We start from the raw sequence: 57671 nt of genomic DNA, 5'->3' as shown, positions 1-57671 counted from the left end.
TTCGTGAGCAAGTGTTGCCTCTTTTGAAACGACACGCAGGTACAAAGTACCATCTTTTTCGTATAATTCCGCTTGTCCATCAATGATGCGATGTGTGTGTCCGGTGACTTCACCTGCCGCTAAAATCAAGTGCAGTAGCTTTTGTCCCTTGATTTGCTGTATTGTTTGCTGTACAGGCAGCAAAATCACATCGCCTTGACGAATTGGTTGCATGTCTTTTGTTCTCCCAGGAAATGGTACACAGCCCCATTGACAGTTATCAGTTTCATTAGTGGGTATAACTCTCAGCAATTGGACGAGAATGGGTTGGTGGAACGGACTGTGATCCCCAACATACATCTGATAGCTGTTTACTGTTCACTGAATTTAAGGACTCTCACAAAATTTGATTCAATTTTGCCACAACCTGAAGAAATCAAGTAGGAAAAATCGGGAGATGGGTGAGCTGGAGAGGTGGAGGTAGTATGAGGAGTATGGGGAATAAATAACCACTGTTAGGTTATAGATGTCCTTTCTTACGACTGAGGGCGGGGTAGTATTTGTATGAAAATACTTCGGTTTGATGTCAAGATGCACGTTCAAATGCTATCCCGTAACGGGAGACGTGCGTATAGACGCACACTGCGGGCTTCAAGCTAAGAAGACCCCTACTACCGACCCAATGCCTAAAAAGTGCAATTTTTCAAATAATAGTCGCCAATTATGCCTCAGATAAGTTAAAGATTGAAATAACTGGAAATTCGCAGTTCTACCCCACCCTTTGGGAAATACTACCTGCGGATATGGCAAATGCCTAACGCTGGAATTTAAGGGGATTACTTTGCGAGTAGTTTGTGTGAGGATGAAATCACATACCTCTAGTGACTAATAATCTTGACATTTACCTGCCAATTATTTCAATTTGACTGTTTAGTGACTGTTTAGCTTAGCAGCTATTCTTTTTTTGAAATTTCCATGTCAACTCTTGTCATCGTCGAATCTCCGACCAAAGCTCGTACCATTCGCAACTACCTGCCAAAAAACTATCGGGTAGAAGCATCTATGGGTCATGTGCGTGACCTACCCCAGTCGGCTAGCGAAATTCCCGCCAATGTCAAAGGGGAAAAATGGGCGCAGCTTGGGGTAAATGTAGACGCCGACTTTGAACCACTGTATGTCGTTCCCAAGGACAAAAAGAAAGTTGTCACTCAGCTAAAAGAAGCTCTCAAAGACGCTTCCGAACTGATTTTGGCAACAGACGAAGACCGAGAAGGTGAAAGCATTAGTTGGCATTTGTACCAGTTGCTCAAGCCCAAAGTACCAACTAAGCGGATGGTGTTTCACGAAATTACTCAAGAAGCCATCAAAAAAGCTCTGCAAAACTGCCGCAGTATCGACGAGCAATTAGTTCGCGCCCAAGAAACACGGCGAATTTTGGATCGACTTGTGGGTTATACCCTGTCTCCTCTGCTGTGGAAAAAAATCGCTTGGGGATTATCTGCGGGTCGTGTACAGTCGGTAGCAGTGCGGTTGCTGGTGAACCGAGAACGGGAACGCCGTGCTTTCAAACAAGCGACCTACTGGGATTTGAAAGCTACTTTGACCCCACCACAAACTGGAAAAAGCAAAGAGCAGTCCTTTACTGCTGTACTTGTCACCTTAGCAGGAACTAGACTAGCAACTGGCAGCGATTTTGACCCTTCCACAGGGAAGATAATCGCTGATCGCAAAGTCGTGCTGCTCAATCAAGCCGAAGCAGAAGCCCTCAAACAACGCCTAAGTGATAAGACCTGGAAAGTTACGGATATTGAAGAACGTCCAGTAACGCGCAAACCAGCACCGCCGTTTACTACTTCCACCCTGCAACAGGAAGCTAACCGCAAATTGCGGCTTTCAGCACGGGATACAATGCGGATTGCCCAAAGTTTGTATGAACAGGGATATATTACCTACATGCGTACAGACTCGGTGCATTTGTCGGAACAGGCCATAGCAGCAGCCCGTAGCTGTGTAGAACAGCTTTACGGTAAGCAGTACCTTAGCCCCCAACCCCGACAGTACACCACCAAATCTAAAGGCGCACAAGAAGCTCACGAAGCGATTCGTCCGGCGGGTAGCAGCTTCCGTACTCCCCAAGAAACAGGCTTGAGCGATCGCGAACTCAAACTCTACGATTTAATTTGGAAGCGTACCGTCGCCTGTCAAATGGCTGACTCTCGCCAAACCCAAATCACCGTGCAACTGCAAGTGGAAGACGCTGGTTTCCGTTCTTCTGGCAAACGCATCGATTTTCCTGGCTACCTAAGGGCGTATGTCGAAGGATCTGACGATCCCGAAGCTGCACTAGAAGACCAAGAAATCATTTTGCCTGATCTCAAAGTCGGGGACCACCCAGACTGTCAAGACTTAGAAACAGTCAAGCACGAAACTCAACCCCCAGCCAGGTATACTGAAGCTACTTTAGTAAAAACCTTAGAAAGTGAAGGTATTGGACGTCCTAGTACCTACGCCAGCATTATTGGCACAATTATTGACAAAGGTTACGCCCAACTGACTAATAATGCCCTCATTCCCAGTTTCACTGCTTTTGCTGTCACTGAACTGCTCGAAAAATACTTCCACGATGTCGTTGATCCCAGTTTTACCTCCAAAATGGAGCAAACTCTCGATGATATCGCTGCTGGTGAAGCTGAGTGGCTACCATATTTGCGGCAATTTTATCTAGGAGATAATGGTCTAGAAACCCTGGTCAAACAAAAAGAAGACCAGATTGATGCCAACCAAGCTAGAACTGTAGAACTAGAAAACTTAAACGCCAAAATCCGCATCGGTAAATTTGGCCCCTACATTGAAGTTGAAAATGGTGATGGTGTCGTTACAGCATCGATTCCTCGAGATTTGACTCCTGCTGACCTCGATCCCCAAAAGGTAGAAACCTTGCTCAGGCAAAAAACCTCTGGCCCGGACGAGGTAGGACGTCACCCCGAAACAGGCGAACCAATTTACGTACTCATAGGTCCCTACGGCCCTTACGTGCAATTGGGTGACAAATCTGATGAAAATCCTAAACCGAAACAAGCTTCTCTACCTAAGGGTGTCAAGCCAGAAGATGTCACCTTAGACATGGCTGTTGGTCTTTTATCCCTACCCCGGACACTAGGCACCCATCCAGAAACAGGCGCAACCATTCAAGCTAATTTGGGACGCTTTGGCCCCTATATCGTCCATAACGCCAAGGAGGGCAAAGACTATCGTTCCCTCAAAGCAGGTGACGATGTATTGACAATTTCCTTGGAACGTGCATTAGAATTATTGTCTGAACCAAAAAAAGGACGCAGTACAAGTAGTAAATCTAAAGCGGCTTTACGGGAATTGGGAACTCACCCAGAGGATGGAGAACCTGTAAACATCTATGATGGACCATACGGGCCTTACATCAAGCACGGCAAAACCAATGTCAGTCTTCCAGAAGGTACATCACCAGAAAATATAGCGCTGGATACAGCATTGGAGTTGCTAGCAAGCAAAACATCAAGCGGTAAATCCACTCGCAAAACCACTAAATCTACAAATAGTTCGCGTAGCAAATCAACGAAAGCCAAATCATCAACGACTGCTGCCAAAAAAACTAGCTAAAGACAACAGTTAAATCAGTGAACAGTTATCAAACCCATGGTGTTTCGCTAGCAATGAAACTGCTAACTGATAACTGCGAATAGGGCATAGTCCACAGTCTGACTATTGGCTATCTATATGTATGGGCGAAGCTTTTAGGTAATATTTTATTAACTGAGTGAAAATATTTATTACTTATCAAATGCTTCGCCCCTAATGACTATTGCTATCAATAATATAAACAAAACTTCCATAAACTTAAATGATTTTGGATTTTGTAAAAAGTTTGTAGATGAGGTAGCTCACAGCTAAGGGGGTTCTATCCATGAGCAACTGGCGTTACCCATCGTGCGCTCATACGAATAATTATCGGTAATCATAAATCTATTGAAAAAAATTATATAGTAAGTACTTACTTACAAAATAGTCTGGATGACAAAATTATGTTTTTTTTGCCAAAAATAAAGTTTTTTCCCCTTTTTATTCTTACTTTGTTTTCATAATACTTACTGATAAAAAATCTTTTACGCCAGGTGCTTTATGGCGGGTAAAGAGTCTACCACAGTCGCTTCCCTTATCTTCCTTTTCCTCCTGAGTCTAGTCGCCAAATTTATTAGACTGACAATGAGACGCTATTATTCTCTAATCCCTAGTCCCTTTTTTCAAAAAGCTATCTTTAGTAAGATGAGTCGTCTAGGTAAGGGATGTGATAATCTAAAAAATAAGGGAGAAAATAACACTATAATTTTAAGAAATGGCTCAAACCCGAAATACGGGAACAAAAGTTAGCCGATCAAAAGCCAGAGTGCAAAAAAGCTAGTTTCTCCGTAGCTGATAACCGAAAAATCGAGTTAGTATTTCAGGAGCGGTCAGTCCAATGGACTATATTGAAAAGGTGCTAGAAAAGCTTAAGGAATTGGCACGCAAGCTGATTGAAGCCCTTTTAGGGCCAGAAGCTGAGCCAGAACCGGAGCTAATTCCAATTCCTGTAGATGATCGCTCGCGCCGTCGCTAAGAGAGCAAAAGTGCAGGAGTTAAAATTAGATCCCTTAAGCGTTCTGGTGCTGCATGGGCCAAACCTGAATCTGCTAGGACAGCGAGAGCCTGGTATTTATGGCTCCCTGACTCTGGTCGAAATCAACCGCCAGTTAGAAACAGAAGCACAAAAACTGGCAGTGGAAGTATTCACCATGCAGTCAAATCATGAAGGGGTATTGGTAGATGCAATTCATGATGCCTTGGGAAAACACCAAGGCATCTTAATTAATGCTGGGGCTTACACCCACACCAGTATAGCATTGCGAGATGCGATCGCTGCTGTAAATTTACCCACAGTAGAGGTACATCTAAGTAACATTTACAAGCGAGAAGAGTTCCGTCATCACTCCTACATAGCCCCCATTGCCATTGGCCAAATCAGCGGTTTTGGCGCACAAAGTTATATTTTAGGATTACAAGCGTTAACGTTTTATTTAAGAAAAAATATATAAGATTAGTTAGTGGTTAGTACCAATGCCAAATGCCCACTTTTCACACTTCCCCAATCTCCGATTACCGATCCCCATGTCCTATTAAATTATGCATTATTCTCTTGTCAGCCGTACTAGAGGAACCATATTAGGGGCTTTAATTGGGGAAAATTTGGCCTTTCAAGGCGGACAAGGGCAAAAGTTGGCATCTAGCTATTGGCAAAAAATCGCAATTCTGAGTGCAGAAAGTTTAATCGAACTGGGTAGATTTGACTTAGGCGACTGGAGTAGGCGTCAGCAACAATCAGGAATTATTTTAGAGAATCATCCAGACACTTCGTTACAAGTAATTTTAGCTACACTACCAGTAGCATTGTTTTTCCATGAACATCCTATCAAACTGCGACAAAACTTGCTAGATGTAGTTAAATTTTGGCAAAATAACCAAGCTGTAGAGGATTGGGCGCTAGCAGTAGGCTATGCGATCGCCCAGTCTCTAACAGAAAAACTTACTCCTGCTACTCTCATCCCCCAAATAATTAGCTTTTTGGGAGAAACAACCACATCTGTGCCACAAACTTTATTGAAATTACACAATTTGTTAGAAAAACAGGCGGGGTTAGAAATAACGCAAGCTGAATTGTGTACAGAAGAAAAGCTGAATCATGCCTTAGCAATTGCTTTTTATTGCTTTGTTAGTAGTTTAGAAGACTTTCGCCTTTCAGTTTTACGGGCTACTCAATTTACCTCGCGTTCGATTTATATCAGTACAATTACTGCTGCTTTATCAGGAGCCTATAACGCTACAGCAGGCATTCCTGTAAGTTGGCGGTTTTTACTGATCAACAATAGGAGGGCACAATGGCAACCAAAGGATTTCTCTGAGATGCTAAAATTAGCAGACACACTTGTGGCTACCTGGTCAGGAGTGTATGATTCTACTTTGCATCAAGGCGAAGTGAGAGCAGAATGGCCGATAACTCTGAGCGATGTGCCTCTAGAGGCGATCGCAGCTCCCCGCGTAATCCGGCTACGTTAATCTCACTTCTACCTTACTAATGATACAAAGTATAAAACATAGAAATTTTCTATTACAATAAATTAAATTTTAGTAAAAAAATATACTATAGTTTGGGAAAACATTAAAATTCAATCGGGTTCTGTAGGTAGCAATTGTGGCAAGCAGGCTTCAAGTGTTTTGACTCAAAGCAATCAAGCAAAAAACTGCGATCATAGACAATGAAAGCGCAGCCATTTTTTCATCTTTGACTTAAGCGATTTATTCACTGGAAGCAACTTTACCAAAGCCCTACGCCGTTTACATTTATCGAAACCAACTGTGAAAGGCAAAGATAAAAAACAAAGAGCGCCAAAACCAAAGGTAACTAGTGGTAGTTTACCTGGAAAACCTTCTCCTGTTGTTTTCGTAATTGCAGTAGTGTCTCTGACTGGAATCATTGGGCAAAATTTCTACAACCAGCCTCAGTTGAAAATAGGAACCACCGCACCAGAAACAATTAGAGCGCCCTATAGTAGCTTAATCGAGGATACAAAAAAAACAGAAGCACAGCGCAGAAATGTCAGCAAAAAATTTGTGCCTGTGTTAATGGTTGATGAAAATATTAATAAAAAAATCAAGAAAAATTTACAAACACTTCTAGCTCAGGGTAATGAAATTCGATCTGCTGCCGGTTCTTTTCCTTTTTTTGATACTTTTGTCTTGTCAGTTTCTAGTCAGGGTTATCTGCGCTCCTGTGCTGACTCAGAATGGGAAGACTTGTTGGTAGCTCTCGAACATAACAATCAGCAAAAATCAGGAGTGTTAACTCAAAACCTGAGAAGCATTTTCATTAAAACTAGAGAACAAAATCAAAACGCAAATAAGCAAAGAGTTGGAGATACGGAGAATGTTTCCGTACCATCGCGTTTGGGTATCCCTATATCCTCTTCATCGAAGTCAGAGACTTCCTTGCTCAGCGTTTCCTCCACTCCAGAAGTAAAACCCAATGATTCGTTCCAAAGTGCAGAATTTGCCCAAGCAATGGCAGAATTAGAAGCTTATCGCCTCAAGACTTCTACGCAAAACTTGGTTTCACTATTGAGTAAAGTTGCTCAAGCACGCCAAGGCTATACCCAAGCCACCGTCAAGTTGTCACAACTGCTGAGTGAAAACCCCCAAACTGCTTATGAAACTACTTCTTTCCTGAATTTCTCTGATGAAGACTGGGCAAAAACCCAAATAGGGGTACAACTGAGTGCTGAGCGGATTTTAGCTCAAGGTATTCCTCAAGGACTACCCCCCAGTGTTTTACAAAATGCAGTCAATTTGCATGTGCATAAATTAGTACCACAACCAACAGAATCTTTTGCTAAGAAACTGCTGTTGGAGGTTTTGGAACCGAATCTTAAGCAAGATGAAGAACAAACCAAAATACAAGCAGCAATAGCAGCAGCAGAAGTTAAGCCTGTAATCGTGGCTGTGGAGCAAGGTGAGATAGTTGTCCGCAAGGGCGATCGCATTACATCTTGGCATTTAGATGTATTGGAACACTACCACCTGCTACGCCGAGAAATTAACTGGTTGGGATTAATGTATTTGGCTGGAACTGTCAGCTTTTCTATAGGAATTTTTACTTTTGTTGAACGGAGTATTAAGTATCGATGGCGACACAGCGATCGCCTGTTAGTATTATTGCTGACTTTGAGTACCCCTTTGGTAGTGACGATGGGTACGCCTTATACTACCTGGAGTGGCGTGGGTTTATTGCTGGGTAGCTTTTACGGAGCAACCGCGGGTGTGACAGTGGTAGGGCTGCTGGTAGCATTATTAGGTATGAGCCTAGAAATCAGCAAAATTTCCCTGTTGGCAGGTGCAGCTGGGGGAATATTAGGCAGTTGTATGGCCCATAGATTGCGATCGCGCGAGGAATTAGCACTATTAAGTGTAGCGATCGCTTTAACTGAAGGTGGTGTTTACCTAATCATTCAAATCTTTTTGGGTGCAGCATTTGGCCCCTATTTTTACGTTGTCCTCAAAGAAGCAGGGATTTTTGCTTTATCTGCTTTAGCTTGGAGTATTGTAGCCTTGGGGTTAAGCCCTTATTTAGAAAAATTATTTGATTTAGTTACTCCGATTCGCTTGGCAGAATTGGCAAATCCCAACCGTCCTTTATTAAAAAAACTGGCAACAGTTGCCCCTGGGACTTTTCAGCATACGCTATTTGTCGCTACTCTGGCTGAGGCTGCTGCCAAAGAATTAGGATGCAATATTGAATTAGTGAGAGCTGGTACATTATATCACGATATTGGCAAAATGCACGACCCTCAAGCCTTTATTGAAAATCAAATGGGGGGGCCAAATAAGCATGATACAGAAATCAAAGACCCTTGGCATAGTGCCGACATCATTAAAAAGCATGTCAGCGAAGGGTTAGTGATGGCAAAAAAACACAGTTTGCCTTCTTCTATTCAAGCTTTTATTCCAGAGCATCAAGGTACAATGCAAATTGCTTACTTCTATCACCAAGCTCAACAGATCGCTAAAGAAGATCCCAATTTGACAGTAGATGAAGCAGACTTTCGCTACGATGGGCCGATTCCCCAATCACGGGAAACAGGAATTGTGATGTTAGCCGATTCCTGCGAAGCAGCATTGCGATCGCTCAAAGATGCTAGTTGTGAACAAGCTTTGGTGATGGTTAACAATATTCTCCGTGCCAGATGGCAAGACAACCAATTAGTAGACTCAGGACTAACACGAGAAGAGATGAGCAGAATTGCCGAAATTTTTGTAGAAGTTTGGCAACAATTTCATCACAAACGTATTGCATATCCCAAGTTAAAGGCCGGGAATTAAGGTGTGTAGAAACGTAGCATTGCTACGTCTCTACAAAATGTAGACAAACACAATTCATGACCAAATTCAGCAACGCCATAATTTTATTGTCGCGTGGGCTGGTAATTGGTAGTGGGTAATGGGTAATAAAGATACTAACTATTCATTTTCCTATGCCCGATGCCCAATAACCGATACTAGGCAATAGGCAATAGACTTGATATTAACTGATAACTGATTATCTGTAAATCACCACAGGCTCTGAACAACGTTGTTTCCAACCAACTTGTTCCAGCATTGGTTGTCCATCATAGTCGGTAGCAGGTTTTCCTATACAAAGATAACCTAGTGGTTCCCAATCATCAGGAACACTAAGTACTTGTTTGAGTTGGTCATAATCGAGAATGGAAACCCAACCCGCACTGTATCCTTGCTCTGTTAGGGACAGCCAAAGATTTTGGATCGCGCACACACAGCTCCATTTCAACGTTTCATCAGTCCAAACAGTGCCTATTGTGTAGTTTTCTTTAGGGTACTCGCAAAATACTGCTAAACCGATCGGAGCATCTTCAATCGCTTCTAGCTTCAGACTTTTATGAAGCTTGAGCTTGTCTTGCTCATTTGCCAGATTTGCTTCTGCTTTTGCCCTGATTTTCAAAAAAGATTGCTTGAGTATTGCCTTAGTCTGTTGATTACGGACTACCACAAATCGCCAAGGTTCACTCAAACCAACTGAGGGAGCGCAGTGAGCAGCAGTTAGCGCTTTTTTCAATACAGTTTCAGGGACATCGTCTTTTAGGAAATGCCGTGTATCACGCCTCAGCTTCAAACACTGTTCCAACTCCATAAAGCTCTACTTTCCCCTAAATACTCATCAACAATAGCTTAACCGAGTTAGTTGTCTAGTTGTACTTTTACAAATCTAACAACTTGAGCATATTACTAAGCATATAGCCAAATAATCATTTGGTAAATCTTGTAATCATGCCCAAGATATGCAACGAATCTCAAACGGGAGCATCCCTATTTTTTTCAATATACGGCTGAGGGTTTAAATCCTGAGCTTCATAGCTAAAGTCGTCTGAAGACGAGTCAAATAAATCAAACAGCAGAAAGCTATGAGACTGCGGTTTAAATTGCAGGCGGTTTTTTGAATATTTGAGATCTGCGTCTCAAACACGTTTATTGTTATGTTTAGAAATCTATTAATCACTGTTAAATAGCATAAAGTGCCAACTCATGTAAACAGGAGCTGACACTTTATCAGTTTTTAGCTTACTTGTTATATTTAGGGTCTTTATTTTGCTGACCCCAATGTTATCTATAGGTAAATGATCCCCTATTTTTGTAGTAAACAAAGATTTTTTAATTTTTTCTTTAGATTTACTTTCCTGACTATTTGTGAAGCTTTGTAAATCGGCGTTTTGCTGGGCTGATGGAGGCTCCCATAATTTCAGATATCCAAACTTCAAAGTTACGGAGTGGGTGGGAGCGCAAAGCAACATCAGGATGGACTATTGGTTCAACCAAAATCGTAAACATTCCCAGTCGATTACCAGCTAACACATCGGTAAATAAGCGATCGCCCACCATTGCGACTTGTTCCGCGGGCAAACTCATGGCATTGAGTGCTGCTCTGATCTTACGTCGTGAGGGTTTAGCAGCGCCCAAGTAGTAAGGTAAATCCAATGACTGAGCAATATTACCGATGCGGGCTTCACTTAAATTATTGCTTACAAGATACAGAGTTGCTACCTGACGGATTTCCTGAACCCAATTTCGTAGTTCTGCTGAAGCCGATACTACTCTAATTGGTACTAATGTTTCATCTACATCCAACACCAGCCCCTTCAGCCCATATTGTTGGATAATACCAGGTGTGAGATTCAACACTGAACCTTCCAAAATTAAATCAGGCTGTAGGAGGTTGTTCCAGCGCATAGTTTAGGCAGAAGTCAATGGTCAATGGTCACTAGTAAATAACTCTTGACTATGGACACTGGACTATAGACATAATTTCTCAGAAATCTATGCAATAGCTAAAACATTTGGCAAAAAGACTGTCAAATGCTTATGCCCATAGTTAATAATAATTAAAAATTCCTCATGTAGAGACTAAATATTGCCGTTTTTGTTTTGAATTTTTAATTTTATTCAACTCCATTAAACAAATGCTCTTCTAAGAGCGGTTGCACTTGACGGAATTCTTCTGGCGAAAGCAATTCAGGTTTACCAGTTTTAGATATCCGTGCAAAAAACAGCAGTGGATCAAGAGGGGTATAAATTGCATACTCCTGCTCTTCATGGTAAAAGCTAGCTAGCAATTGTAATTGCTCTGGTTCCAAATCTGATTGTTCGTCTTCGATTTCTAAAGTGAACAATTCTGATTCTTCAACTGGCGGTAGTTCACCTGCAACAGTTAAAGCATAAGCTGTATTTTTGAGGACTAGATTTTGCTCCGATAGTACAGCTTGGGCAGTGCCAAAAATTTGTTCGATCGTGGCATCATCTTCTACGAGAACAGCCTCTTCTTCTTCTTCCTCACCTTGCCACGCAAAGATTTCTACAGGTGAGTCAACAGGAAGAAGCAAAAAGTATCCTTGCCCATTTACTTCTAGTGAATGCTCAATGTAACATTCGAGCGATCGCCCTTTGTCATCGCTCAAAGTGATGGTGCCAGCAGATTCGCGATCGTGTTCGTCCGAAAAATAAGAAAAAGACATAGCCGAGATATAAACTGTATGACTACCAGCTACTTGATAGAGGGGGAAAGGGGATTAGGGATTAGGGATTAGGGATTAGGGGTTGAAAAAATGAGCGATATCCTAATTACCCTTTTTCCGTTCCCTGTTTCTCTTTAACCTTCAATTGTTTCCTACCTTTGCTGGCTAACAGATTTCAGAATATCATGCGACAAGGTATGCTTACTCAGCAGATAATTCTGTAGATTGTAAGCCAGCTCGCCGTGTATCTAACCATTGCTGCAAAATTAAAGCTGCTGCCTTACGGTCAATTAAAGCTTTATGGCGTGATGGAGAGCGGTTTTCAGCAATGAGCAACTGCTCTGCTTGAAAAGAGGTTAATCGCTCATCTACATACTCTACAGGCAGCTTCAGAACTTTGCCTAATCGTGTGGCAAACTTTTGCACTTGTTTGGCTTGAAACCCCAAAGAACCGTCCATGGAATAGGGTAAACCGACGACTAAAACTTGTACTTCTCTTTCATTGACTAGTTTTTGTATTTGTTCCACAACTTGCCCAAAAGATGTGCGCTCGACAGTCGTAATGCCAGTGGCTATTAACCCTAAGCGATCGCACCCCGCCACACCAATACGTTTACGACCGACATCTAACCCTAAAGCAGAAACATATTTAGAGTTAAGGTAAGACACACAAGAGGGAGGAGACAGGGGAGAAAGATTACTTCCTTGTCCTTGTTCAATATCCACACAACTACTCCTGCTGTTGTCCATCAGCTGAGTCTGGCTGACAAAATGGTTCCAGGTGAGAATTTTTGCAAGAAAAGGAAATAGTTTCTTTTGATGGATTGGGTTGTGCTGGTCTGTCTGGAGAAGTTTGCTGATGTGGTGGTAACCATGACATTCCCCCTGGTATGGGTTTGCGTGCTGGTTGCAGACCTTGTAGTACTTCGGGTAACTGAATTCCTTCCAATGAGACAAATTTAGATTCTCGTACTTTATGCCACACCGAGCGAGACATAATTAGAGTGTGTTCTATACGACTTGCTCCTATTTGTTCTAAATACTCTTCTCCTTCTGGTTGATAGTCTGCCGAAGCTAGTTGCAATGGTTGCTGAGGAAAATCCTGGGCAATACGAGCAAGTTGAGTCAACAACTCTGGATACAGCCAAGTGTATGCTGGGTGGACTGTTAACGTCGCCCAATGTGGTTCTTCACCTTTGCGGTCTAGCATAATCTGAAAATAACCGATCGCTGCTTTACGTTGGGGTTCAAACACGTAACCAGTTACTACTTCTGTTTTAGTCACCCATTGTTTGACAGCATCAACCAAGGCACTAAATAAGTTGGTTTTAAAGTCATCGGTTTGGCGGTCAAATACCTGCCGTACCAAAGGCGGCATTGATGCTGTATCTAGCTGATATAGCAGCTGAGCATCAGCGTTACTTATAGGCAGCAAATTAGGCAAGTCTGGGTTAACCTGCGCCAATTCAGCTAGCAGTTCTGGTTTAATTTCCCAATAGGTCATTTCAGCCAGACGCTGAAAACCGTTTTGTCGATACAGTGCCAGTGCTTCTGTATCGTTGATGTTTACTTCTAATATCCAAGTCCGAGCCTCTAAAATTGACTCAAAGCAGTAACGCAAAAGCTGCGAGCCAATTCCTTGCTTATCGGCAGCACGCTCTAGAATCACACGGTCTACGCGCCAAGTGCTACGCGTACGATTAAATGGCGAGACTTGGATCATTCCTAAAAGCGATCGCCCCTGTTCTGCTACATAACCACAGAAAATGTACTGTAATGGGTTGGGAAACCAACTTAAAAATTTCAACAATCCATACCAGCGGCGCAGCCATTGCATTTGCCGCATAGCAAAATCGGCTCCTTTTCTGGTTTTAGCTGCGAATGAATCTAGAGCTAGACGTCCAATACTATCCAAATCTCGATATTGGATTGGTCGGATCACAACGCTAAGATTTTTCTGAAGTAATGAATTCATTTTCATTCGAGCCGCCATTGCGCCTTAAATAACAGAAACAGAGGTACTGCTGCATTAATATTAACGGCTTTCCACCCCTTTCTATTGCTCCAAAAGAGTGATTTTCACAACTCAATACTAAAAAGCAGACTAGTTGATGACTACATTAGCCTAGGCTCAACAAGTTCTGCTTTGATTTTATTTAAATTTTATTGAAGATTTGTATAGATTATGAGCTAGATAGCTCGGCGAGAACGAGAAATTAGTTTTTCAAAATTAGCTTGGGTTTGATGGAGTAATTGCTCTCGGCTGTCTACCTGTGTTTGCTTCAGGGATGGAACCAAATTACGAGCTTGCAGAGCCATGTGCATTTGGAGGTGGGCAACATATTCACTAAAGTCTTCTTCAACGATTACATTTGTACCCTTGAGGAACTGTGATTCCATCGCCACTGTTTTCTCCTTTGTTTGTTAATCCCTAAGTTACTGAATTCACACTATCAAAACTTATCATGTCATTTTACCTGGCTTGTTAGGTTTGCAATGAAGTTTAACGGTTTTTACAAAGATTATGTAAATTATAGTAAATGCTTGGTTGTTGGTTGTTAGTGGTTAGCAGTTATTTAGTTAGTAATTAATTTATTATTAACCCCTCACACCCCTCATACTCCTCACACCCCTCATACTCCCCACACCCCTCATACTCCCCACACCCCTCATACTCCCCACACTCCCCATCACCCCACCACCCCACAATAAAGTTGGTGTGCAATGATAGCGAGGTGTTAAAACTTACTTTTCTCAACGTAAGTTTGACAGCGAAGACATTTTTACAATATTATTTAAAGCTTAATTGATTTAAGTATAAAAATTAATTTTGGAATCAAAAATTTATTTACTCAAAATAAACAAGTAACAATTTAGGGAGTTGGAGTTGCGGCTCTATAACTTCTAGCTACCAATTGTTCTGGTGCTGAATGATACTAATACTCAAATGCCACTCTTCAGCTTTTTCAATCAAAGTACTGAGCAACAATCTAACCCGCAAATAGTGGGACGGGGTGTGAGGTTGCAAGCTAGTTACTCAAAACTACCTTTAAGCCAAAGAATTATCATGCCCTTTATGCTGGTATTCTTTAGCATTATGGTGGTAGCTGTGATTAGCTTTGCTTTTTGGTTTACCAGCCGAATGGAACACCAGATCAAAAATTCTGTTGCATCAGGCGCAGCGGTGATTTTGCAAGAGTTGCAAACAGAAAAACAAGACTTGGGTTCTTGGGTGCAGCTAATAGCAGAACGAAATGATGTGCGTACCATACTGCAACAGAAAGATACTCAAGCACTGCTGAAAATATTAGTTTCACATAAGACTAATTTGGGATTAGACCTGATCAAGGTTGTCAATCAAAATGGTGGAGTAGTGCTAGATCTGAGAGATTAGAAGATAGAACAACTATTTCTCAAGCATTGGGTGGGATGTACCCTTTAGATGTAGTCAGTGTTGAAAAACAACGAGGACAAACACAGTTAGTTTTAGTAGGTACAGCTCCAATTAAGTCTAACGAAGAAGAAGTGATTGGTGCAGTTGAAATTGGTATTCTCATCAATAACGAATTCCTCAAAAGTCTAATAGCAGCCAAAGATGAGTACTTGATTGTATTCAACAAAGATAAAACAGTTGTTGTTTCTACATTAACATCAGTCACTCATAGAAATTGGCAGTTACCACCTACTTCTGTTCCACCAATGCGCATCTTACTTACAAATAAGCACTATGTAGCCAAAAGTATTTTTCTACCTGGACTAAGCAACACCTCTTTAACAGTGGTATTGCTAAAATCGCTTGCTGATCTTAACCATACAGTACAGTATTTATGGTTAAGATTGTGGGGTTTTTTCCTAGTGGGGTGTTTGATTTGTACCTTGGTGGGTAAGAATATAGCGCGAAATATTTCTGGACCTTTATTGACTGTGGCGAGAGTTGCTCAAAAAGCTACTCAGGAAGGGAATTTTGATTTGCAAGCTCCTGTAACAAGAAATGATGAAGTGGGAATTTTAGCTACTTCTCTTAATAGCTTAATTCGGCGAGTTGCAGAATACACTCAAGAATTAGAACAAGCTCGTACAACTTTAGAAAAGCGAGTTGAAGAACGCACTCACCAACTTTTACAAAAAAATCAGGAATTAAATTTAGCTTACGATCAACTTAGCTATGCTATTCAAGAACTTCAGCAAACTCAAGCACAGTTAATTCAAACCGAAAAAATGTCTTCACTGGGTAATATGGTAGCGGGAGTTGCTCATGAAATAAATAATCCTATTAGTTTTATCTACGGCAATATTAGCTATGCCAAAGAATATATTGAACAATTATTAGAATTACTTCATTTATACAAAAAAGAATATCCTCAACCAACTGCTGCGATTCAAACTTGTCTAGAAAAGACCGAGCTAGATTATATCAGCGAAGATTTGCCCAAAATTTTCTCCTCAATGAAAATGGGAGCGCAGCGAATCAGGGAAATTGTGTTGTCTTTACGAAATTTCTCACGACTGGACGAATCTGAGAAAAAAGCTGTGAATATCCACGAGGGAATTGACAGTACTTTGTTGATTCTCAATCATCGCTTAAAAGAAGGAATTCAAGTAATTAAAGAATACGAAGAAACACTACCATTAATTGAGTGTTACCCAGCACAATTAAATCAAGTATTTTTGAATCTCTTGAGTAATGCAATTGATGCTTTAGAAGAGTCATTTTTGAGTAATTTGTCATCGGAAGATAATAAAGTCAATCCCCAAATACTAATTCATACAAACAAAGCAGCAGGAAATCGCATTTATGTACGAATTACAGATAATGGTTGCGGAATTGAACCACAAAACCAAGATAAAATTTTCGACCCTTTCTTTACAACTAAAGAAGTGGGTAAAGGTACTGGATTAGGATTGTGGATTTGCTATCAGATTATCCAAAAACATCAGGGTAAGATTGAAGTCAATTCTTTACTTGGCGAAGGAACTACTGTTACGGTGACACTCCCGCTTGTACAAAAATCATAAGTGTATCAGTGCGATCGCACCCAGATATCCCACTTTTGATAAAAGTCGGGGAGCTTGTTTAAAGTTTCAAGTTCTCAACTCGAAGTTTCTGATTTCATTCTTGGAATTTCTCGTTTCAACCTAGAAGTTTCATGTTTCAAACTTGGAATTTTTCGTTTCAACCCTGAATTTTCTTGTTTCAACCTTGGAATTTCTCGTTTTAAACATGATCGCCCAAATCTAGAGAATCACCAACAAGCGATCGCACCACTTCATCTACCTCCAAAACAATAGAGAAATTTTTAAGAAAGAAAGCGTAAACAAAACACACCTTCATCAGTGTACATCAGCGTGCATCGGTGTTCGTTTTTCCCACACCTAATTGCAAACCGCCATAACTTGGTGTCTTAGCGTCTTGGTGGTTAATAAGATTTCTTTTTGAACCACGTAGACGCGTCAGCGTCTTCCCGCAGGGTAGATGCAAAGCTCGCGAAGAAAGACTCCGTACTTAACCAGCTAACGCTTCTGTTTTTTCCTTCTCTGGTACATAGGGCTTTTCTGCACCTTGGGCGAGATATTCCGCCAATTGGGATTCAATTTGATCACGAACAATTTGGCGATACTCTAGGAAATGTTCGTTGTGGGCGCAGGTAGCCAGGTAATGTTCGGCAACACTAGGGTTATGCTTAATAATGCTAAAGAGGTGATGCCAAAATTTCCAACGGGTTTCGCGTTTGATTCCTTGTCGCCAAATCACAATCAACAATGCTTTGACAACTACCCACTCTGGCATTTTGAAGGGTGCTTTCCATTTTGGTGTACCCATCATCATAAAACAACGATAGGTGCGGTCTAAATATTTCACTGGGTCATATAAAGTACAAAATGCCTCAACATATTCTCTAGCAATTTCTTCCAGGGGACGGGTAGGAATAAAGTTCATCAAAGTGGTTTGGTTAATGTTACCGTCTTTGTTTTCCCGTAATCGTCCTTCTTTTTTGAGGCGATGCCACAAAGCAGTATCTGGTAGCGCTTGTAACATGGCAAAGGTGGTGGAAGGAATTGCAGCTTGTTCGGCAAAACGGACAATGCGATCGCCTGCACCTGCTTTTTCACCATCAAAACCAATAATAAATCCAGCCATTGGCCGCAACCCGGCTTTGATGATGGATTGCACAGATTCAACTAGGGAACTGCGGGTATTTTGAAATTTTTTCGTTAGTTGTAGACTTTCTTCATCTGGTGTTTCGATTCCCAAGAACACCGCCGCAAAACCACAATCAACCATCAATTCCATCAATTCTGGATCTTGGGCTAAATCAACGGATGCTTCGGTGTCAAAGCGGAAGGGATAATTATGTTGCTGCATCCAAACTTTTAACTCTTTGAGCAACAGCTTGACATTGCGTTTGTTGCCAATAAAGTTATCATCCACCATGAAAACACCCCGCCGCCAACCTAATTCATAGAGGTAGTCTAATTCTGCTAATAATTGGGCTGGAGTTTTGGTACGAGGTTTGCGACCATAAAGAACAATAATGTCACAAAATTCGCACTGGAAGGGACAACCGCGCGAAAATTGAATTGACATCATGTCGTAGGCATCAAAATCCAGTAAATCAAAGCGGGGTATGGGGGTTGAGGTGACATCTGGTTTTTCTGTAGCGCGCAAAGTACCAGATGTTTCTCCCCGTTGAATTGCTTCAACAAACATCGGTAGGGTGATTTCTCCTTCATCCAGAATGAGAAAATCTGCACCAGCTGCCTTTGGTTCGCTAGGTGTAGAAGTGGGATAAGGGCCACCGACAGCAACTAACTTACCACGTTTTTTTGCTTCCCGAATTTGTTCGAGCAAATCTTGTTTTTGCACAATCATCGCCGAGAAGATGACTAAATCTGCCCAAGCCCATTCTGCTTCTGTAACAGGACGAATGTTACGATCTACTAATTTAAATTCCCATTCCTGAGGCAAAATTGCTGCTACAGTTACCAAGCCCAAGGGTGGTAGCAAAACTTTCCGATTTACTAATGCTAATATCTTTTCGTATGACCAAAAGGTTTTGGGAAATATCGGATAGACTAGTAAAACTCGCATAAAGTCTCAATCCTCCTCACACTTTGATTATTAAATTATGCTAACTAAATAAAGAGTGTAATTTACTGTATCTAAATTTGTTATATTTTAACATTATTAATTTTTCTCTCGAAACATATAAATTTTTACTTCTTATATATCTATTTTTGCTCATCATTGCACCTAACTTATTTTGCAACAGATGAGTATGAAATTTAGATTTGCCTAATTTGAGCTAATAAAACTTCTTGTTTAGCAATCAAACTCAGTTTGCAATTGATCAACTTACTAGGTTTAGAAGTTATCTTGGATAAACATAGCTAGGATGCAAAGATAAAAAATCCAGCGTTTTCAACCTTAGATTTGCAAAAAAAATCTAACTACTGTTGGCTAAATCATATTGACGTATGTGTAATATCATGTCCGACTAATTGCTGATGATACAAAGCTTGGGCATTGGCTATTGGGCATGGGAAAATCATCAATATCTTAATTACCAATTACCAATTACCAATTACCCATTACCGACCCTACTAATTAAGGCTGAGGAGGTGCAGGGGGTGCATCTGGGATTTCTGCATCTTGTCCTTGTCTTTGGAGATATTTACTTAATACATAAGCCATATCGCCACGAGTCATGGGTTTTAATGGGTAAATATTTCCTTGAGTGTCTGTATTGACAAATGCTTCGGCTACTACTGTAGCGATCGCTTTTCTGGCCCAAGGAGGAATGGATGCTGCATCTGGATGGGGAGCCAGAATTTCATTGACTGTCTCATCGGGAAACTGAAAAACACCATAGGCTTGCGCAAAAATTGCTAAAGCTTCTGCTCTTGTCACTCTTTGGTTGGGGAAAAATAAGTTACCCCGATAGCCTCTCATGATATCTGTTTTTAAGACAGTTTGAATATCTTTATAAGCCGGATGAGAGGGTGGTACATCTGGAACTACAAAATTTTCTTTGCTTGTTGCTTGTCTTTTATCTAGTCGAAATGCTTTCACCATGATGGAGGCTAAATCTGCTCGACTGATTATCCTTTCTGGATAAAATTTGTTATCTGGATAGTTAGTCATCCAGTTCGCAGCTAACACCATCTGAATTGGATCGGATGATTGCTTGGCTTGTGGTTGAACTTGGGCAGAAACAACAATTGGAAAGGATTGTATTAATGTCACTAAGGTAAGAACACTTAAAAATCGACGCATAAATGTAAATTTAAAAAACTGTAGTACTGAAAAATAACACCAACTCTGTTGTATCCCGATCCGGAAACAAACCATTTTTTTAGTATTTTATGATCAATTTTCTTGGTTTGGGTCAAATCAAAAAACGGGTGATTATGTATTGTTTAACACAATATTTCACCCGTATAGTTACACAGTTTAGTAAATTTCTATCAACATAAAATTGATTTCAATCAACCTAGTTAAACTTGAGTAGCATCTTCCTGATTGATTTGCTGTTCAAGATTAGCGATCGCACCATTTAAACCAGCAAGCTTTGTTTCTAGGTCATCACGCATTGCTTTGAGAAATCTTAGCTTGCGCTCCAAACGATTTTTCCGAGAAACAGGCTCCATATCGTAGCAAGAGTTATACCAGAAATTAAAGGGAAACATAACTACCTTTCCAAATCAAAGCCTACTTAAATTCTGGCGAAATTATTTTCAAATTAGGGGAAAGGTGATGGGAGGAAAACCGATCCAATGTTGATTGTTGGTTGGTTGTTGATGGTTAGTAGTTAGTGATTCTTCTATACACCCCCCATCTCCCCACAGCCCCTAATCCCCACCAGGGGCTCCGAGTTTCCCATAGTGATTGCTACCAACTAGAACTAGAATTTGATCATGGCAGGAAGGTAAGGCACATAGTTTTGCCTAGACACAGCCGATTGTAGTTGCATGGTGAATCTCAAATTCTTCTATAAAACTATCTGTTCACCTCGTTCAGTGAAGCGAACATCTTTAATTCCCCATTGCGGATTACTTGTGAGAGTTTTGCGGAGACTACCAAATAAAGCAAACTGTTCACAACTTGATAGGGAAGTGATTTGCCGTCGAGACTTAGGATCTAGGCGTAAATCTACTGTTGCAACACCGTCTTTGATATTAACTCGATATCCAGAAAAGCTAAAGTCACCGTTATCCCGTTGTTCCAAAATTTTACCCACCGCAGCTGTCACGGGTTGTTGTGCTGCTACCGTGATTGTTTGCGGAACTAGTTCTTGACATTGTGTATCACTTGTGTATAAAATCACATTCACAGTTTTATCTGTGATAAGTGATTCACTCCTGGGTTGAACATTGAGCCTGGCCGTACTTTGAGTTGGTGATTGGGTAGTCAATGCAGGAGTTTCACTGTTTGGCGTTGGTGATGTTGTGATATTAAATTTACCTTCATAAGTAGGGTTAAAACTACAACTGCTAAGACTGGCAGCTATGGTCAAAAATATGGCAGAGACAATATATTTCTTGCTAGTCTTGCTAACTTTGTTCATCTTCTTTTAGCCCCTAGTTTCCTTTACAATTCGCTTTTGCTGACAGCAAACCAGTAGAAATTTAACATTTAGAAAGGATGAAAATTCTTTGTGTCTTGGAGTCTTAGTGGTTGGTGTTTTTTCACCACCAAGGCACAAAGGCACTAAGAAGCTAAACGGTTATGTGGTAAATCACACAACGAGGACAGGAAATATTGAATTGGATCTATATATCCTCAGCTCTTGTGAGGATATTTCCCAAGAGCAAGCTAATAGGATAATTGATCGAATGGAAGCAGCAAGAGATGATGCGCTTCAGCGTGTCGAACGTATCCAAGAGGAAGTTAACAAACGTCTTGCTACTCTCAAACAACAAACTCAAAAGCAAGCAGTAGAAACAAGAAAAGCAGTTGCGGATGCTGCTTGGTGGTTGTTTAATACTGCTTTTGCTTCCCTGGTTGCTTCTGCGATTGCTGGTGCTTTCGCAGTGACTAGTTCTGGCTTATTTGTTTCTTAAAAAAATCCTATTATCCAATAAAAGCCTGCATCAGCAGGCTTTTTGGTTTTTCTGAATATAGAGTTGAAAAATTTTACCTGGAACGAGAACCGCTGTTACGGCGCTGTTTGTGTCTAGCAACGGCTTTACGCTTTTCTTTTTCTAATGGAGTCTCAAAGTGACGCTTTTTCCTCATATCTTGGAATATACCAGCTCTGGAGACTTGGCGCTTGAATCGTCGTAAGGCTGATTCAATCCCTTCGTTTTCTCCTAATACTACTTGCGCCATTTTTATTACTCCTGGTATGGGTGGATACTTTGCATCAACTAAAGGAAAAAATATTCCAGCAGAGTTGAGTTATTGATTAAATCTGCTGGAGACCTAAGATTTAAAATTTTTTATATAAAAAATTTAGTAACGGCGATTATTGCGACCACTGTTACCCCAATTTCCGCCACCAGAAGAGTAACTTCTTTGACTGTTTCTTTCGGGACGAGGTCTTGCTTTGTTAACTTTTAAATCTCTTCCCATCCATTCAGCACCATCTAGCGCTTCAATAGCACGCTCTTCTTCTTCGTCTGACTGCATTTCTACAAAAGCAAAACCACGTACCCGTCCAGTATCACGGTCTGTAGGTAGCTGAACTTTCTTAACTGTACCATATTCAGCAAAAACCTCCCTCAGGTCTTCTTCTCTAACCTGGTAGGATAAGTTACCGACGTAAATAGACATAGGGCATCTCCCAAATCAATTGCTGTAGAGAGTTAGATTCGGAGAGACGCTTGTGAAAATCAAAACGAAATTCTCAACCGAAAATAAATCCTGTTACTGGGAGTATAGCAAAAAAATTCTTTGACTACATCGCTGAATAAATGAATGTGTCTTCAAGGTTATAAAGACAGATAATACAAGCGGATTCACCAAAAACCTACGACAGCGGATATACTTTCCCGTAACAGACAAAAACTACCAATAATCAATGCTAGCTTCTGCCCTACTTTTTCTGTGTAAAGACAACAAAGTTATGTTTGGCTAATTCTTCTTTCCCGGCTTGACTCATGGCATAATTCACAAATTCTTTTACAGACTTTGCTGGTGTTTTTTTAATAGTAATTCCAATCGGTATAACCATTGGATACTTATTATTTTTAATATTTTCAAGGCTAGGTTCCACACCATTAAGGCTAAGGTGGTTCACTGGTAATTTGTGAGAAATAGCATATGCTAAAGAAAAAGCACCAATACTATAAGGTGTATTTTGAATGGCTGCAATCAATTCACTTTCTCTACGCAGAACAACAGCTTCTGATGAGATTTTAAGGTCTTGACCAAGATAGTATTTCCGCAATAAATTTTCAGCAACTTCTTTTGGTATATCTAAGACAACAATCTTAGCATCAGGCCCACCTAATTCTTGCCAGTTCTTGATACTACCACTATATATTCCTTTCAGTTGCTCAGTAGTCACATTAATTATATTTTTAACACTGGGATGGGTAGCAACTAAAAAGCCATCTTTAGCAAGTAAGTAATATTCTAGTTTGTATGCTTTTTCCTCTTGCTGCAATTCTCGACTGAGAGTTCCAATGTCTAACAATTCATCTTTAACTCCAGCAATACCTGCTTTTGATGAAGAAGGTGTGAGTATTGAAACTTTGGTAGTGGGATTTTTCACCTCGTAAGCACTAGCTAACACCTCCAAAGCTGGATAAACACTATTAGAACCAGCAATTTTAATTTCTTGCTCTGCTTGAGTGTTTATGGCAGAATTGGATCTAGTCGCATTAGTATTAATAGCACAGCTAAAAAGTCCTAAAATTACAGCCCCCATCGCAAATATAAATAAGCTTTTCGTTTTCATATCATCTGCCTTTATCAACCAAATAAAGTTACAACCATATCTGAGAACATAGGAAAATTCAAACTAATTTTACTGGTTAGTATTTTAAGTTTAAGAATCTCCAACTACTTAACTTTCTTTGAAAAACAAAGCCCAGCCACTAAGATAGTGATGAACAAACTACTAACTGCTAGCGAAGTTCGGCAACTGTGTCGCCAGGGAAAATATCAAGCCCCAACTCCAGGAGTTGCATCTGGATATGTACAGGCTAATTTAGTCGTCTTGCCTGAGTCTGTTGCCTTTGATTTTATGTTGTTTTGTCATCGCAACCCCAAACCTTGTCCATTATTGGATGTAACTGAAGTCGGCGATCCCGAACCTCGTATGGTTGCACCAGGTGCTGATCTGAGGTCAGACTTACCTCGTTACCATGTGTTTCGCTATGGTGAACTGGTAGAAGAAGTTACGGATATCAAACAATTGTGGCGTGATGATTTTGTTGGCTTTTTGATTGGTTGTTCATTTTCCTTTGAAGGGGCGCTGCTGAATAAGGGAATCCCTGTGAGACATATCGAAGAAAACAAAAATGTACCGATGTATAAAACAAGCTTGAATTGTATGCCAGCTGGGGTCTTTTCTGGGCCTTTAGTGGTTTCCATGCGTCCTTTATCGCCCCTTGACGCTATTCGTGCTGTACAAATTACCAGTCGTTTTCCCAAATCCCATGGTGCGCCAGTACATCTGGGTGATCCAAATGCGATCGCGATCGCAGATATCAATGCTCCTGATTTCGGTGATCCAGTTACTATTCATGAAGGAGAAATTCCTGTATTCTGGGCTTGTGGTGTGACAACGCAAACTGCAATAGTTCAGGCGAAACCAGAGATAGCGATTACTCATGCTCCTGGACACATGTTCATCACGGATATTAAAGATGAATAAACCTTCTGTCAAAATCGGGGAAAGGCTAAAGGGTAAAGGGCAAGAAATCATTGACAAAATCACTCAACTAGAATTAATTTGTGGGCAAGATGTTGGCAGAGGAATTCAACCCCTAGTAGAAGCAACAAGGGGAGGACTACTCAAAACTGCTCGTTCGATCGCCCAACATCCTGCTCCTCATGTGGCGATTATGACAGGCTTTTTTTTACCCTACGGTAATCCTCCTGCACCGGAAACCGATGGTCCGATTGGTTGTGCGCTGTTAGCGGCAGGTTTGCTGAGGGCGGGAATTCCTGTAAGAATTGTTACAGATTCTCTTTGCTTTCGTACAGTCAAAGTAGCAGTGCAAGCAGCAGGAATAACAGCCGAAATTCCCTTTGATATTGTGCCAGTAGAGACAACAAAAAATCAGCAAGCGGTTTCTTCACTCCTGAGCTTATGGGAATCTTTAGAAACACCTATTTCTCATCTGATTTCCATAGAAAGACCAGGTCCTAGTCATGATGGTATTGTCCGTAATATGCGAGGACAAGACATTACAGCCTATACTGCACCTTTACATCTTTTATTTGCATCTAAAAATATCATCACAGTGGGGATTGGTGATGGTGGAAATGAATTAGGTATGGGCAACATTCCTCAAGATATAATTCGTCAACATATTCGGCATGGCGAAAAAATTGCTTGTATTGTTAGTTGTGATTATTTAATAGTATGTGGTGTTTCTAATTGGGGGGCTACTGGTTTATTAACAGCTTTATCTTTACTGCGTCCTGATTGGAAATTAGCAATTCTTTCTGGCTTAAATTCAGAAACAGAGTTTTATATTTTGGAATCAATTGTCAAGCATGGCCCTGCAATTGACGGGATTAAAGGTGTGCCAAGTCTTTCTGTTGATAATTTACCTTTTAAATATCATGCCCACATTATGAAAGTAGCCACTCAATTAATTTAGTTGGTTGTTGGTTGGTTGTTGGTGGTTGATTGGTTATTGATTGTTGGTTGTTAGTTGTTGGTTGTTGTTTAATATTTACTCCCCACACCCCCCACACTCCTCACACCCCCCACACTCCTCACACCCCCCACACTCCTCACACCCCCACACTCCTCACACCCCCACACCCCACCTCCCCATTACCTTAACTCTTAACTCTATCCCACTCTGCTAAAATCTTTTCTCCTTCCCGACAAAGTATTTCATGAAATTGACCGTTACTAGCTAATAAACCACCCCACTGGTTAATATCTCCGGTGTTGTATTGTAATGGTCTGCCATCGAAGTGGGTGAATTGACCACCAGCTTCTGTGAGGATTAATTCAGGCGCAGCCATATCCCAATCTTTAGGCGCAGATTTCCCAGAAAGAGAAATATAAATATCTGCTTGTTGTTCAACAATAGTAGAAATTTTACAGCCGACACTGCCAACAGCTTTTTGATTTTGGCAAGGTAGATGTTGCAGCAAATATTCGAGTCTGTCGTTGCGGTGGGAACGACTGACAACGAGGGTTAAATCTTCGATGCGTTCTCGTGATGATACTTTTAAAGGCGTAGTTTGGCGATCGCGAGTTTCTACAAATGCCCCACCACCTTTAGTCGCATAATATAATTTATCTGCTTCAGGAACTGCGACCACGGCTAACACTGGACGATGTTCCTGTACTAGGGCAAGGTGAATGGCATACTCACCTGTTTTTTCGATAAAATCCCGTGTACCATCCAAGGGATCAATGATCCATGACCATTGACAACTTGGATGCTTGGCTTGTTCTTCTTTATAAGTTTCTTCACTAATGTAGGCAAAGTCTTCATGACCCAAAGCTGCTTGCAATTTCTCCAAAATAAAGTGATTGACAGCTAAATCAGCAGCTGTAACAGGGTCATTGTCTTTATACTGGACATCGAGATTTTTTTGAGTTCCATTGTAATAAGACCGCAGTATCTCTGCTGCACCCCAACCAACAGAACGAGTAATTTCGAGTATGTTTTGTAAGTCTGGCATTAATTTTGTCCTGTATTCTACTAGTTTGAAAAGAAGGCAGAGGAGCCACTGCGGTGGACGGGTTTCCCGGCATAAAGCACGTGGCGTGGCAGATGGCAGATGGCAGAAGGGGTAATAATTTTCATGGCAAGGTTGTGTACCAACGTTCATGAATAGCTAGCTTGAAAATGAGTGTGGGGGTTTAAGGGTGTAGGGGTGTAGGAAGATTGATATTTTCATAGCCAGGTTCATGGGATTTTCCCATGATTGACTGTCTTGAAAATAAAAATTGGGGATTAACTTAACAGCCAACCCATAATCCATCGCCTTGCACGGTGTTCATCTGTGTTCGTTTTCTTTAACCTTTTGCTAGACTTCTCATCCAACGGCGTGTGCCAAAAAATTGACAGGAAAAAGCAGCTATTTTTGCTGCTGATGCTAGTGCATCAAGGAAATTTTCCCGTAATACGTAATGACAAAAAGCACCGTGAAAAATATCCCCAGCCCCCAGTGTATCAACAGCAGTAGTTTTTGACACGTTTACAAAGCCAGTTGTGCCCGTTTCCTGTATGAGATACTTAATTGGTTGTTCACCGTGGGTAATAGCAATGTGAGGAATACCAAATTCACTGAGATAGGTAAAGACTTGTTCCTGAGTCTGGCAATTGGGAGGATGGAAATTGGCAGAGCAAATGGCGTAATCTACAAAAGGTAAAAGTTTATCAAAGCCAGGTTTCCAGCTACCACCATCTATGACTACCGGGATATTATTTGCTTTTGCCGTTTGGGCTATTTCTATTCCTACTGTCATTTGGTGTCCGTCAATTAAAACAATATCAACATTTTGTAAAATGTCTGGTGGGATAGCCTGGCTATTGGCTTGAGTTTTGACAGCATTGATGGAAATTACTGCCCGTTCGCCACTGGCTTGGGTAACAATAATAGAAGAAACTGGTGGTGGATTGGTTGTAGCAGGATCAAGGTCAATTATTTCTACTTGATATTTTTCTAAGTCTCCACGAATTAACTGTGTCATCGGATGAGAACCTACTACACCCAACAATTCAGATTGATTACCCAAATGGCTAAAAGTAACAGCAGCATTAGTTGCAGGACCACCTGCGGTAACAGTATAGTCAGCAGCAACTATTTTTTGATTGTTTCTCGGGGGAGATTGGGCGAGGTAAATTAGATCGAGGGTTACTAAACCGACAAATAAGCCTTTCATTAGTTGTTAGTTGTTGGTTGTTAGTTGTTAGGTGTTTGTTGTTTGTTGTTTGTTCCAATCAACCATCAACCATCAACCATCAACCACCAACCACCAACAATCAACCACGAACAAAATACTTTCATGCAAACTGATCCAAAACCAGGAACACTTTACATCGTCGCCACCCCCATTGGGAATCTGGAAGATATGACTTTCCGGGGAGTGCGAATTTTACAAACGGTGGATCTGATTGCGGCGGAAGACACACGTCATACGGGGAAGTTGCTACACCATTTTCAAATCAAGACTCCACAAATTAGCTACCACGAACATAATCGTAACAGTCGTATCCCAGAATTATTAAAGCAGTTGGGTGAGGGTAAAGCGATCGCTTTAGTGACAGATGCAGGTATGCCAGGTATTTCCGATCCTGGTTATGAATTAGTGAAAGCGTGTGTTGCAGCAGAAATTTCTGTAGTGCCAATTCCTGGTGCAAACGCTGCAATTACGGCATTGAGTGCAGCCGGATTACCAACGGATCGGTTTGTGTTTGAAGGATTTTTACCAGCGAAAGCTCAAGGGCGACGAGAACATTTAGAATTTTTGAAGATAGAATCCCGTACTCTAATTTTCTACGAATCTCCCCACCGTTTGCCAGAGACTTTACAAGATTTAGCAGATATTTTTGGCAGCGATCGCCAAATTGTGTTGGCACGGGAATTAACTAAATTGTATGAAGAATTCTGGCGGGGAACCCTAGCACAGGCGCTTGCTTATTGTAGTGATAAGGAACCTCAAGGAGAATATACTTTAGTTGTGGCAGGAAGTCCATCCAGCGAACTGGTGCTGTCAGAAGTAGAATTAAAAGCTGAGTTAACAAAACTCATTACTCAGGGAATGTCGCGATCGCAAGCCAGCAGAGAGTTAGCAAAAGTAACTTCCCTATCCCGCCGCCAACTTTATCAACTGGCTCTTAGTATAGAAATTGGAGATTAGAAGAAAGACAAGGGAGGTGGGGTGATGGGGGGAGTATGAGGAGTAAGTATTAAATAACTACTAACTACCAACTACTAACTACTAACAAATAACCAAATGATAATTAACAATCGCCCAACACTCTATCCCTGATACCCAATTCCCAATACCCATTACAATGGATCATGATTGATAATGAGGACAAAGAATGACCCAGGTGGTTTTAGGAGAGAATGAAGGAATAGAGTCAGCTCTGCGGCGCTTTAAGCGTCAGGTTTCTAAAGCTGGCATCTTAGCTGATGTTAAGTATCATCGGCATTTTGAAACACCATTAGAAAAGCGCAAACGCAAAGCAGTAGCTGCTAGACGTAAACGGCGTTTTAAATAAAAACATCGGCACTGACGTTGCTTGACAAGATTAATGTTAAAACAGCTACAGAGCCTCCGTTATCATTTTGAAAAAAATAAGCAAGAAGAACCACTCCTCAAATAGGGGTGTAAATTAATAGCCTTGCCAAGTTACGGAGCGCGCCGAGTGTCCGATTATGGTTAGATGGAGCAAGCTAAATTGCTGCCCATCAACCTAACTATACAAAAAAGACAAACAAAGACTGTGCTACACACAGTCTAATATTTTTCAAACTAATTAATAAAATTCTTTGGTTTTATTCTGGAAATATACGTAAAATACAAGTCATACTTTTTACGTATTTATTATTTGATAGTTCCAGGTTCAGGATAGACAAGACCGTTGCTGTTACAACGATTCATTGCTTTTTCCACTCCTTGTTTGAGGCATAATTCTACGCATTCACAGACAAAGTTTAATACCTCAGAAACAAACTTCGTTTCAGTTGTCGAAAATTTTCCCAACACATAAGACACAGTATTTTCATCACCATTAGTAGCACCTTTGGGTCTACCAATACCAATACGTAGGCGAGGGAAATTTTGTGTTCCCAAATGTGCGATCGCACTTTTCATCCCATTGTGTCCGCCAGCTGAACCCGACAAGCGCAGACGAGTTTTCCCAAGAGGTAAATCCATGTCATCATAAATGACTAACACAGATTCGGGCGGTAATTTATACCAATTAGTGACAGCTTGTATAGCTTGTCCAGAGCGATTCATATAAGTGAGTGGTTTCAGCAGACGAATTTTGTCGTTGGTAGGTGCAATACCTTCACCGTACTCACCTTGAAATTTGCGATTTTCTGCCAAAGGAATCTGCCAAGAACGGGATAGAACATCCAAAGCAGCAAAACCAATATTATGGCGTGTTTGGTCATACTTTGGCTCTGGATTCCCCAACCCAACAATTAATTGGGGAATCACCAAAGTTGTTTTGGCAGTAGCTTCTGTCATTTGAAGTATGAATTATGAAAATGAAGTCTTTAATATCTTATCCTCCTGCCAACTGAGCCTCCTGCCTTTTGTTCACACTTCTTCCTTTTGAGGTGCTTCTAATTGTTTTGGTTCCAGTTCAGCAGTAGTTTTGACAGCTGCTTCTATTTGAGCTGCTTCTTTTTGAAATTCATTTTGAAATTCCTTAGAAGCGTCTTGAAAACCGCGAATTGCTTTTCCTAAGCTACGACCAATTTCCGGCAATTTCTTCGGACCAAATATTAAAAGTGCCACCATCATAATTAAAGCCATTTCCGGCAGACCAATACCAAATACATTCATTTTTGCTTTCTCCTGTCAACTTAAAAACTGCTACAGAAACCCATAAATTTAGTTTAGACATTAGTTCTGGTTGGTTGTTCATGGTTGTGGAAAGAATCAACAACAAACTTAACAAAAAAACCCGGAGTGACCGGGTGGGGAAGCTTTTTAATACAAGTGTAAAGGTTCTTTCTCAATTAACGTCCTAAACTCCGCCAATCCACACTGACGTCCTGGATAATTATTGACTTGTTATAGAGTTGCAGAATAATCAGCAGAAACACGAAAAATAGGCCCATAAAAACAGCCATCAGGGGAGTAGTACCCCAACCTGGGGCAACTTTACCATATTCAGAGTTCAGGGGTCTGAGAATATCTCCTAACCGCGTCCGTTGTGCCATATCTCACCTTAAGATAGTTGCCAAAGCATTTTTTAATCTTCTGTAATATTCTATAAGAATAGCACTCATAATCTATCCTTTTATGATGGAACCCGCAACAGTTCTTAGCATTTCCGTTGGCGCGATTGTGATCGTCATCACAGCGCTATCTATTTATACTGCTTTTGGCCCTCCTTCTAAGCAATTGAGCGATCCTTTTGAAGACCATGAAGATTAGACAAGAACTAGGAACTAGAAACTAGGGGTTAGAGGTGAGTGACTAGAGACTACTGGCAACAAACTAGTAAAAATTTCACCAATAACTAGTCACTTCCTATTTCTTGGTACAGCTTTGTGTAAAAGCGTAGCGATTTCAAACGCAAAGGTAAACGCACCAGGGGCACAGAATCTTGGTGCCAAAATTTCGCCATGAATTTATGCAATTTTGTACTCAGTTTCTAATTCACCATCCATTCATCTAAATTTAGGAGTTGAGTTGCAATCAAGCAGTTGCAGAATCACTCACTTGCAACTTCAAATTAATAATTTTCCAGGGTTTGATAGTTAATTTTTGGTCAATAGCTGTAGATGAAAATTCAGAAGTAGAAAAAGGACGCTCCAACAAATCCACAGATTCCTCCAAACTCAGCCCCAGATTATTCTGCAAAGACAAATCGGCTGTTTCTCCGTGACATTCATAAAAACGCAAAATCCACTTGTGTGGGTCATCTTCTGCCTGTTTCAATGACATTAAGATTAAATTTTCTGCTGATAAATCTAAGAAACTTGCTTCTAATCCATCTCCATTCACTGAAAGGGGAGGATTCGCAGGACACACTATTACTTGCAAAGGTACATTTAATTCAGACCCGCGTCGGACTGTGTGGGCTGATTTCCAATCACCAGCATGGGGATACAAAGCATAGGTGAATTCATGTACACCTCTGTCTGCTTTGGGGTCAGGCCAGTTAGGACTTCTTAAAAGTGTTAGCCGTAGTTGATGTGGTTGAGCATCATAACCGTACTTACAATCATTTAGTAAACTAACACCGTAAGGATTGTGGATTTTGGATTTTGGATTTTGGATTAGGGATTGGGGATTGGTAAAAAGTTCTCCCTTGTCCCCCATGTCCTCTACTTCTTCTGTCAAATCTGCCCAACGCAAGGCGGGGACTTCCCATTTTGCCTTTTCTGCTGGGGTTTGAGGTTTGGTTGGACGACGAATTGCACCACAGGGAATTTCGTAAGTAGCAAAGTCTGCTTCAAGATTGAGAGGAAAAGCTGCTTTCACCAATACATGTTCTTGTTGCCAATCTACCTTCATAGCGATTTTCAGCATAGGTGAATTTGCTGACAGAATGTAGTCACAGCAAAACTCTGATTCACCAAGTTGCTGTACCACACGCAAGCGGTGTTGTACTGGCCCTTGTTCTAGCCATTGGATAGATTGAAGAGTAGCTGGTGGTAGAGGGTGCTGGGCATAATTAGGGTCAATATTCCATGCATCCCAATATTGACCACTATCTTGAAAAGCTTGTAATAGATTCCCGCCTGCTTGATTGAGAACTTCTCTGTTATTAACCTTGTCAAAAACACTAGATAAATTACCATTTTGTTCATCAATGATGACTCGCAAAAATTCATTTTCCAAAGTCAATCTTTCTGGCGAAAATTGTTCTTGCTTTTGCAAACTCAAATTGGTATCATCAGACTGGGTTGTGTTATGTGAATTTTTAGGCAGAGAAGGACACAGCCAAAAAACACGGTAGCCAACAGGCGGAATATCCCTAGCCAAAAACAGTAGTGTGGAAGCTTCACCTAACTGGGAAACAATTTGGTTGCCAGAATGGTCGTAAATCTGCCATACCTGATTGGGTGCAGTCGTAGAGGGTAAGGGAACAGTGATAACCTCAGAACGCTGCCAGTTCAAGGAATTAAAGACAACCACAGGTAAACTATCCGGCTGTGGCGGTGTTGGCAAAGAAATTCGAGCTGCGATCGCTCGCAACGACTGCTCCAATATCCCCGTACCAACCTTTTCCACTTCCTGCCATTGTGATAAAGCATCCTCATAAACTTCAGTAATTGAGGAACCAGGCAAAATATCGTGAAACTGGTTAAATAAAACTTGCTTCCAAGCAGTTTCCAATTCCGCCCTTGGATAATTTACCCCACATTTTAGAGTGGCGATCGCTGCAAACAATTCCGCTTGATACAACAAATTCTCACAGCGACGATTCCAACGTTTTTGATCGCCGTGGGTAGTATAGCAACCGCGATGGAATTCGAGGTAGAGTTCGTCATCCCAGGTGGGGAGGGGGGAGTGTGGGGAGGTGGGAAGAGTGTGTAGACGCGTAGCGGCTTCCCGTAAGGGTGGGGTGTGAGAATTGATTATTGATTGCAGGTGTTGGAGATACTTTTCAGCAGTTGTAAATTCTAACTCTGGGAATAGGGGGGATTTTTGCCAGCGTTGGGCAGTTTCTAACATATCACGGGTGGGACCGCCGCCGTGGTCGCCGACACCAGGAAGCCAAAGTGAGTCTGTAAATCCAGTTTGAGTTTGCCATTCAATGGCATAATCAGCCATTTTCACTGGATCAATACCTTCACCCACAGGCGCGGACATTAAACTCAATATTTTACTGCCATCAGGAGAACACCACCAAAACGCACCGTAAGGAAACTTTGTCGTATCATTCCAACGTAACTTCTGCGTGACAAAATACTCAATTCCTCCCTGTTCCATAAACTGTGGCAAAGTTGCACAAAAACCAAAAGTATCAGGAACCCAAACCACACTCACTAGCTTGCCAAACTTTTCTTGTACATAGCGCTGACCATACAACAACTGCCGTACAATCGATTCACCAGCAATTAAATTTAATTCCGGTTCCACCCAAAAACCACCAACAACCTCCCAACTTCCCGCTACTACTTTTTCTTGAATAGCCCTAAATAAATCCGGGCGATTTTCCTCCACCCAAGCATACAAAGCCGGCGTCGAATGGCAAAAAACTAACTCCGAAAAATCCACCTGTAACTGCAAAACCGACTCAAAAGTACTCTGCGCCGCCTCCCAAGTTTCACTCACACGCCACAACCAAGCCATATCCAAATGAGCATGACCCAACAAATAAATTTTGAATTTTGGATTTTCGATTTTCGATTGCAGTAGATGATTACGTAAAGATAAAAGCCTCCGATCAAACTCTCCCCTCTCTTCCTTGGCGTCCTTCGCATCTTGGCGGTTCATTACTTCCTCTACCACCACCGCCAAACGATCCAAGCTCTCAGGCGCAAACCTTTCCAAAAAACGCTGCGTCACAGCCAACTCATCAGCCACAAAACCAGGATCAGGACACTCCTGTTCATTGGATTCATAAATTAAAAGCGATCGCACCAACGCCCCATCACAATGTCCCGGACTCACCAAACGTATAGCTATGAAAAATTCTTCCCCTGGTGTTACCGCCTGACTAACTAAAATCCGAGGCGAACTGTCAAACAAATCTCCTTCACCCACCAACTCCCCATTCACATAAATTTTCACGGAATTCGCCCACCAAACCAGCGCCAGCCGCAAAGACAAACCCCGTAGTGCATAACCTTCTAAATCCTGGGGAATCACCAATTTCTGTGCTAACCACAAAACTTTTTGTCCCCCAGCCCAAACAATATAGCCCTTAGCATTAATTTGGGCGGGTGTCCACTCAGACAACAAAGACGCACTCACATCAGTCACAGGCAAATCACCTGCAAAACAGCGCCAGTGTGGGAGAATATTCGCTTGGCAAAAAGAGCGCAATTTCTCAATTGCTGCTGAGATGATTTTGGTATTGGATGGCGATACGGGAGAGGTCATTCGATTTGAGATTTTGGATTTTGGATTGACTCCACAGATAAATCTAGAGGCTTACACCATCAAAGATATATCTGTCATAATTTTCGCTATTATTGATGGCGTAAATATAATGTATTTCTCTTGTAATGTTAATGGATAGTAGTTAGTAGTCAATTACTAACTACTGTACAGGTGAAGTATTTGGATTACCACCAACCACCAACAACTATTCACTACCATGCCTTCTGCTTCTTCTGAACGCTATCAAAGCAGACTTTTTAACTTCGTTCACAAACAATCTCGACGTTGGAGTGAAGGAGTAGGGCGCACCTTTCGTCATCTACAGGTTGCTGCCAGTTGGTCTTTAGAAGCACTAATGTACCCCGTATTTATGCTGCTTCAAAAAGTGCGAGAATCAGTTAGTAAACAACTACACGCCACTGGAAAACCAACACAAACTCCACAATTACAAGCAAATTATACTGATTTCCAACCAGAAGCACCGCCAGTACCCGACATCCCCATTCAGCGAGTGCTAAAGGTTGTAGAAAGACTAAGCATCAACCCCTCACACTCCCCCCACCTATCACCAAACATCCAGGGAATCGCCTCCCAGTTATGCGATCGCCAACTGGTACTCGTCACTTCCAAAAATGAAATTTTAGATATATTAACGCCTCAGCAAAAGCACAAATTAGAAGAGCGAATTATTACAGAAATCGCTAATTACTGGCGTCAATGGCGCTTAAGTCAAGTTAAACAAGAAACAAAGCTAGTCGGTGAAATTAATCGCTTGCTGACAAAGCTGACTGGTAGTAATGGTGAAAACAAAACACCAGCACTACCACTTGTCAATGCAAAACAAAATACAGAGGAATTATCTTTATTAAATGCGAAGCGATCGCTAGCTTTGTTAGATGCAACCATTGCAAAGTTAGAGTCCTATGCTTTAGAGCCGGTTTCTCATACTAGCCGTGAACTCATCCAATTCTTACAAACTCAACTGCAAATATTTATTTATGGAAAAGAGCAAATAGCATTTAGTAAACAAACAACAACCGCTCTTGAGAATACCCAAAATCCAACATCAAATATTCAAACTTTGATTTGGGCAGCATTGAATTTCTTTTTTGGAGAACGTCAGAGTAAAAAATTAGATAATGGTAAATCCAATAATCAAATTCCTCCAGTTTTGTTAATCAATCATAAAAAAAGACAACGTTATACACCCAAAAAATTACTAAAAACTTCTAAGTTACAAAGCGATGAATTAGTAGAATTATGGCTGAGTGAAAGTGATGTATTTGGTGATGTCCAAGTTATCAGTAAATCTATTCATCATCCCAACAATACAAATAACATAATTAGCAGTACTACAATTTCTACCCAAGCCCTTCCTAGCAGTCAAACAACAAATAATCCTTTGTACAGCCTGATTTATCGCTTGAAAAGTTTGACATTACAACCCCAAGAAAGATTAGTAATAAAGCAAAATCCAGTTACCAAGATCACTTCTACTCACACAACATCTCACAAAATATCTGTTGCAACAAAAACAGCATTTGCTATTTTTCAGCAGCAACGTCAGCAAACTACAGGTGTAGAAGCAAAACCAGACTGGATTGAAACAAAAGCCAAAATCATTGGTTATGAAAAACATCCATTAGAGCAAATTTTGACATGGTTAGATGCTGCTATGCTATGGCTAGAAGAAATGATTGTGAGAGTATTTAAATTTTTACAGCGTCTATGGCGTGGGAAATAATTTAGTTAGTAAATATTGTTCTTTGTCCATGCTTGTTTGTTAATTGAAGAACCTCAAACAACCAACAACCAACAACCAACAAATAAAATGATTAAACCTCAACGCATTGAAACTGGTCCCGGACAAGAATCAGTTTGGGATTATCCCCGTCCTCCTCGCCTGGAGGAAACAAATAAGCATATTCAAATAATATTTAATAGTGTCGCGATCGCTGATACTCACCACGCCAAACGTGTTTTAGAAACTAGTCATCCACCTGTCTACTACATTCCTCCAGAAGATATCAAAATGGAATACTTAATTCCATCACCGCAATCTAGCTTTTGTGAGTGGAAAGGAAATGCGAGTTACTACACAATCCGGGTAGGCGATAAAGAAGCGCAAAATGCTGCTTGGTTCTATCCGAATCCCACACCTGCTTTTGCATCCCTCAAAAATCATGTAGCTTTTTATGCTCATTTTATGGATGCTTGTTATGTGGATGGTGAAAAGGTACAGCCACAACCGGGTAACTTTTATGGTGGCTGGATCACAAATGATATTGTCGGGCCTTTCAAAGGTATTCCTGGTAGTTGGGGGTGGTGATTTGCGATGAGGTAACTGAAATATAGCAAAATTTAATCTGACAGCAATAAAGTTAATCGCTGCGAACATTTTGTTTTTGCAGGTTACAGCGAAGTCCAAGAAAATATAGGTAAAAAATATTAAATTTTTTGTAGGGGCGTACATTTTTACGCCCTTACTCATATATTTTTATCATCAAAAAAGTGAAATTGTATAAATGAAATTTTATTTGCAAAAGCTTGCGGCTCAAATATGAGATATGTACCTCCCAATCCTTCCACAATTGTGCGGGTATTAGCAGTTAGCATCTTTTGGTAAGTATCTCCATAGTTCCCTGGTTTACCCAGGTTATCAGTTAAAAGTTTCCTTTCTGAAACTTTCACATCTGCTTGTTTGGCAACTGTATTAATAACATTAGAGTTAGTCGTAGTGTCTACAAAAATTGTTGGCACCTTGGATCTTCTGATTTCTCTAGCTACAGCTTTAACTTTTGCTGGTGTAGGTTTAGAATTAGTATTAATACTTTCTAAGGCATTTATAGATGTGATATTGTAGGCTTTAGCATAATAAGCCATAGCATTATTAGTTGTAGCTAGTCTACGATTATTAGCAGGAATACTATCAACACGCAATTTAATCCACACATTTAACTGGTTTAATTCTTTTTTGATTTTTTGAGTATTCCTTCCATATAAAGTAGCATTTTCAGGTATAGCTTTACTTAAGTTACTGCTAATTACCTCTGTCATTTTGATGCCATTTTTAGGATCGTGCCAGACATAAGGGTTGGATACTAACTTGCCGTTCTTTTGATATTTTAATGGTTTAGGAACTGCACGTTGAGCAACCGCTATTTTAGCTGCACCGTTTTTACTAGCTTTAATTAATTTGAATAAACTTGGTTCAAGGTTATAGCCATTGAAAAAAATAACTTTTGCTTGTTCTATTGCTTGACGATCTTCTGGTTTTGGTTGATAACGATCTGGATCTGTGTCGGGTGAAATCAAGCAAGTCAGATTAATTGTATTTTCTGCCACTTGTTTCACTAAGTCACAAATTACACTAGTAGTAGCAACAACTTTGGGCAGATTATTGTTTGTTTCACTTGAGGATACAGTAGTTGGAGAAGATGGCCCTACTAAATTACCAGCATAATTACAGCCCACAAGTCCAAAACTGAAGGCAACAAAGATAATACACAGAGGTCGGGATAGTAGTAAATTGTTTGACATACATGCTGAATGGCAGTTTATCACAGCTGGTCCGAAACTGAACTTTCAGGTAATCAGCTTAATAATATACAGTTAATATACAGTTTTGTTGTAGTAGCAAACAGCTGTTCACCACTACAAATAATTGTGATTTAAACGATCGCAGTTTTGCCAAGCTATTCATAAGTGGTTACTGTTTTTCTAGATACTTAAGGATACCTTGAGCGATTGCTTCAGCCATTTTATCTTGATACTCTGGGGTTCTCAATCGAGCAGCATCTTCTGGATTATCAATAAAACCTGTTTGTACTTGAATTGTAGGCACAGAATAGTTTTTGAAGACTTGGAAGGCAGATTAATTTATTAGCAAAGCCATAACCTATCCATGTTTATCTGTGTTCATCGGTGTGCATCTGTGGTCGATTTCTAGTTTTTTTGGTAGAGGAATGACATTGCGATCGCCCCCATCTTCTCTTCTACCCCCAGGGTAAGCTCATCTATCCGTTTGAAGACTTATCATATCTGTGAAGGCCGGTAATTGGTAATGGGTAATAGGTAATGGGAAAAACCAATTACCTGTTACCTGCAAGACCAACCATATCGTAAGTAATTAGCCGGAATTGATATCAACTACTGCTGCGATCGCTCAAATTCTCCAAATCCCCAAGTAACTTAGAGTTGATTGGTATATAGTTGGTACCAGATACCAACCATTAACAAACAACAATTAAATAAATAGCAATTCTGGGCAACTGAAAAAGCAATATTTTTTCAAAACAGAAGTTCAGCAGTAACTTTAGGTAATAGTTTCTGCAATTTATTCTCATTTTTGAGACTTCAGATTTTCTCTAACTCTCTCTGAGTCAGGCTTTTGCAATACTTCAGCCTTGATTTCCTCCCAATAATTAAAAAAATTTAAATCGCATTTATTATCAAAAAAAAGTGATATGTTGGATACAGAATTGAATTTCGCATCTTTCTGGAGTAGTTGTCCGTAATCTACTCCAGATTTCTAAAACGCAAAACCGCATAAATAGTAGTACTTTGGGCTGATTGTCATGAGCCTATGAGTGCAACTTAAAGATAAGCTCAAAAAAACTTAATTTGTTTGCAAATCATTGCTGTGACTAGGTTTGAGGTGAGTACAAAAACACTTGTCCCCTTCTCCATAAATACTTGTACTTCCACCCCAAAATACTAGTACCCCTACCCAAAAAAATTTTTTAATTCTTCACAATGCCCTCATAATCAGGGCTGAAAAATTTGAGTACAAACTTAATAAATCTAATAAATCTTATCCAAGTTGCATATCCACCCTCCCTATTTCACGGCTGATATAAAACATATATCGCCAATCACTTGACGCACCAATCAAGGAGCGATGAGTGAGTGGAGGGATGAGATAGCACCATGCCCCTGTGAACAGAAGTCGTGGCTGTCAGCGCAAATTCCACCCGCATCTTGTGCATGACACACACCAGCCGAGAAAACGAGGGTTAATAGCCTACCCCGAACCCCGGTGGGCAGCGCTATAAACGGACGCGACTTCCATTCCTTATAAATCAGTGAACAGTTATCAAATTAAGAATAACCTGACAACTGATTAGTGTTTCCATCTCCCACAGTGGCTGCCAAAGTCCATCGACATCTTGCGAAATTCAATGACTCCACCGTCTACAGGACTCGTCACCTCCCCAATTACGGAAACTACAATTGAAGCAAAATCCAGTGGTTGCGGCGGATGCAGCAGCAGCGCCACAGGGGAAATGGATGAAAAACTGCAACAGCGCATAGCCAAACATCCCTGCTATAGCGAAGAAGCCCACCATCACTATGCTAGGTTGCATGTGGCAGTTGCTCCTGCTTGTAATATTCAATGCAACTACTGCAATCGCAAATACGACTGTGCTAACGAAAGCCGTCCCGGCGTAGTGAGCGAATTGTTAACGCCAGAAGAAGCAGCACACAAAGTTTTAGTGATTGCTGGCAAAATTCCGCAACTGACTGTTTTAGGAATTGCAGGTCCCGGCGACCCCCTGGCAAATCCAGAAAGGACTTTTCGCACCTTTGAGTTGGTAGCAGAGAAAGCACCCGATATCAAACTTTGTTTATCAACCAACGGTTTAATGCTTCCCGAATATATTGATCGCATTAAACAATTAAACATAGATCACGTTACTATCACCATTAATATGGTGGACCCAGAAATCGGCGCTAAGATTTATCCTTGGGTTCACTACAAACGCAAACGTTACAGAGGTATTGAAGGCGTCAGAATCCTCCACGAAAAACAAATGGAAGGATTACAAGCCCTCAAAGAAGCCGATATTCTCTGCAAAGTCAACTCCGTGATGATTCCGGGGATTAATGACGAACATTTGGTAGAAGTTAATAAAGTTATTCGCTCTCATGGTGCATTCCTGCACAACATTATGCCGTTGATTTCTGCACCAGAACACGGCACTCACTTTGGCTTAACAGGACAGCGTGGTCCTACTCCCAAAGAATTAAAGGCAGTACAAGACAGTTGTGCTGGTAACATGAAGATGATGCGCCACTGTCGTCAATGCCGTGCCGATGCAGTAGGATTATTGGGAGAAGACCGCAGCCAAGAATTTACCAAAGATAAATTCATGGCAATGGCTCCAGAATATGACCTTGCTCAACGCCAAGAAGTTCACGCAGGGATTGAGAAATTTAGAGAAGAACTCAAAGCTGCCAAACAAGCTGTAGAGACGTTACATGTAACATCTCCACAAAACGCGCCGAAAATTTTAGTCGCAGTCGCAACCAAAGGTGGCGGCTTAGTTAACCAACACTTCGGTCATGCCAAGGAATTCCAGGTGTACGAAGTCGATGGTAAGGAAGTACGCTTTATCGGTCATCGTAAAATAGACCACTATTGCCAAGGTGGTTATGGCGAAACAGCCACTCTGGAAAATATCATTGCAGCGATCGCAGATTGCAAAGCAGTATTTGTTGCCAAAATCGGTGATTGTCCCAAAGAAAAATTACACGCCGCAGGCATCCAAACCGTTGAAACTTACGACATGATTGACAAAGCTGCTTTGGAATATTATCAGCAATACGTCCAGGAAACAGTTAGTTAGTAGTTCATAGTTAGTAGTTATTAGTTAGTTGTTAACCACTAACCACTATCCACTAACTACTAACCATCACCATTACCCAGCACTCATTACCCAGAACCCAATCCTCAATCTACTCCCTTCAATGGAGGATAGTCATGGCTTACCAAATTACCAGCGAGTGCATTTCCTGCAATCTTTGTCAATCCGTATGTCCGACTGGTGCAATCAAAATGGATGGCGATCGCCCCTGGATTGATCCTGAACTTTGTACAAACTGCGTTGGCACTATTCACACCGTACCTCAATGCAAAGCTGGTTGTCCGACAAGCAACGGTTGCGTCAAAGTCCCCAGCGATTACTGGGAAAAATGGTTTAACACTTATTACCCTTTGGTAGCAAAATTAACTAAAAAACAAGATTATTGGGAGACCTGGTTTAATTTTTATTCCCAAAGATTTTCCGATCAGTTACAGAAACGTCAGCATCAAGTTGCCTAATTTTTGATGGTTGGTTGTTGTTTGTTGTTTGTAACAAACAACGACCCACAAACAACTAAGAACAAATTTTAAACAGAATTGGAAACAATGCAGAAAGATTGTATTTATTTAGATAATAATGCCACCACCAAAGTAGATCCTGAAGTTGTAGAGGCAATGCTACCGTACTTAACGGATTATTATGGTAATCCCTCTAGTATGCATACTTTTGGCGGGCAAGTAAAAAAAGCACTTAACAAAGCCCATGAACAAGTTGCTGCTCTCCTTGGGGCTGATGAATCAGAAATTATCTTTACTAGTGGTGGTACAGAGGGAGATAACGCTGCTATTCGAGCTGCACTGTTGGCACAACCAGACAAACGACACATTATCACAACTCAGGTAGAACACCCAGCAGTCCTAACTCTCTGCAAACAATTGGAAAAGCAAGGTTACAGTGTTACCTATCTATCAGTAAATCACGCAGGGCAGTTAGACCTCAATGAACTAGAAGCTGCACTCACTGGTAACACCGCCCTAGTCAGCATTATGTATGCTAACAACGAAACTGGGGTAGTTTTCCCGATTGAGCAGATAGGTCTTAGAGTTAAAGAAAGCGGCGCTCTCTTCCATGTGGACGCGGTGCAAGCAGTCGGTAAAATTCCGATGAACATGAAAACTAGCACCATTGATATGTTAACCATGTCTGGTCACAAAATTCATGCACCCAAAGGAATTGGTGCTTTATATGTGCGGCGTGGTGTGAGATTTCGTCCGATGCTCATTGGGGGTGGACAGCAACGCGGTAGAAGGGCGGGAACAGAAAACGTTCCAGGAGTTGTAGCCCTTGGTAAAGCTGCCGAATTAGAATTATTACATTTAGAATCAGCAACAGCTAGAGAAAGAAAACTGCGCGATCGCTTAGAAAAAACGATTATTGCAACTATTCCTGATTGCCAAGTCAACGGTGATTCTACGCAAAGATTACCCAACACCACTAACATTGGCTTTAAGTACATTGAAGGTGAAGCAATTCTCCTTCACCTTAACAAACACGGTATCTGTGCTTCATCCGGTTCTGCTTGCAGTTCTGGCTCTTTGGAACCTTCCCACGTTTTAAGAGCAATGGGTTTACCCTACACAATTTTGCACGGTTCCATTCGCTTCAGTCTTTGTCGTTATACCACAGACGCCGAAATTGATGCTGTGCTAGCAGTAATGCCTGGTATTATTGAACACCTACGCTCCCTCTCACCTTTCAAGAATGACGAAGCAAGTTGGCTGCAAGAGCAAGAAAAAGCACTAGCACATCGCTAATAGGTAATCGGTAATACTTCTCATCACCAATTACCTTTTCCCCAATTACCAATTGAAAAATAAGCTATGTGGGACTATACAGATAAAGTATTGGAACTGTTTTACAATCCCCAACATCAGGGAGTAATAGAAGACAAAGGTGAACCAGGAATTAAAGTTGCTGTTGGTGATGTGGGTAGCATTGCTTGCGGAGACGCCCTGAGACTGCATCTGAAAGTTGAGGAAAAAACAGAGAAAATCCTTGAGGCGCGTTTTCAAACTTTTGGTTGTACCAGTGCGATCGCTTCATCTGAAGCTCTGGTAGAACTAATCAAGGGTAAAACCTTGGATGAAGCCCTTAAGGTTACTAATAAAGAAATTGCTAATTACCTGGGTGGTTTACCGGAAGCAAAAATGCACTGCTCGGTAATGGGACAAGAAGCGCTAGAAGCAGCTATTTATAATTACCGTGGGATACCCCTAGACACTCATGAAGATGATGACGAAGGAGCTTTAGTTTGTACTTGCTTTGGCATTAGTGATGCCAAAATCAAACGGGTGATTATTGAAAATAACCTCACCACCGCCGAAGAAGTGACAAATTACGTCAAAGCTGGTGGCGGATGCGGATCTTGTTTAGCAAGTATTGATGACATCATTGCATCTGTGCAAAAAGAAAAAGCATCTGTCACTACTGTAAGTAATTCCCTCAGTCAGACCAATGGAAAGTCAGCCGTAAAAACACTGACGCCAGTGCAAAAAATTGCACTTATTCAAAGAGTATTAGATGAAGAAGTCAGACCCATTTTGATCGCCGATGGGGGAGACGTAGAACTATTCGATGTCGAAGGCGATCACGTCAAAGTGATCCTGCAAGGTGCTTGTGGTTCCTGTTCTAGTAGCATAGCCACATTAAAGATTGCAATTGAATCTAGACTACGCGATCGCGTAAGCAAAGATATTGTAGTTGAAGCAGTTTAGTAATTAGTTCCTAGTTGGTAGTTACCGGTTAGTAGTAAACAACAACCAAACAAACAACAAACACCAAAATTATGACAACCATTTTTGCCATAGAGCGAGCACCTCCATCGGTGACGTTCTATGAAAAGCGGTCACTGCTGACCCAACTAAAGTGAACCTAAACACAAATCCTCTAGACCCACCAAACCAACCAATTGCAGGAGAATAAATAATCATGACTGAGAATATCAGACAAATCGCATTCTATGGTAAAGGCGGTATCGGTAAATCTACTACCTCCCAAAATACCCTAGCTGCGATGGCAGAAATGGGTCAGCGCATCCTGATTGTAGGTTGTGACCCCAAAGCTGACTCCACCCGTTTGATGCTCCACAGTAAAGCTCAAACCACCGTGCTGCACCTAGCAGCAGAAAGAGGTGCAGTAGAAGACTTAGAACTTGAAGAAGTAATGTTAACCGGTTTCCGTGGTGTGAAGTGCGTGGAATCCGGTGGTCCCGAACCTGGTGTAGGTTGTGCAGGTCGTGGTATCATCACCGCCATCAACTTCTTGGAAGAAAACGGAGCTTACCAAGACTTAGACTTTGTATCCTACGACGTATTAGGTGACGTTGTCTGCGGTGGTTTCGCTATGCCTATCCGTGAAGGTAAAGCACAAGAAATCTACATCGTTACCTCCGGTGAAATGATGGCGATGTATGCTGCAAACAACATTGCCCGCGGTATTCTGAAGTATGCTCACTCTGGTGGTGTACGCTTGGGTGGTTTGATTTGTAACAGCCGTAAAGTTGACCGAGAAATCGAACTAATCGAAACTCTGGCTGAAAAACTCAATACTCAAATGATTCACTTCGTACCTCGTGACAACATCGTTCAACACGCAGAATTGCGTCGTATGACCGTTAACGAGTACGCACCTGACAGTAACCAAGCTAATGAATATCGTGCATTAGCTAAGAAAATCATCAACAACACCAAACTCACCATTCCTACTCCTTTGGAAATGGATGAACTGGAAGCTCTATTGATTGAATACGGTATTCTTGACGACGATACCAAGCACGCAGACATCATTGGCAAACCAGCTGAGGCTACTGCTAAATAAGTAATCCCGTAGTCAAAGGAGACACGGAGATGCACAGACATGGAGTATTTCTCCCCATCTACCCATCTCCCCATCTCCCCTTTCTCCCCATTCCTCCCTTCTATACCTGCAATTACCCTAACCCATAAGTCTAACCGAGGCAGACTATGACACCTCCAGAAAACAAGAACCTCATAGAAGAAAATAAACAACTAATTAAAGACGTTCTCCAAGCGTACCCTGAAAAATCTCGCAAAAAGCGCGAAAAACACCTCAACGTTCACGAAGAAGGTAAATCCGACTGCGGCGTTAAATCTAACATCAAATCAGTTCCTGGTGTGATGACCGCTCGTGGTTGTGCTTATGCAGGTTCCAAAGGTGTGGTTTGGGGCCCAATTAAGGACATGGTTCACATTAGCCACGGTCCTGTTGGTTGCGGTTACTGGTCTTGGTCTGGTCGTCGTAACTACTATGTTGGTAAAACAGGTGTTGACTCCTTCGGCACCATGCACTTCACCTCCGACTTCCAAGAACGTGATATCGTCTTCGGTGGTGACAAGAAACTGGCCAAAATTATTCAAGAAATTGAAGAACTCTTCCCTCTCAACCGCGGTATCAGTGTTCAGTCTGAATGTCCTATTGGTCTGATTGGAGATGACATCGAAGCTGTAGCAAAGAAAGCTGCTAAAGAAATTAATAAGCCCGTCATACCTGTACGTTGTGAAGGTTTCCGGGGTGTATCTCAGTCCTTAGGACACCACATCGCTAACGATGCTATCCGTGACCACATGTTCCCTCGCTATAACAAAGCGAAGAAGGAAAATACACTCACTATTGAACCTGGCCCCTACGATGTAGCCCTAATTGGTGACTACAACATCGGTGGTGATGCTTGGGCAAGCCGCATGTTACTAGAAGAAATGGGCTTGCGTGTTGTTGCTCAGTGGTCTGGTGACGGTACTGTTAACGAATTGGTTAACGGTCTAGCAGCTAAATTAGTTCTGATTCACTGCTACCGCTCCATGAACTACATCTGCCGGGCTTTGGAAGAAGCTTACGGTATGCCTTGGATGGAGTTCAACTTCTTTGGTCCTACCAAGATTGCTGCTTCTCTACGTGAAATTGCTGCTAAATTTGACTCTAAAATCCAAGAAAACGCAGAGAAGGTTATAGCTAAGTATACCCCAATCATGAATGCGGTAGTCGAGAAGTACCGCCCCCGCCTCGAAGGTCATACCGTTATGTTATACGTTGGCGGTCTGCGTCCTCGTCACGTTGTACCTGCTTTTGAAGACCTGGGTATCAAAGTTATCGGTACTGGCTACGAATTTGCTCACAACGACGACTACAAGCGCACCACCCACTACATCGACAACGCCACCATTATTTACGACGACGTTACCGCCTACGAGTTTGAGGAATTCGTCAAAGCTAAGAAACCTAGCCTTGTTGCTTCTGGAATTAAAGAGAAGTATGTATTCCAGAAGATGGGCTTACCTTTCCGCCAAATGCACTCTTGGGATTACTCCGGTCCTTATCACGGTTATGACGGCTTCGCTGTCTTCGCTCGCGATATGGATATAGCACTCAATAGCCCAACTTGGGGATTAATTGATGCTCCTTGGAACAAGAAAGAAGCTAAGGCCAAAGTTGCCTAAATAAAGTCTAAGGACTAGGGATTAGGGAGTGGGGATTAGGAATTAGGTTAGAATTCTTCCCCAATTCCCATTCCCCGATTCCCAATCACTAATCCCTGGTCTGCGATCTGTAAACACCATTACCCACCCAACAAGCAAAAGAGATACAAAAATGCCACAGAATCCTGACAAAATCGTAGACCACGTAGACCTATTTAAACAATCAGAGTACACTGAACTCTTCAAGAGGAAGCACGAACAATTTGAAGGTGCACACTCTGACGCAGAAGTAGAACGCGTTTCCGAATGGACAAAAAGCTGGGACTACCGTGAAAAGAACTTTGCTCGCGAAGCACTAACAGTTAACCCAGCCAAAGGTTGCCAACCAGTAGGTGCAATGTTTGCAGCCCTTGGCTTTGAAGGAACTCTTCCTTTTGTCCAAGGTTCTCAAGGTTGTGTTGCATACTTCCGTACTCATCTCAGCCGTCACTACAAAGAACCTTGCTCTGCTGTTTCTTCTTCTATGACAGAAGACGCAGCCGTGTTTGGTGGCTTGAATAACATGATTGAAGGTTTGAGTGTTGCTTATACACTCTACAAGCCCAAGATGATTGCTGTTTGCACCACCTGTATGGCTGAGGTTATCGGTGATGACTTGGGTGCATTTATTACCAACGCTAAGAACGCTGGTTCTATTCCTAAGGACTTCCCTGTACCCTTTGCTCACACCCCCAGTTTTGTTGGTTCCCACATCACTGGTTACGACAATATGATGAAGGGAATTCTATCTTACCTAAGTGAAGGTAAGAAGAAAGAGCAAACTAACGGCAAAATCAATTTCATCCCTGGTTTTGACACCTACGTAGGCAATAACCGGGAACTCAAGCGGATGCTTGGTTTGATGGGAGTAGATTACACTATTCTCTCTGATAGCAGCGATTACTTTGATTCACCTAATAATGGTGAATATCAAATGTATCCAGGTGGTACTAAGTTAGAAGATGCTGCTGAAGCTTGCAACGCTGAGGCTACTGTTGCTCTGCAAGCTTACACCACTCCCAAGACCCGTGAATACATTGAAACCAAGTGGAATCAAAAAACTAAGGTCTTACGTCCCTTCGGTGTCAAGGGTACAGATGAATTTTTGATGACACTGTCAGAAATGACTGGTAAGCCCATTCCCCAAGAATTAGAAATCGAACGTGGTCGCTTAGTTGATGCGATGACCGATTCCTACGCTTGGATTCATGGCAAGAAGTTTGCAATCTATGGCGAACCAGACTTGATTATCAGTATTGTTAGTTTCTTGTTGGAATTGGGTGCTGAACCAGTACATATTCTCTGCCACAACGGTGACGAAGAGTTCAAGAAAGAATTGCAAGCTATTCTTGACGAGAGTCCCTTCGGTAAGCAAGCAACTATTTGGCTCGGAAAAGATTTGTGGCACTTCCGTAGCTTGCTGTTCACCGAGCCTGTAGACTTCTTTGTTGGTAATTCCTACGGTAAGTACCTGTGGCGTGATACCAAGATTCCAATGGTACGGATTGGTTATCCTATCTTCGATCGCCACCACTTACACCGCTATTCAACCATCGGTTATCAAGGCGGTATCAACCTCCTTAACTGGGTTGTCAATACCATTCTCGATGAAATGGATCGCAACACCAACATCACCGGTGTAACCGATATTTCCTTTGACTTGATTCGTTAAGAATCTCATCAACTCGCGGCGTGCCAATGAAGTAAAAAGTTAAAAGTAAAAACTCTAAAGATTATTCTTTTAGCTTTTTACTTTTTCCTTTTTACTTTTTTCTCAAAATAGAATTATGGAATCGATCAATCACACTCATGTTCATCCTAACTACCACCCGCCTAATCCTCACAAATCTCGCGGTTTTGATGTTCTATATCCATTACGTCGATTAATCGATAGCATCCAAATCAAAAATTATCATCTTGCTCATTTAATTTGCCAAATGATTCCTTGCTGTTGCCCCTTTGAGCGAGATATTCACTTGTTTGGGTGCATCTTTCACATTCCTTCGCTCTGTAAACTCAATCCTTTATATGATAATTTTGTCGGATTGCGTTTTCGGGCATTATCTTACCTCAGCGATGAATGTGGAGAAGATGTCACGAAATATATTTGCTAGTCGTTACAATTTACTCATTATTAATACTCATTATCCATTACTAATTAGTTAATGATTGTTAATTGTTGTTAGTTGTTTGTTGTATGGAATAACTAACAACCAACAACCACCAACCAATAACTAACAAAATTCATCCAGCGCGAGGAAACAGATGATAATCACCCAAGGCAAAATCAACGAGCTGCTCTCTGAGCCAGGATGCGAACATAATCATCACAAAAACGGGGAAAAGAAAAACAAGTCTTGCACGCAACAAGCTCAACCTGGAGCCGCTCAAGGGGGTTGTGCCTTTGATGGTGCAATGATTGCCCTAGTACCCATCACTGATGCTGCTCATTTAGTTCACGGGCCGATCGCCTGCGCTGGTAATTCCTGGGGTAGTCGTGGTAGTCTCTCTTCTGGCCCTCAACTTTACAAATTTGGCTTCACCACCGATTTGAGTGAGAATGATGTCATCTTCGGTGGTGAAAAAAAGCTTTATAAAGCCATCCTCGACATTCACAAACGCTATAGTCCCCAAGCAGTTTTTGTGTACTCCACTTGTGTTACTGCTCTGATCGGCGAAGACATGGATGCAGTCTGCAAAGCTGCTAGCAATAAAATCGGCATTCCTGTTATCCCTGTCAATTCACCAGGGTTCGTAGGTAGCAAAAATCTTGGCAACCGCATAGGTGGAGAAGCTTTACTAGAATACGTAGTTGGTACTGAAGAACCAGAATACACCACACCCTACGACATCAACCTCATCGGTGAATATAACATCGCTGGTGAAATGTGGAATGTATTACCGTTATTTAAAAAATTAGGTATTCGTGTTTTAGCTAAAATTACAGGTGATGCTCGCTACAAAGAAGTATGTTGCGCCCATCGTGCCAAGCTTAACGTGATGATTTGCTCTAAAGCTTTAATCAACATGGCGCGGAAAATGGAGGAACGTTACGGTATTCCCTACATCGAAGAATCTTTCTACGGCGTAGAAGACATGAATCGCTGTCTGCGGAATATTGCGGCAAAATTGGGTGATGCTGATTTACAAGCAAGAACAGAAAAGCTGATTGCTGAAGAAACAGCCGCCCTCGATGCTAAACTTGCTCCCTATCGCGATCGCCTCAAGGGCAAGCGTGTTGTCCTTTATACCGGGGGAGTGAAAAGTTGGTCTATTATCTCCGCCGCTAAAGACTTAGGGATGGAAGTCGTTGCTACCAGTACCAAAAAAAGTACTGAGGAAGATAAAGCTCGTATCAAGCAATTACTCGGCAAAGACGGCATTACTCTAGAAAAAGGTAATCCCCAAGAAATTCTACGGGTGATTAACGAAACTAACGCAGAGATGCTGATTGCTGGCGGTCGTAACCAATACACCGCCCTGAAAGCCCGGATTCCTTTTCTCGACATCAATCAAGAACGCCACCACGCCTACGCAGGTTATAGCGGCATGGTAGAAATGGCTAGGGAATTAGATGAAGCCCTCTACAGCCCTGTGTGGGAACAAGTCCGCAAACCAGCACCTTGGGAAGACGACTCGGAGACACGGGGACAAGGAGATGCAGGAAAGTTCTCCTCTTCAACACACCTGCCCATCTCTGTATCTTTTGAGGAGGAGGACTACTAATGGCAAAAGTTGTCACTCCTAACAAGCCAGTGATAGTTAATCCCCTCAAGCAAAGCCAAACTTTAGGTGCAGCCCTAGCCTTTTTGGGTTTGAAAGGGATGATGCCTTTACTCCACGGTTCCCAAGGTTGTACTGCCTTTGCCAAAGTTATACTGGTGCGGCATTTCCGAGAAGCGATACCCCTTTCCACGACAGCGATGACAGAAGTCAGTACAATCTTGGGTGGTGAGGAAAATGTGGAACAAGCAATTCTAACTTTAGTGCAGAAGTCCCAGCCGGAAATTATTGGTTTGTGTACAACTGGACTAACGGAAACCAGAGGGGATGACATGGACGGGATTCTTAAGGATTTCCGCAAACGTCATCCGGAATTGGATGAGTTGCCAATTGTACTTGTCTCCTCACCGGATTTCAAAGGCGCACTGCAAGATGGATTTGCAGCAGCAGTAGAAAGTATCGTCAAAGAAGTTCCCCAACCGGGAGAACCAAAGGCGCAGCAGGTGACAATTTTGATGAGTTCCGCCTTCACACCAGGAGATGTGCAACAAATCAAGGAAATTGTCAGTACTTTTGGGTTAATACCAATTGTAGTCCCTGACCTTTCAGCTTCCTTGGATGGTCACTTGGATGACTCCTACAGTCCGATTACCGGGGGTGGAACAACTTTAGTACAACTGCATAAAGTCGGTAGTTCTGTGTATACCCTAGCGCTAGGTGAAAGTATGCGGGGTGCAGCCAAAATTTTAGAACAAAAGTTTGGCACACCTTACGACGTGTTTACCGAACTGACCGGATTAGAAGCGGTAGATAAGTTTATGCAGTTTTTGGCAAATCTGAGTGGAACCGCAGTTCCAGAGAAATATCGCCGTCAACGTCGCCAATTGCAAGATGCGATGTTAGACACCCATTTTTACTTTGGCAGGAAAAAGGTGTCCTTGGCGCTGGAACCAGATTTACTCTGGTCAACGGTATATTTTCTGCAATCAATGGGTGCGGAAATTCAAGCTGCTGTCACCACAACGCGATCGCCACTATTGGAAAAACTGCCCATCGATAGCGTCACCATCGGCGATTTTGAAGACTTTGAAAACTTAGCAGTTGGTTCTGATTTGCTGATTGGTAATTCCCATACTCAGGCGATCGCTAAACGTTTAGGAATTCCTCTGTATCGCCAGGGTATTCCGATTTTTGATCGCTTAGGTAACGGTCAATTTACCAAAGTCGGCTACCGAGGAACCATGGAACTCTTATTTGATATTGGGAACCTCTTTTTACACGCAGAGGAAACGAAAGTCAGAGATAGAGATGTGCAGGGGGATTAGGGAAATAGGGGGAGTGTGAGGAGATGGGGAGGTAGGGAGTAAACCACTAACAACTAACAACTAACTACTAATCAAAAAATGAAAATTGCCTTCACAACTAGTGATCAAGTTCATGTCAATGCTCATTTTGGTTGGGCAAAGATGATTGATGTTTATGAAGTTTCCAAAGATGGTTATCAATTTGTAGAAACTATCAAATTTAATGGAAACCTCAAAGAAGATGGTAACGAGGATAAACTTGTTCCTAAACTCAATGCATTAAAAGAATGCACAATTGTGTATGTTGCAGCAATTGGTAGTAGTGCTGCTGCCAAATTACTGAAAACAGGTGTCACTCCAATTAAAGCACGCTCAGAGCAAGATGAAATTGCTGATACGCTCAACAAATTAGTTGAAACTCTTAAAGGTAGTCCACCACCTTGGTTACGCAAAGCTTTGCAGCAAAAAAATCTGAATTTTGATGAATTGGAACTGGAAGAATAAACAACTGTATGAGTACAACTAATAGTGTCAACGGAACCGCCCCAAATCAAGTTATAAATTCGCCTTTTTTGCAAGCGATCGTCCAACAAATTCGTGGACAAGATAGTTACGGTGTGTATCGCAATTGGTCGGATGAATTAATCCTTAAACCCTTTATAGTTAGCAAACAAAAGAAACGCGAAATTTCTGTGGAGGGTGAAGTTGATCCAGTAACAATTGGGCGAATTATGGCATTTTATCGCGCTGTCGCTGCCTGCATTGAAAAAGAAACAGGTTTGTTATCTCAAGTTGTAGTTGATTTAAGTCATGAAGGTTTTGGCTGGGCGCTAGTTTTTTCTGGTCGTTTGTTGTTAGCAGTTAAAACCCTAAGAGATGCTCATCGTTTCGGTTTTGAATCACTGGAAAAAGTAGCAGAAGAAGGAGAAAAACTAGTTCAAAAAGGTGTGGAATTAGCTCAAAGATTTCCTGAAGTGGGAAGGTTGTGATTTTGTCAAGAGTCAATGGTCTATTGTCAAGAATAACCACCAACAAATGAACATTGAAGAATTAAAAACTCAAATCAAACGCCTCAACAGTAAAGCAGGTCAAATGAAAATGGATCTGCATGATTTGGCAGAGGGACTACCAACAGATTATCAAAAAATCATGGATGTAGCTGCTGCAACTTATGAAATTTATCGCCAGATGGATGAACTAAAACAACAACTAAAAATTATGGAGCAAAAGCAATGAGCGAAGATTGGAGTAAATTCCAAAAGCTCACACAAGCAGAGGAATATTTTGATTTTTTTGGTTTACCTTATGACCAAAAAGTTGTAAGTGTAAATCGCCTACATATTTTGAAAAAATTCTCTCAATCTATTCAAGAAATTGATGAGAATTATACTGACTTGAGTGTAGAAGAGAGATTAAATAAATATTGTGAGGCTTTGCAAAAAGCTTATCAGGTTTTTCTGGAATCCACACCTCAAGAACAAAAGCTGTTCAAAGTATTTAAACAGAAGCCTAAAAATGTAGTCACGCTGACAGAAATCACTTCTGATTAGGAGGTAAAAAGTGATAGACCTAACGCCTACCGAGTTAGAACGTTACCGTCGCCAAATGATGCTCCCAAATTTTGGCGAAGTAGCGCAGAAGCGTCTCAAGTCAGCAACTGTTCTGGTGACGGGTGTGGGAGGATTAGGTGGTACAGCAGCGCTTTACCTAGCAGTAGCAGGTGTTGGTCGGCTGATCCTAGTCCGGGGTGGTGACTTGCGACTAGATGATATGAATCGTCAAATTTTGATGACGCACGATTGGGTTGGTCAGCCAAGAGTTTTCAAGGCAAAGGAAACTCTCGAAGCCATCAATCCTGATGTCAAGGTGGAAGCGGTTCATGAATATATTAATCAGGAGAATGTAGACTCCTTGGTGCAATCTGCTGATATGGCACTAGACTGCGCCCATAATTTTACGGAACGCGATTTGCTAAATGCAGCTTGTGTACGTTGGCGTAAGCCAATGGTAGAAGCAGCAATGGACGGGATGGAGGCTTACCTGACTACGATTATTCCTGGTGTGACACCTTGTTTATCTTGCCTATTTCCAGAAAAACCAGACTGGGATAGACGTGGGTTTGCAGTTTTAGGTGCTGTATCGGGTACTCTTGCTTGTTTGACGGCTTTGGAAGCAATCAAGCTGATCACTGGTTATAGTCAACCTTTGTTATCGCAACTACTGACGATGGATTTGACCCGCATGGAATTTGCTAAGCGCCGTTCTTATCGCGATCGCTGCTGTCCAGTATGCGGTAACGATGCACCTTGGAGATACTTGCAATCAAAATCCACAGTCATTAGTCATTAGTAAATTGTTGTTTGTTGTTTGTTCTTTGTTGTTTGGAACAACTAACAATCAACTACCAACTACCAACAAACAACTAATTTTTAAAAGTCAGGAGGTCTAATGACTGTTACTTTGACAGAAAAAGCAGAATTTCGTCTACGGGCATTTTTGGCAGGTTCTGCTCCTGATGCCAATGGCGCGACAAAAGGTATCCGTATATCTGTTAAAGATGGTGGTTGCAGTGGTTATGAATATGCCATGGATGTCACCAGTCAACCAAAACCAGACGATCTAGTTATCCAGCAAGGTAAAGTAATCCTTTACGTTGATGCTAAAAGCGCGCCATTACTTGAAGGAATCGTCATAGATTTTATCGACGGTGTAATGGAAGGTGGCTTCAAATTTATCAACCCCAATGCAACAGAAACTTGCGGTTGCGGCAAATCATTTAAAACGAGTGATTGCTCATCAGCAGGTGTACCTTGCAGCTAATTAATAAATGTTGCTTGTTCTTTGTTGCTTGTTGTTTGGAACGAACAACTATCAACTAACAACTAACAACCAAGTTTTTTTGAGGAGAACACAAAAATGGCTACCTACCAAGTAAGATTAATCAACAAAAAAGAAGACCTTGACGCCACAATTGAAGTTGATGAAGATACTACTATCTTAGATGCAGCAGAAGAAAATGGTATTGAATTACCCTTCTCTTGCCACTCTGGTTCTTGCTCTAGCTGTGTTGGTAAGGTAGTTGAAGGCGAAGTAGATCAATCTGAGCAAATCTTTTTAGATGATGAGCAGATTTCTAAAGGATTCGCATTACTTTGCGTTACCTATCCCCGTTCTAATTGCACAATTAAAACACATCAAGAACCTTATCTTGTTTAAACCTCTCATTTTTTTCTCCCTTTTATTTTTCTTTCCTTAGCTATTCTTGAGGTCATAGCTATTACACAGCTATGACTTCTTTATTAATGAAGAATAAGGATTTTATACTGACTGAAGTAAGTAGTTTATAGCAATTATTTTTCAAATATTGTTCTTAATTATAAGATAACGTAATTTTATAGATGTTGGTTTATTCTTTAGTTTTATTTTACAACTAACTTAAATATCTAGTATTTAAACACTACTAACCACTAACCAATGTACCAGACGTGCCATGGCACGTCTCTACAACAACCAACAATTAACCACTAACTACTAAATGTTTAACGGTTTCAATGTCACTGGTTCTTCATTAGAATTACTGAAAATAGGAGAGCAAGGAATTATTCAATTCTGTAACACTCAGGACGAAAAGATTCTAAATCAAGTGATATCTTTAGGTCTAACTCCAGGAACATACTTTACTGTAGAACAGCAATTTCCTAATGTTGTGATCAACCTCAGGCAAGGAAGAATAAAGATTAGTAAGGAAATTGCTCGTAACATTTATGTCCGAATTGTGAATAGGTAATTATATGTTTGTTATGAATTAGGTTATTGGTTGATTTTTAATTATTTTTAGAATATTTAGATATTGCACCTCAATTTGAGTATGCCTGGAACTAAAGTTCCAGGCTTATAGCTAAAGTCCGTTAAAACGGACTGAAAAATATGCAGATATGCCTTCTACTATATTTTCAAGACAGTCAATCACGGGAAAATCTCCACAAGCAAATATGGAAATATAACTTTTCCTACACCCTTACACCCCACGCCCCATTTAATAGTAAAAATATGACAGGGAATACCGTCACGCGCCACTATCACAACTTTTTACAAGTCGTTCAGAGTTACTATCAATTAACAAAACCTCGAATTATTCCTTTGCTATTGATTACGACAGTTGCTAGTATGTCGATCGCATCTGAGGGGAAATTAGATCCAATATTGCTACTAGTAACTTTGGCTGGTGGTACTTTTGCTGCTGCTAGCGCTCAAACTTTTAATTGCGTCTACGATCGCGATATTGATTATGAAATGGAACGCACGCGCCATCGTCCTTTACCTTCTGGTCGTGTCCAACCTAATCATGCTTTAATATTTGCGATCGCTTTAGCTTGTATTTCTTTTACATTGTTGACAGTATTTGTAAATTTGCTCAGTGCTTTACTAGCAATGTCGGGGATTTTATTTTATGTAGGCGTCTACACTCATTTACTCAAACGCCATACTTCACTGAACATTGTCATTGGTGGTGCTGCTGGAGCTGTTCCTGTGTTGGTGGGTTGGGCTGCGGTTACAGGTACACTGAGTTGGACAGCGTGGTTATTATTTGCGATCGTTTTTTTATGGACACCTCCCCATTTTTGGGCGTTAGCCTTGATGATTAGCGAAGATTATGCCAAGGTAGGTGTACCCATGCTGCCTGTGGTTACTGATAATATCACAGCTGCCCGGCAAATTTGGGTATATACTTTAATTCTTGTCCCTGCTACATTTTTGTTGATCTATCCTCTACAAGCAGTAGGTACTGTCTATGGCTGTATAGCCTTTATTATGGGAGCTATTTTTATTAAAAAAGCCTGGGCGCTTTTGCAAGATTCAGAGAATAAACAATCAGCGCGATCGCTTTTTCTTTACTCTATTCTTTACATGATGTTGTTGTGTGCTGCTATGGTAGTTGATAGTTTATCAATTACCCACAATTTTATTCAAGCAATGATGAAATTAGTTAATTGAATTGTGTTTTTTTGTTGGTTGTTGTTAGTTGTTTGCTCCTACAATCAACCACCAACCACCAACAAAGAACTAAATAGTTTTTTAATCAACAGCAACCATCACATCTGTTGCTTTTACAACTGCATAAGCTTCTTTACCTTCAGCTAGCTGCAAACTATCTGCTGAAGCTTTTGTAATAATAGCAGTTACCTCTACTCCAGGTGCTAATTCTAATGTCACTTCGGTGTTTACAGATCCTGGTACGACTTTTTTCACAGTAGCTTTTAGGGTATTACGAGCGCTGATTTTCATCTTTTTGTATCTTCGATTATTTTCCTAACTTATGTTATCTATTTAAGAAAATTAGTATGTATTTCTTTAGATTTTTTTTAGAAGATATTTTTTTATACTTATTTAACTCCTAGATATGTTATTACTTTTGCTCAAATTTACTTTTATCAAGGATATTCTCCTATGTTAATGTGACTGTAAACCTTTGGTTCTTCGGTAGCTGTTATGCCAATTAGCAAACTTTTGCAAAATTCAATATTGCGAGGTTTATACTGAAGGGGACAATGACATAAAATATCAATAATATAACAATTTTGATAATCTATTATTGACAATAAACATATCTAAATATCATTTAAATCAGGAATGACTACTTACTATAAAAATGACAATATCTATCTGAAATTTAGTTTTTATTAATGTTCTATTAACTAATATTAGTGCAAAGTTTTATAACTAATCTCTTGCTTTATTTTGTGATCAATATAAGATATAAATGTAGGATAAATTGTTTCCTGAAGATCGAAATATTCAGTAGTGAAAAGTAATTACGCTCTCTCAATTAATGATTTTCTAAACTTTGACTAAATTCTCAACCTAGAGAAATCAAAATATATTTCAGATAATTAATGATGGGCGAAGGCGTAAATCTTATTCTAAAAAAGTCAAAGTAATTTAGAAATCATAAAACAAAGATTGACTAAATTTAGTAGTAATCACTTTTTACAGCAGTGATTTTCAGGAA

55 protein-coding genes and 2 pseudogenes (1 of these 57 only partly in view) are annotated in these 57671 nt (G+C 41.1%); 34 read left to right on the top strand and 23 right to left on the bottom strand.

Translation table 11 applies throughout. The features are described 5' to 3' along the window. A protein-coding gene (locus UYK_RS0117425) for a hypothetical protein (protein WP_009459297.1) crosses the window boundary here: on the bottom strand, positions 1 to 213 show its 5' portion. It extends 93 nt beyond the left edge of the window; 213 of the gene's 306 nt are visible here — the first part of the coding sequence; it begins with the start codon at positions 211 to 213; the stop codon falls past the left edge of the window. 741 nt (positions 214 to 954) lie between these two features. Here UYK_RS0117425 and topA point away from each other — a divergent pair. The 5 genes from topA to UYK_RS0117395 all read left to right on the top strand — a co-directional run bounded on the left by topA (position 955) and on the right by UYK_RS0117395 (position 8919). Beyond that, entirely contained in the window at positions 955 to 3615 is a 2661-nt protein-coding gene (gene topA, locus UYK_RS0117420) for a type I DNA topoisomerase (protein WP_009459295.1), read from the top strand. 856 nt (positions 3616 to 4471) lie between these two features. Continuing rightward, on the top strand, positions 4472 to 4609 hold the full coding sequence (locus UYK_RS26860) for a hypothetical protein (RefSeq protein WP_009459292.1): 138 nt from the start codon (positions 4472 to 4474) through the stop codon (positions 4607 to 4609). Then, the gene (aroQ, locus tag UYK_RS0117405; protein ID WP_009459290.1) at positions 4587 to 5084 is read left to right on the top strand and encodes a type II 3-dehydroquinate dehydratase; all 498 of its coding nucleotides are present in this window, start codon (positions 4587 to 4589) and stop codon (positions 5082 to 5084) included. Before UYK_RS26860 ends, aroQ begins: the two co-directional genes overlap by 23 nt. Before the next feature lie 88 nt (positions 5085 to 5172). Then, a complete protein-coding gene (locus tag UYK_RS0117400) occupies positions 5173 to 6102 on the top strand; it encodes an ADP-ribosylglycohydrolase family protein (protein ID WP_016871845.1) in 930 nt (309 codons plus the stop codon). 300 nt (positions 6103 to 6402) lie between these two features. Further along, positions 6403 to 8919: an HD family phosphohydrolase gene (locus tag UYK_RS0117395; protein WP_009459287.1), complete on the top strand. Its 2517-nt coding sequence runs from the start codon at positions 6403 to 6405 to the stop codon at positions 8917 to 8919. Positions 8920 to 9136: 217 nt separating this feature from the next. Here UYK_RS0117395 and bluB read toward each other — a convergent pair whose 3' ends face one another. The 6 genes from bluB to UYK_RS0117365 form a co-directional block, all read right to left on the bottom strand. Beyond that, positions 9137 to 9745: a 5,6-dimethylbenzimidazole synthase gene (gene bluB / locus UYK_RS0117390; protein ID WP_009459286.1), complete on the bottom strand. Its 609-nt coding sequence runs from the start codon at positions 9743 to 9745 to the stop codon at positions 9137 to 9139. Positions 9746 to 10293: 548 nt separating this feature from the next. Continuing rightward, entirely contained in the window at positions 10294 to 10839 is a 546-nt protein-coding gene (locus UYK_RS0117385) for a YqeG family HAD IIIA-type phosphatase (RefSeq protein WP_009459285.1), read from the bottom strand. Positions 10840 to 11048: 209 nt separating this feature from the next. Then, positions 11049 to 11621 (bottom strand): DUF3727 domain-containing protein, encoded by a 573-nt coding sequence (locus UYK_RS0117380; RefSeq protein WP_009459282.1) that lies wholly within the window; start codon positions 11619 to 11621, stop codon positions 11049 to 11051. Positions 11622 to 11822: 201 nt separating this feature from the next. Next, entirely contained in the window at positions 11823 to 12347 is a 525-nt protein-coding gene (ruvX, locus tag UYK_RS0117375; protein ID WP_009459270.1) for a Holliday junction resolvase RuvX, read from the bottom strand. Positions 12348 to 12351: 4 nt separating this feature from the next. Then, entirely contained in the window at positions 12352 to 13614 is a 1263-nt protein-coding gene (locus UYK_RS0117370; protein ID WP_009459269.1) for a GNAT family N-acetyltransferase, read from the bottom strand. Between the two features lie 197 nt (positions 13615 to 13811). Beyond that, on the bottom strand, positions 13812 to 14021 hold the full coding sequence (locus UYK_RS0117365; RefSeq protein ID WP_009459267.1) for a hypothetical protein: 210 nt from the start codon (positions 14019 to 14021) through the stop codon (positions 13812 to 13814). A 547-nt stretch (positions 14022 to 14568) separates the two neighbouring features. Between UYK_RS0117365 and UYK_RS0117360 the strand changes: the two genes are divergently transcribed. Further along, positions 14569 to 15015 carry a sensor histidine kinase gene (locus UYK_RS0117360; RefSeq protein WP_009459265.1) on the top strand — a complete coding sequence of 149 codons (447 nt, stop codon included), beginning with the start codon at positions 14569 to 14571 and terminating at the stop codon, positions 15013 to 15015. A 35-nt stretch (positions 15016 to 15050) separates the two neighbouring features. Next, entirely contained in the window at positions 15051 to 16637 is a 1587-nt protein-coding gene (locus UYK_RS0117355) for a HAMP domain-containing sensor histidine kinase (RefSeq protein WP_009459263.1), read from the top strand. A 487-nt stretch (positions 16638 to 17124) separates the two neighbouring features. On the opposite strand, the gene UYK_RS0117350 is transcribed toward UYK_RS0117355, so the two are convergent. From UYK_RS0117350 to UYK_RS0117335, 4 genes are all read right to left on the bottom strand, one after another. After that, complete coding sequence (locus tag UYK_RS0117350) at positions 17125 to 18711, bottom strand: B12-binding domain-containing radical SAM protein (RefSeq protein WP_009459261.1); 1587 nt, start codon at positions 18709 to 18711, stop codon at positions 17125 to 17127. A gap of 516 nt (positions 18712 to 19227) precedes the next feature. Further along, positions 19228 to 19896 (bottom strand): S-layer homology domain-containing protein, encoded by a 669-nt coding sequence (locus UYK_RS0117345; RefSeq protein ID WP_016871844.1) that lies wholly within the window; start codon positions 19894 to 19896, stop codon positions 19228 to 19230. 221 nt (positions 19897 to 20117) lie between these two features. Then, a complete protein-coding gene (locus tag UYK_RS0117340) occupies positions 20118 to 20309 on the bottom strand; it encodes a hypothetical protein (protein ID WP_009459257.1) in 192 nt (63 codons plus the stop codon). Between the two features lie 302 nt (positions 20310 to 20611). Continuing rightward, positions 20612 to 21187 carry a GerMN domain-containing protein gene (locus tag UYK_RS0117335; protein ID WP_009459256.1) on the bottom strand — a complete coding sequence of 192 codons (576 nt, stop codon included), beginning with the start codon at positions 21185 to 21187 and terminating at the stop codon, positions 20612 to 20614. 211 nt (positions 21188 to 21398) lie between these two features. Here UYK_RS0117335 and UYK_RS0117330 point away from each other — a divergent pair. Continuing rightward, positions 21399 to 21683, top strand: a pseudogene (locus UYK_RS0117330) (hypothetical protein); the annotation flags it as partial. 73 nt (positions 21684 to 21756) lie between these two features. Here the strand turns inward: UYK_RS0117330 and rpsU (UYK_RS0117325) are convergent. From rpsU (UYK_RS0117325) to UYK_RS0117315, 3 genes are all read right to left on the bottom strand, one after another. After that, positions 21757 to 21951, bottom strand: a complete 195-nt coding sequence (gene rpsU, locus UYK_RS0117325) for a 30S ribosomal protein S21 (RefSeq protein ID WP_009459252.1) — start codon at positions 21949 to 21951, stop codon at positions 21757 to 21759. A gap of 123 nt (positions 21952 to 22074) precedes the next feature. Beyond that, a complete protein-coding gene (locus tag UYK_RS0117320) occupies positions 22075 to 22395 on the bottom strand; it encodes an RNA recognition motif domain-containing protein (protein WP_009459250.1) in 321 nt (106 codons plus the stop codon). Positions 22396 to 22657: 262 nt separating this feature from the next. Next, the gene (locus UYK_RS0117315; RefSeq protein ID WP_009459248.1) at positions 22658 to 23524 is read right to left on the bottom strand and encodes a substrate-binding domain-containing protein; all 867 of its coding nucleotides are present in this window, start codon (positions 23522 to 23524) and stop codon (positions 22658 to 22660) included. 150 nt (positions 23525 to 23674) lie between these two features. Here UYK_RS0117315 and UYK_RS0117310 point away from each other — a divergent pair, with 150 nt between their 5' ends. Beyond that, positions 23675 to 24445, top strand: coding sequence for a putative hydro-lyase (locus tag UYK_RS0117310; RefSeq protein WP_016871841.1), 771 nt, complete (start codon positions 23675 to 23677; stop codon positions 24443 to 24445). Then, the gene (locus UYK_RS0117305; protein ID WP_009459246.1) at positions 24438 to 25400 is read left to right on the top strand and encodes a DUF4392 domain-containing protein; all 963 of its coding nucleotides are present in this window, start codon (positions 24438 to 24440) and stop codon (positions 25398 to 25400) included. The genes UYK_RS0117310 and UYK_RS0117305 overlap by 8 nt, the downstream gene beginning before the upstream one ends. 184 nt (positions 25401 to 25584) lie before the next feature. On the opposite strand, the gene UYK_RS0117300 is transcribed toward UYK_RS0117305, so the two are convergent. Beyond that, complete coding sequence (locus UYK_RS0117300; RefSeq protein ID WP_016871840.1) at positions 25585 to 26445, bottom strand: 3'(2'),5'-bisphosphate nucleotidase CysQ family protein; 861 nt, start codon at positions 26443 to 26445, stop codon at positions 25585 to 25587. A gap of 337 nt (positions 26446 to 26782) precedes the next feature. Next, positions 26783 to 27652, bottom strand: coding sequence for a sugar kinase (locus UYK_RS0117295; protein WP_009459244.1), 870 nt, complete (start codon positions 27650 to 27652; stop codon positions 26783 to 26785). A gap of 123 nt (positions 27653 to 27775) precedes the next feature. Here UYK_RS0117295 and rsmI point away from each other — a divergent pair, with 123 nt between their 5' ends. Both rsmI and rpsU (UYK_RS0117285) read left to right on the top strand, forming a co-directional pair. After that, positions 27776 to 28630, top strand: a complete 855-nt coding sequence (rsmI, locus tag UYK_RS0117290) for a 16S rRNA (cytidine(1402)-2'-O)-methyltransferase (RefSeq protein WP_009459243.1) — start codon at positions 27776 to 27778, stop codon at positions 28628 to 28630. Positions 28631 to 28817: 187 nt separating this feature from the next. Next, entirely contained in the window at positions 28818 to 28997 is a 180-nt protein-coding gene (rpsU, locus tag UYK_RS0117285; RefSeq protein WP_009459242.1) for a 30S ribosomal protein S21, read from the top strand. A 326-nt stretch (positions 28998 to 29323) separates the two neighbouring features. Here rpsU (UYK_RS0117285) and pth read toward each other — a convergent pair whose 3' ends face one another. From pth to psbH, 3 genes are all read right to left on the bottom strand, one after another. Next, a complete protein-coding gene (pth, locus tag UYK_RS0117280) occupies positions 29324 to 29974 on the bottom strand; it encodes an aminoacyl-tRNA hydrolase (protein WP_009459241.1) in 651 nt (216 codons plus the stop codon). Between the two features lie 72 nt (positions 29975 to 30046). Further along, on the bottom strand, positions 30047 to 30295 hold the full coding sequence (locus UYK_RS0117275; RefSeq protein WP_009459239.1) for a TatA/E family twin arginine-targeting protein translocase: 249 nt from the start codon (positions 30293 to 30295) through the stop codon (positions 30047 to 30049). Positions 30296 to 30471: 176 nt separating this feature from the next. Continuing rightward, positions 30472 to 30675 carry a photosystem II reaction center phosphoprotein PsbH gene (gene psbH / locus UYK_RS0117270; RefSeq protein WP_009459237.1) on the bottom strand — a complete coding sequence of 68 codons (204 nt, stop codon included), beginning with the start codon at positions 30673 to 30675 and terminating at the stop codon, positions 30472 to 30474. An 85-nt stretch (positions 30676 to 30760) separates the two neighbouring features. Here psbH and psbN point away from each other — a divergent pair, with 85 nt between their 5' ends. After that, positions 30761 to 30892 (top strand): photosystem II reaction center protein PsbN, encoded by a 132-nt coding sequence (gene psbN, locus UYK_RS0117265; RefSeq protein WP_016871838.1) that lies wholly within the window; start codon positions 30761 to 30763, stop codon positions 30890 to 30892. A 264-nt stretch (positions 30893 to 31156) separates the two neighbouring features. On the opposite strand, the gene UYK_RS0117255 is transcribed toward psbN, so the two are convergent. After that, positions 31157 to 34516: an alpha-mannosidase gene (locus tag UYK_RS0117255; protein ID WP_016871836.1), complete on the bottom strand. Its 3360-nt coding sequence runs from the start codon at positions 34514 to 34516 to the stop codon at positions 31157 to 31159. A gap of 217 nt (positions 34517 to 34733) precedes the next feature. Between UYK_RS0117255 and UYK_RS0117250 the strand changes: the two genes are divergently transcribed. Continuing rightward, positions 34734 to 36260, top strand: a complete 1527-nt coding sequence (locus UYK_RS0117250) for a hypothetical protein (protein WP_009459229.1) — start codon at positions 34734 to 34736, stop codon at positions 36258 to 36260. Between the two features lie 87 nt (positions 36261 to 36347). Next, positions 36348 to 36845 carry a DUF427 domain-containing protein gene (locus UYK_RS0117245; RefSeq protein ID WP_009459227.1) on the top strand — a complete coding sequence of 166 codons (498 nt, stop codon included), beginning with the start codon at positions 36348 to 36350 and terminating at the stop codon, positions 36843 to 36845. Positions 36846 to 37003: 158 nt separating this feature from the next. Here the strand turns inward: UYK_RS0117245 and UYK_RS0117240 are convergent, their stop codons facing one another. Beyond that, positions 37004 to 38056: a metal ABC transporter solute-binding protein, Zn/Mn family gene (locus UYK_RS0117240; protein ID WP_009459225.1), complete on the bottom strand. Its 1053-nt coding sequence runs from the start codon at positions 38054 to 38056 to the stop codon at positions 37004 to 37006. Between the two features lie 169 nt (positions 38057 to 38225). Beyond that, positions 38226 to 38372, bottom strand: a pseudogene (locus UYK_RS25215) (N-acetylmuramoyl-L-alanine amidase family protein); the annotation flags it as partial. 1324 nt (positions 38373 to 39696) lie between these two features. Here UYK_RS25215 and nifB point away from each other — a divergent pair. From nifB to UYK_RS0117145, 19 genes are all read left to right on the top strand, one after another. After that, complete coding sequence (nifB, locus tag UYK_RS0117230; protein WP_016871834.1) at positions 39697 to 41145, top strand: nitrogenase cofactor biosynthesis protein NifB; 1449 nt, start codon at positions 39697 to 39699, stop codon at positions 41143 to 41145. Between the two features lie 134 nt (positions 41146 to 41279). Continuing rightward, on the top strand, positions 41280 to 41621 hold the full coding sequence (locus UYK_RS0117225; RefSeq protein WP_009459219.1) for a 4Fe-4S binding protein: 342 nt from the start codon (positions 41280 to 41282) through the stop codon (positions 41619 to 41621). Positions 41622 to 41708: 87 nt separating this feature from the next. Beyond that, complete coding sequence (nifS, locus tag UYK_RS0117220) at positions 41709 to 42917, top strand: cysteine desulfurase NifS (protein ID WP_009459218.1); 1209 nt, start codon at positions 41709 to 41711, stop codon at positions 42915 to 42917. A 66-nt stretch (positions 42918 to 42983) separates the two neighbouring features. Beyond that, a complete protein-coding gene (gene nifU / locus UYK_RS0117215) occupies positions 42984 to 43877 on the top strand; it encodes a Fe-S cluster assembly protein NifU (RefSeq protein WP_009459217.1) in 894 nt (297 codons plus the stop codon). A 211-nt stretch (positions 43878 to 44088) separates the two neighbouring features. Next, a complete protein-coding gene (nifH, locus tag UYK_RS0117210) occupies positions 44089 to 44979 on the top strand; it encodes a nitrogenase iron protein (protein WP_172451471.1) in 891 nt (296 codons plus the stop codon). Positions 44980 to 45125: 146 nt separating this feature from the next. Then, positions 45126 to 46616: a nitrogenase molybdenum-iron protein alpha chain gene (nifD, locus tag UYK_RS0117205; RefSeq protein ID WP_009459215.1), complete on the top strand. Its 1491-nt coding sequence runs from the start codon at positions 45126 to 45128 to the stop codon at positions 46614 to 46616. Between the two features lie 151 nt (positions 46617 to 46767). Continuing rightward, positions 46768 to 48306, top strand: coding sequence for a nitrogenase molybdenum-iron protein subunit beta (nifK, locus tag UYK_RS0117200; protein ID WP_009459214.1), 1539 nt, complete (start codon positions 46768 to 46770; stop codon positions 48304 to 48306). A 115-nt stretch (positions 48307 to 48421) separates the two neighbouring features. After that, on the top strand, positions 48422 to 48748 hold the full coding sequence (locus UYK_RS25210) for a Mo-dependent nitrogenase C-terminal domain-containing protein (protein WP_009459213.1): 327 nt from the start codon (positions 48422 to 48424) through the stop codon (positions 48746 to 48748). A gap of 151 nt (positions 48749 to 48899) precedes the next feature. Continuing rightward, positions 48900 to 50360 carry a nitrogenase iron-molybdenum cofactor biosynthesis protein NifE gene (gene nifE, locus UYK_RS0117195; protein WP_009459212.1) on the top strand — a complete coding sequence of 487 codons (1461 nt, stop codon included), beginning with the start codon at positions 48900 to 48902 and terminating at the stop codon, positions 50358 to 50360. Further along, a complete protein-coding gene (nifN, locus tag UYK_RS0117190; RefSeq protein WP_009459211.1) occupies positions 50360 to 51682 on the top strand; it encodes a nitrogenase iron-molybdenum cofactor biosynthesis protein NifN in 1323 nt (440 codons plus the stop codon). The genes nifE and nifN overlap by 1 nt, the downstream gene beginning before the upstream one ends. Positions 51683 to 51760: 78 nt before the next feature. Further along, positions 51761 to 52165, top strand: coding sequence for a nitrogen fixation protein NifX (nifX, locus tag UYK_RS0117185; RefSeq protein ID WP_009459210.1), 405 nt, complete (start codon positions 51761 to 51763; stop codon positions 52163 to 52165). An 8-nt stretch (positions 52166 to 52173) separates the two neighbouring features. After that, positions 52174 to 52650, top strand: a complete 477-nt coding sequence (locus tag UYK_RS0117180) for a NifX-associated nitrogen fixation protein (protein ID WP_009459209.1) — start codon at positions 52174 to 52176, stop codon at positions 52648 to 52650. Between the two features lie 46 nt (positions 52651 to 52696). Beyond that, positions 52697 to 52897: a CCE_0567 family metalloprotein gene (locus UYK_RS0117175; RefSeq protein ID WP_009459208.1), complete on the top strand. Its 201-nt coding sequence runs from the start codon at positions 52697 to 52699 to the stop codon at positions 52895 to 52897. Continuing rightward, positions 52894 to 53211 carry a nitrogenase-stabilizing/protective protein NifW gene (gene nifW, locus UYK_RS0117170; protein WP_009459207.1) on the top strand — a complete coding sequence of 106 codons (318 nt, stop codon included), beginning with the start codon at positions 52894 to 52896 and terminating at the stop codon, positions 53209 to 53211. The genes UYK_RS0117175 and nifW overlap by 4 nt, the downstream gene beginning before the upstream one ends. Positions 53212 to 53221: 10 nt before the next feature. Continuing rightward, complete coding sequence (locus UYK_RS0117165; RefSeq protein ID WP_009459206.1) at positions 53222 to 54010, top strand: HesA/MoeB/ThiF family protein; 789 nt, start codon at positions 53222 to 53224, stop codon at positions 54008 to 54010. 99 nt (positions 54011 to 54109) lie between these two features. Beyond that, positions 54110 to 54481, top strand: coding sequence for a HesB/IscA family protein (locus UYK_RS0117160; protein ID WP_009459205.1), 372 nt, complete (start codon positions 54110 to 54112; stop codon positions 54479 to 54481). 96 nt (positions 54482 to 54577) lie between these two features. Further along, positions 54578 to 54877: a 2Fe-2S iron-sulfur cluster-binding protein gene (locus UYK_RS0117155; RefSeq protein ID WP_009459204.1), complete on the top strand. Its 300-nt coding sequence runs from the start codon at positions 54578 to 54580 to the stop codon at positions 54875 to 54877. 319 nt (positions 54878 to 55196) lie between these two features. Then, the gene (locus UYK_RS0117150) at positions 55197 to 55448 is read left to right on the top strand and encodes a FeoA family protein (protein WP_009459203.1); all 252 of its coding nucleotides are present in this window, start codon (positions 55197 to 55199) and stop codon (positions 55446 to 55448) included. Between the two features lie 263 nt (positions 55449 to 55711). Beyond that, positions 55712 to 56656: a heme o synthase gene (locus UYK_RS0117145; RefSeq protein WP_016871833.1), complete on the top strand. Its 945-nt coding sequence runs from the start codon at positions 55712 to 55714 to the stop codon at positions 56654 to 56656. An 81-nt stretch (positions 56657 to 56737) separates the two neighbouring features. On the opposite strand, the gene UYK_RS0117140 is transcribed toward UYK_RS0117145, so the two are convergent. After that, positions 56738 to 56947, bottom strand: a complete 210-nt coding sequence (locus UYK_RS0117140; protein WP_009459201.1) for a TOBE domain-containing protein — start codon at positions 56945 to 56947, stop codon at positions 56738 to 56740. Positions 56948 to 57671: the final 724 nt, after the last annotated feature.

This window comes from Fischerella thermalis PCC 7521, assembly GCF_000317225.1.
Lineage (GTDB): Bacteria > Cyanobacteriota > Cyanobacteriia > Cyanobacteriales > Nostocaceae > Fischerella > Fischerella thermalis.
This window is presented reverse-complemented; position numbering and strand designations above follow the sequence as displayed.

Coding starts and splice junctions, on each gene's coding strand:
- UYK_RS0117225 (WP_009459219.1), top strand. CDS start 41,280: ATGGCTTACCAAATTACCAGCGAGTGCATTTCCTGCAATCTTTGTCAA.
- bluB (WP_009459286.1), bottom strand. CDS start 9,745: ATGGAGTTGGAACAGTGTTTGAAGCTGAGGCGTGATACACGGCATTTC.
- UYK_RS0117140 (WP_009459201.1), bottom strand. CDS start 56,947: ATGAAAATCAGCGCTCGTAATACCCTAAAAGCTACTGTGAAAAAAGTC.
- UYK_RS0117245 (WP_009459227.1), top strand. CDS start 36,348: ATGATTAAACCTCAACGCATTGAAACTGGTCCCGGACAAGAATCAGTT.
- UYK_RS0117345 (WP_016871844.1), bottom strand. CDS start 19,896: ATGCGTCGATTTTTAAGTGTTCTTACCTTAGTGACATTAATACAATCC.
- psbN (WP_016871838.1), top strand. CDS start 30,761: ATGGAACCCGCAACAGTTCTTAGCATTTCCGTTGGCGCGATTGTGATC.
- psbH (WP_009459237.1), bottom strand. CDS start 30,675: ATGGCACAACGGACGCGGTTAGGAGATATTCTCAGACCCCTGAACTCT.
- nifK (WP_009459214.1), top strand. CDS start 46,768: ATGCCACAGAATCCTGACAAAATCGTAGACCACGTAGACCTATTTAAA.
- pth (WP_009459241.1), bottom strand. CDS start 29,974: ATGACAGAAGCTACTGCCAAAACAACTTTGGTGATTCCCCAATTAATT.
- nifU (WP_009459217.1), top strand. CDS start 42,984: ATGTGGGACTATACAGATAAAGTATTGGAACTGTTTTACAATCCCCAA.
- UYK_RS0117320 (WP_009459250.1), bottom strand. CDS start 22,395: ATGTCTATTTACGTCGGTAACTTATCCTACCAGGTTAGAGAAGAAGAC.
- UYK_RS0117305 (WP_009459246.1), top strand. CDS start 24,438: ATGAATAAACCTTCTGTCAAAATCGGGGAAAGGCTAAAGGGTAAAGGG.
- UYK_RS0117145 (WP_016871833.1), top strand. CDS start 55,712: ATGACAGGGAATACCGTCACGCGCCACTATCACAACTTTTTACAAGTC.
- aroQ (WP_009459290.1), top strand. CDS start 4,587: ATGATCGCTCGCGCCGTCGCTAAGAGAGCAAAAGTGCAGGAGTTAAAA.
- UYK_RS0117150 (WP_009459203.1), top strand. CDS start 55,197: ATGTTTAACGGTTTCAATGTCACTGGTTCTTCATTAGAATTACTGAAA.
- UYK_RS0117365 (WP_009459267.1), bottom strand. CDS start 14,021: ATGGAATCACAGTTCCTCAAGGGTACAAATGTAATCGTTGAAGAAGAC.
- rsmI (WP_009459243.1), top strand. CDS start 27,776: ATGCAAACTGATCCAAAACCAGGAACACTTTACATCGTCGCCACCCCC.
- nifS (WP_009459218.1), top strand. CDS start 41,709: ATGCAGAAAGATTGTATTTATTTAGATAATAATGCCACCACCAAAGTA.
- UYK_RS0117180 (WP_009459209.1), top strand. CDS start 52,174: ATGAGTACAACTAATAGTGTCAACGGAACCGCCCCAAATCAAGTTATA.
- nifB (WP_016871834.1), top strand. CDS start 39,697: ATGACTCCACCGTCTACAGGACTCGTCACCTCCCCAATTACGGAAACT.
- UYK_RS0117355 (WP_009459263.1), top strand. CDS start 15,051: ATGTACCCTTTAGATGTAGTCAGTGTTGAAAAACAACGAGGACAAACA.
- UYK_RS0117255 (WP_016871836.1), bottom strand. CDS start 34,516: ATGACCTCTCCCGTATCGCCATCCAATACCAAAATCATCTCAGCAGCA.
- UYK_RS0117360 (WP_009459265.1), top strand. CDS start 14,569: ATGCCACTCTTCAGCTTTTTCAATCAAAGTACTGAGCAACAATCTAAC.
- UYK_RS0117385 (WP_009459285.1), bottom strand. CDS start 10,839: ATGCGCTGGAACAACCTCCTACAGCCTGATTTAATTTTGGAAGGTTCA.
- UYK_RS0117340 (WP_009459257.1), bottom strand. CDS start 20,309: ATGTTTCCCTTTAATTTCTGGTATAACTCTTGCTACGATATGGAGCCT.
- UYK_RS0117310 (WP_016871841.1), top strand. CDS start 23,675: ATGAACAAACTACTAACTGCTAGCGAAGTTCGGCAACTGTGTCGCCAG.
- UYK_RS0117250 (WP_009459229.1), top strand. CDS start 34,734: ATGCCTTCTGCTTCTTCTGAACGCTATCAAAGCAGACTTTTTAACTTC.
- nifE (WP_009459212.1), top strand. CDS start 48,900: ATGATAATCACCCAAGGCAAAATCAACGAGCTGCTCTCTGAGCCAGGA.
- UYK_RS0117240 (WP_009459225.1), bottom strand. CDS start 38,056: ATGTCAAACAATTTACTACTATCCCGACCTCTGTGTATTATCTTTGTT.
- UYK_RS0117315 (WP_009459248.1), bottom strand. CDS start 23,524: ATGAAAACGAAAAGCTTATTTATATTTGCGATGGGGGCTGTAATTTTA.
- nifW (WP_009459207.1), top strand. CDS start 52,894: ATGAGCGAAGATTGGAGTAAATTCCAAAAGCTCACACAAGCAGAGGAA.
- rpsU (WP_009459242.1), top strand. CDS start 28,818: ATGACCCAGGTGGTTTTAGGAGAGAATGAAGGAATAGAGTCAGCTCTG.
- UYK_RS0117275 (WP_009459239.1), bottom strand. CDS start 30,295: ATGAATGTATTTGGTATTGGTCTGCCGGAAATGGCTTTAATTATGATG.
- nifN (WP_009459211.1), top strand. CDS start 50,360: ATGGCAAAAGTTGTCACTCCTAACAAGCCAGTGATAGTTAATCCCCTC.
- nifX (WP_009459210.1), top strand. CDS start 51,761: ATGAAAATTGCCTTCACAACTAGTGATCAAGTTCATGTCAATGCTCAT.
- UYK_RS0117300 (WP_016871840.1), bottom strand. CDS start 26,445: ATGCCAGACTTACAAAACATACTCGAAATTACTCGTTCTGTTGGTTGG.
- nifD (WP_009459215.1), top strand. CDS start 45,126: ATGACACCTCCAGAAAACAAGAACCTCATAGAAGAAAATAAACAACTA.
- UYK_RS0117370 (WP_009459269.1), bottom strand. CDS start 13,614: ATGGCGGCTCGAATGAAAATGAATTCATTACTTCAGAAAAATCTTAGC.
- UYK_RS26860 (WP_009459292.1), top strand. CDS start 4,472: ATGGACTATATTGAAAAGGTGCTAGAAAAGCTTAAGGAATTGGCACGC.
- UYK_RS0117295 (WP_009459244.1), bottom strand. CDS start 27,652: ATGAAAGGCTTATTTGTCGGTTTAGTAACCCTCGATCTAATTTACCTC.
- rpsU (WP_009459252.1), bottom strand. CDS start 21,951: ATGGCGCAAGTAGTATTAGGAGAAAACGAAGGGATTGAATCAGCCTTA.
- UYK_RS0117350 (WP_009459261.1), bottom strand. CDS start 18,711: ATGCGAGTTTTACTAGTCTATCCGATATTTCCCAAAACCTTTTGGTCA.
- UYK_RS0117160 (WP_009459205.1), top strand. CDS start 54,110: ATGACTGTTACTTTGACAGAAAAAGCAGAATTTCGTCTACGGGCATTT.
- UYK_RS0117175 (WP_009459208.1), top strand. CDS start 52,697: ATGAACATTGAAGAATTAAAAACTCAAATCAAACGCCTCAACAGTAAA.
- UYK_RS0117380 (WP_009459282.1), bottom strand. CDS start 11,621: ATGTCTTTTTCTTATTTTTCGGACGAACACGATCGCGAATCTGCTGGC.
- UYK_RS25210 (WP_009459213.1), top strand. CDS start 48,422: ATGGAATCGATCAATCACACTCATGTTCATCCTAACTACCACCCGCCT.
- UYK_RS0117335 (WP_009459256.1), bottom strand. CDS start 21,187: ATGAACAAAGTTAGCAAGACTAGCAAGAAATATATTGTCTCTGCCATA.
- UYK_RS0117155 (WP_009459204.1), top strand. CDS start 54,578: ATGGCTACCTACCAAGTAAGATTAATCAACAAAAAAGAAGACCTTGAC.
- topA (WP_009459295.1), top strand. CDS start 955: ATGTCAACTCTTGTCATCGTCGAATCTCCGACCAAAGCTCGTACCATT.
- UYK_RS0117400 (WP_016871845.1), top strand. CDS start 5,173: ATGCATTATTCTCTTGTCAGCCGTACTAGAGGAACCATATTAGGGGCT.